Origin of the sequence: Streptomyces sp. HUAS 31 (assembly GCF_028198125.1) — a bacterium.
GTDB lineage: Bacteria > Actinomycetota > Actinomycetes > Streptomycetales > Streptomycetaceae > Streptomyces > Streptomyces chartreusis.
In genome coordinates, this window is the sequence record NZ_CP116353.1 from 4,157,818 (window position 1) to 4,215,488 (window position 57,671).

The window sequence follows — 57,671 nt, forward strand, 5'->3', positions numbered from 1 at the left end:
ACGACTGAGAAGACAATGACGCACAGTCCTGGGACTGTGCTTCACTGGTCCCGTTGAGAGGAGGTTCTGCATGGCGCCCAAATGGCGGGAGCTTGCGGACCGGATCGCGGAGAAGATCCGGAACGGCGAATACGCGCCCGGCGACCAATTGCCGCAGATCAGAGACCTTGTGGAGGCGGGCGAAGGGTCCAAGTCCACAGTCCACGCGGCCTACAAGGCTCTGGAAGCCGAGGGGCTGGTGACCTCCTCACGAGGCCACGGCACGGTCGTCCGGCAGCAAGCACCGCTCAAGCGGCTTGGCATCGCGCGTTACGACAAAGCCAAGTGGCGGGACGGAGACGAGGTCGCGTTCATCGCGGACCGCGTGGCGTCTGGTCGCGCGTACCGCAGGAACGAGCAGACCCAGAGCGTCAGCCGCGTGAAAGCGCCGGCGCTCGTGGCTGAGGCTCACGGACTACCGGAAGGCGCTGAGGTGTATGCGCGTGCGCGCTTGGTCAAGGAAGGTGCCCAGCCAACCCACACGCTGACCAGCTACTACCGTCCCGAGCACGTGGAGGGGACGCGCATCGTTGACCCGACTCCGGGTCCCGCTGGCCGTGGTGGCGGCTTCCGCGTCCTCTACGACGCCGGATACGAGATCGACCACATGAAGGAGGAGCTGTTCGCACGAGTGCCCACGACCAACGAGGCTCAACTCCTTCAGCTATCTCCTGGTGAATGGGTGGTGGAACTTCACCGCACCACGTACACAGCCGACGGGACTGTGGTGGAGTTCGCCATCGGGGTCCACGCAGCTACGCGCTTCGCGTGGGCGTATGACTTCAAGGTGCCCGACTCGGCGGACACGGAGGACGAGAGCAAGTGATTTCAACTCAGGCGTGGGCGGACGCACAGCGGCTCTGGGACTTCCAGCAAATGGGACACGAGCCGCGCCTCTGCTCCGTCGCGATAGGACTCGGCAGTCACGACCTGGGAGTGGCTGACGCCACCGCAAATCTGTACCACCGAGGCATGGCACCGCTCATCGTCTTCACGGGAGCGACCAGCCGTACGACGCGCGAGCGGATGCCACGCGGCGAGGCTGAGCACTACCGGGACCGCGCCGTGGAGCTGGGGGTTCCTGCGGATGCCATCCTTGTCGAGCCGAAGGCCCGGAACACGGGCGAGAACATCCGCTTCTCGCGCACTCTGCTCGAAGAGCGGCGCATCCCCGTCTCGTCTGTCCTGCTGGTCAGCAAGCCGTACGAGGAACGACGCGCGTATGCGACGGCGCGCAAGCTCTGGCCGGACGTGGAGTGGGTGAGCTCATCGACACCCATGACCCTTTCTGAGTACGTCGACTCGATCCAGGACGCACGCCTCGTGATTGACATGCTGGTAGGCGCCCAGCAGCGACTCATGGTGTATCCGCGCCAAGGGTTCATGATCGAGCAGCAGATCCCCGACGAGGTTGTCGGGGCGTACGAGCGCTTGCGCGGCGAGGGGTTCACGAGCCGACTAGTCCCAGAGGAAGCTAGCCACGGCAAACGGTCGCGTTGATCACGCAGGAGGAGGGGGACGCGCGTGTCTGAAGTGAGTCCGGAAGGGTTCCTCATCGATGGACGCCCACATGAATGGAAGATGGGCAGGATGCCTGCCTCCGAGGGGGATTGGATCACCGAAGTACGGCTCCGAGTTAAGGACGCCGATACTCAACTACGCCTGTGGGCCGACCAGCGTGACGAATTAGCCAGTCTGACGCAGCAGGTCACTTCCCTCACGGAAAGGAACCAACAGCTCACGGCCGAGCAAAAGCAGCCGTCGTTTCATCTTGGTCGACGCCCAGAAACGCCCGAGGAAATTGATGCCGAGCTTCGCTTTCGCGAGATCGAGCGGCGCTGGGAAGTTGAACTTGCTGATCGAAAGCATCGGGCAGATCTTGCATTTGAACAGTCTGGGCTCATCCGGCGCGCAGAGGGAGTGCGCGGCTGGGCGCTGGTTGCCGTGGTATTTGCGATCATCGCCTCCCCTTGGGTCGCCATGATCGCTGGGGTTGCTGCGAAGGAGTTCAGCCTCTACGTCACCCCGGTCACCGGCATCGCCGGAGCAATTATCGGTTACTGGTTTGGCCAAGGGCAACAAAATCCTCTTCAGCCCCCAACGATCGCCAACTCTCCAACCCTAGAGGCCCCGACAACGTCTGTATCGCGGGCTGCTACTCCCGGTCAGTGACGAGGTGGACAACCTCCCCCTCGGGGTCGTTGCGGGTCTCGTATCGCCGCACACCGCGCAGGGCAATTGCGCACGGTTTCCGATCACGCTTGCTGCCAAACTAGGCTCCCGACTTCACGCGGCCGTTCTCCATTACGGATCTAGCCTATACTCAGTCGTAGATTCTGTAGCTTGATCACGAACAATGGAGGCAATTCTTTGATCGTAAAGAGAATTCCGATCATCACCTCCTGGCATGCCATCAGATTGATGATCCTCGGATAGGTAGTAGGAGTCCAAGTAGGGCACGGCACCCTTCGGCGCGATGATGAGACTGCGAGCACGCGGTCGGTCACCAAGCACCTCACTGACCAAACTCTCCCCCGGAAGCCTTACTTGTTTACACACCACGACCAGCGGATTCTTCTTTTCTTCACAGTTTTGCGGATCGAAGTTTCCCACGTGAGGCAGAGCAAACAGGTGGACAGTCAGGCGAACGAAATCTTGATCCTTGTCTGAAGCGTCGAGAACGAATGTCTCTGACCTCTTCTGCCCTGGCGCCACATCATTCCCGGCTACCGCTAGTTGGTCAGCCCTCAAGACTGCCACATGCACTCCATACCGCTTCCGGCTTACCCCCTCCGCCCGCAGCTGGGCAGTCTCATCCTTTGGGCGCATACCAGTACCAGACTTGAATCGGTTCCCCGTGATCGCATACATCGCCCCCACTACATCGACAGTCGCCTGACCGTTGTTCTTCAAACTGACCGTGCCCTGAAGGCGAGTAATCCCCCGAGAGTAATTGATTTTCTTGATCGCGACGTCTACGTCCAGGCTCGGCTGATCATGCAGCGGTTTATAGAAATTAAGGAACCAGAATTGAAAAACGCCAGCCAGGGGAAGTAGCGAACCGAAAGCGACCCAACCAAATTTGATATGCCCTCGCGTCAAGCCCATAAGGACGCCAATTACGGCATAAAGCAATAGGGATGCCGAAATTGCCAAGAGTACAATATCCTCCCCTTCGCTACGAACAGGGCTGCGTAGTTCGATCCATACAGGCATAAACAGCATGGGTACAGCAGCCGCTTGAGCCATGGGTACGATGGGGAGCGCCCACGGGTCGCTACCGATCGAACTTCCTCGGAATCCAGGAACTGTTCTCGGAGGGCCCGTTTTCACAATTAGCCATGCGGCTGCAAGGTTGAGGAAACCGACGACGAATCGAAGCAACGAAGAAAGCGCTTGAGCCGCCGGGTAACTATGCATGTCGTCACCCGCACTAAATGCGAACGCTGTGCCATCAAGGACGAGAACAACTAGAAGAAGTCGCCGCCACGGCAGGACCTCTTCATGCCATCTCAGCACATCCGACAAGACAAAGGCCAGAATCGCGAAAATGGTAAAGCCTAGTTCAGCCCAATAAAGGTCAGACATGTTTCCGGATGCTAGCGGAGTCGCTTCTCATCTCCTAAAGGAAACGCCGTTCCCACAAGCGCACCCGCCGTCATCGCGCTCGCCCGCCACCACGGATACGTCCTTTGCGCCCTGCTTACGTGACAACCGGCCCTACTTCACCGCCACCCCGAACAGCGACAGCCACGGCGGCACGACCCAAGGCATGTCATGGGGCATCAGAGTGAAGTACACGCACCATTTGGGGCCACATGAGTCCGCTCACAATCCATTGGACGCTGCGCCATCACGAATGGGCAATTTTACAAGGTGGCTGATGCGACCTGAAAATGTCGGCTGCTGGCCAGTAGGAACCACGACGGGTGGCCTCCAGCTTGACGGCACTATCTGACGGCAACATCGAGGCACGTTGCTGTATCAGGATCGAGGCACGTTGCTGTATCAGGAGAGCCAGCCGCGCACTTCGCAGGGCAGGTATGGGAAGCATCCGTCCTGCCCCTACGTCCGCCCAGGTGATCTCCTAACTCGGCGATCCGAACAGTGTGCAGGGCGCCACAAGTCGAGGCTCGATGACGCTAATCGAGTTGCGCCCGGCGCAGGTTTTCTCCACTGACCCAACACCGCGGTGTGGCGGTCGAGGCACGTGGCTGCTCAAGGCGGGCGCACCGTGCGATAGGGCACTCGTACACACCCTTGGTTTGGCCCGACAACGTAACGTATTGCGGCACACCACGGGTGGCGGCGTTGCGATAGAGACTGCCGACGTCACCAGTGCATTGCAGCGCCTGGTGCAGTAGCCGGATATCCTCCTCAATGTTTGCGCCGTCAAGAGCTGCACTCACCACATTATCCACTAGGGAAATACTCAAGCCAGAGTTATGTAGGTATTGCGAGATCTCGTGCCTATTGGCACAGAGGTACGCTAGGGATCGAGTTGCTCTTTCATTCAGCTCGGGCGCTCTAAGACTGTTTCTATCGCATGCTTCGCGTGACGGATCCTTCTCTTCTAGTGACCTAAGCACTAGAACCTCGGTCGCTTGCGGACTCCCATCGACAACATCGGTCGCGAAAAGGCACTCGAACGAAGTTTGGGATTCGACCAATGGATTTGTCAGGAAAGTGATGTCGGAAGCTAGCCTTGCGCCGGCCCAGGTGCCGTAGCCGAAACTACCCGCGATGATTAGGACTGCATGTCGCGGATCGAAAGGATTTTTCGCCTTTAAGAGGAGGCCAAAGTCGGTTCCTTCTCCGGGGTGGCGAAAACGCGGAGAGTAGAGTCGACCGCTCCTAGCGTCCCGCAACGCCACAACATGCTCATCAGGATTCTCAAAGTCGAGCGTGTGAGGTACTCTTTCCAAGGCCTGTTTAGCAATCCTATTCACGTCTGGTCCGCCGATTAGAATGAGGCCATTGCGTCGCGATTCACTCATGGCACGATTACTGTGTACGACCCTGTGCTGCTGAGCACCGATTCGGTCCAGGTATCGCTGAATTTCAGTAAGGGCAAAAGCGCACCCGACCCCAAGAAGACCCGATGGCTCCCACTTACTGAGTTGATGTGGTCCAAGGACGACGGCGAGATCAGCGCCGATGAACTGCGGCCAGAACCCGTGAACTGTGGGATGTTGGAGATCCCCTGAAGGGTTCTTCTGCTTGCCTTCCCGAGCTATTCGACTGCGTGCGGAAAGCCATGCTTCACCTTCCTGGCCGCACGCAGACACGAACGCCTTTAGGGTTGCAGCCCGCGGCAAGCCAGCAGTGCCATTGATCAGGGCATGGACGGTGGCACCGCTGAGGCCCGATTTCGCTGCGAGGCGTGCGATGCTCCAGTTGCCCTGATGGAACAGGTCGGCAAGCTGCTCGGTTAGGTCTCCGCGCGTTTGGATCTGAGACGGATCTACTCGAGACACCTGAACACCCTTCGGTCTGGCCGTTCGCTTTCGTTCAGAATGTATCGTCCACCGTCTCCTGACCTGCGCGAAATCACAATATCGTTCAAACAACTCGATCTGTATCGCTTTCGAACGGCCAAGTACAGCACGATATCGCTCACCAACCGACCCCATCGAGGGGGATAACAGGTGAGCGGGCGAAACGCTTGTGGCATCGCGTCATTCATGCGCGTGGTCAGGCCCCTCACACGGCTACGAAGGGTTGTACGGCGTGATGAGGAACAACGACGACCAGATCAGCGTGCGCATGCTCGTGCTTCTTCTCATCGGCACGGTGACTGTTTACGTGGCGCTCCGCGACCCCAGCATGGGGGTCGCGATCGGGGTGGGCGCCGTAGTTGTAGCGCTGGTTCATGAACTGCTCGGCAAATGAGGGCTGGACCAGTCGAGGTCGGAACGCATGGTGCTCAGGCCTCTGTCACCACTGATGCGGCGTACGTGGGCTAGGCCCAGCGAGCGCTCGCTGGGCCTAGCCCACGTACGCCGCGGTGACGGCACTAGCTGACGGCAACATCGACGCACGTTGCCGTATCAGGAGAACCAACCGCGCGCCTCGCGGGGCAGGTACGGGAAGCAACCCTGCTGCCCCTGCGTCCGCTCGGATGATCTCCTAAAGCGGGTGTCGCAGGTTCGAATCCTGCCGGGGGCACCATGCCTGACCAGCGCGTTTACCCCTTGCGGGTAGGCGCGCTGTTCGTCGTAGCCGTGGCATTAACCACGAATAGGTTCCAAACCACGGCGAACAACAAGAGCAAGCGGCGTCAGCGCAGCAGTATCCGCCCCAATGGAGCCGGCTTTCAGGTCCGGGTCTACGCCGGGCAGGACCCGCTCACGAAGAAGGACATCTATCTCCACGAGCAGGCCGAGACGGAGGCCGAGGCCGAGACCGGCGACCGTCCGGACGTCGGCAAGCACCAGGCATTGCGGCGCACAGCGGTTAGCCGTGGGGGCCGCCTGCTCGTCACCGCTGCCCATCCCGCCCGGACAACTCTTGTACCCGGCTTTCCACGCACGCCGCACGGTCATCGCTGGATGTCGCCAGGAGGCTGTCTCTGAGTCCCAACGGGGGCCTCATGTCACGGGGTGGGCAAGGGGTCTTCCGTGTCTGGCCCCTCCCAGAACTCGGGGCCGAGAGTGTCTTTCAACAGGGCATACATGCTCTTGCGGAAATGGGCGGTCACGAGCCATGGGCGGGTGAAGATTCGGATCGCCCCGACCTCTCCCGCGTCGTTCAGCGTGAAGATCTCGACCAGTTGCTGAACGTGGCCGCCGTCCACGTATTCGTCGATCACCACCGCGAATCCCGATTGGCCCTCGATGTCGAGGACGGCACGGACCTTGAGGTCGCTGAAGCTTTGCGCCGCTGCCTTGAGGACCGGCCCGACGACAGCTTTCCCCGTCGGCTCTTCGCGCAGGATCGGGGAGTACAGGGTGACGTCCTGCGCCAGCGGCGGGACAGCTGGATGGTCGACCCAGACCGGTGTCGGCCCATCCGGGGCATACGGTTCGGGTCCGAGGCTCGGGTCTGCGAGAGCGGGGTCTGTCTTCGCAATCACTTCGCGCAGAGCGGCCATGAATGGCCACGGCCGGCCGTAGACGTCGATCGTGTCAATCAGACCCGCAGCGTTGTGCCGGGCGAGCGCCACGATCTCTGTCTCTCGTCCGCCGGGGCTCGCGCTGTACACGACCCCCTCCACCCCGTCTCCCTTGAGCCGGACAGTAGCTTCAGGCGCGGCAAGCGCCCGCTGGTAGGTACCGAGAGCTGCCGACGCAGCGTCACGACCGGCGATGCGCGGTGCCGCCAGTGGGGTCGCGATAGAGACGTCTTCGGCAAGCGCTGTAGGGGCCTGTCCCGAAAGTGCGGCGTTCAACTGATCCGACATCGCGCGCCCTCCTCGTCGTCACGATCAAGGCGAGCCTGGGCTTCGGGGAATCGGGCGCGAGGTCGTGCGGCGCGCTCGGCGCCGGCACCCAAAGGCCACCAAGAAGCTTCTGATGTGCCACGGCTGCACCCAGGCGGTGTCACGGATGCGCGCGCCGCAGCCAGGTTCGTTGCCGTCGTTCCAGCATGCGCCTGGAGCATGGCGCGGCGCACGCTGAAGGACATGGCCGCTCCCTTGCCTGGGAATCAGAAGGCCTGGAGGTTCGGGCGAGTCGCCGCCGCCACGGACTGTGGACTGTTGCGACCCGTTCAGCCAGCGCCGGTCCAGCAGCCGCCCGGCTGGTTCACGGTGGCGCGGAACCTGTCGATCGTGGCCCGTACGTTCAGCCACGCACAGTTCTTCGCCTTATCCGGCCGGAAACTGGACCGCTGCCGGTCAGGTGGGCCTGCCGTTCCCGTGGGCGGCACACCATGCCGCCCACGGAGTGCGCCGGTCAGCGGACCGTTCGCGCCGCCTTCTCGATCATGCGGGTGACGGCGTCCGGGTGGGACACGCTCACGGCATGGGAGGACTGGATCTCCTCGATGTGGGCGCCGGCACGCTTGGCCATGTGGATCTGGAGTTCCCTGGGGATGATCCGGTCGTTGGTGCCCACGAGTGCCCAGGAGGGGATGGTCTTCCAGGCAGGCTCACCAGAGGGCTCGTTAAGGGCAGTGCCGGTCCCCGGGCGCTGGGTAACTGCCATCAGGCCGGCGGTTTTTGCGGGGACATCCGCGCCGAACGCCTGACGGAACCTGGACTGGTCGATGTAGAAGTCGAAGTCCTTGGAGCCGTCGGCGTTGGTGATCGGGACGGGCCGCAGCACGTCGCCGATGACGCTTCCCTCGGACTTGCTGACGAGCTCATTGGCGCTCTCGCCCTTGTCGGGGAGGAAGGCGTCGGCGTAGACGAGGGCCTTGACGTTGTCGGCGCCGTGGGCTGCGTTGCTGATCACTGCTCCGCCGTAGGAGTGGCCGACGAGGACCACGGGCCCGTTGATACTGGCCAGCAGGTTCTTGACGGAGGCGGCGTCGCTGCTCAGACCGCGCAACGGGTTGGCCGCGGCCATCACGGGATAGCCGTCCTCCTTGAGTTTCTTGATGACGCCGTTCCAGCTGGAGGAGTCGGCGAACGCACCATGGACGAGTACGACGGTGGGCTTGCTGCCCTTTGAGATCTGGGTCTTGGCTGCGTTCGCCGGACCGGGTGTCGCGGCGAAAAGGCTGGCGGCGACTGCTGCCGTGGCTGCGAGAGTGAGAGGAGTGCGGGCACGCCGAAGGCGCGGACGACGGTACATGGGGAGCCCTTTCGAGGCGGAGATTTCAGCCACGCCGGTAGGTGGACATGGCTGCCGTGCGGCGAGATGTAGCCGCAAGTCATGGAGGGGTCGACCGTGGGCGGCAAGCGGGAACATGCCCAGGGCTTGCCAGGGGAGCTACCGCCGAGGGTGGGCTCGCCCACGGTTCTGATCGTGTCGTGGGACCGGCGAACAGCGGCAAGAACGGATGATCAACGTTCTTCGCAGGTGCGGTCCACGCGCACGCGCGCCGAGGTTGTGAACAGCTCGCTGCCGCCCTTTTGAGGCGCTACTGCCGGGCAGCGCAGTACTTTCAGCTGCTGTGGAGGACGGTGCGCAGGGTCTGAATTGCGCGTTCCATCGCGGCAGTTGTGGCCTGCGTGGGGCGCAGGGGGTTGAGCATCATGAAGTCGTGCAGGGTGCCATTGACGCGGATGCTCGTGGTGGGCACGCCGGCCTGGGTCAGCTTGCGGGCATAGGCCTCGCCCTCGTCCCGTAGTACGTCGTTCTCATCGACGATGACGAGCGCGGGCGGCAGGCCCGCAAGGTCCTCCAGGCTCGCCCGAAGGGGAGAGGCGGTGATCTCCGCCCGCTGGGCGGGATCGGTCGTGTAGCAGTCCCAGAACCAGGCCATGGACTTCGCGGTGAGGAAGGGTCCGTCCGCGAACTCCCGGTAGCTGTCGGTGTCCTGGGCCGCGTCGGTGACGGGGTAGTACAGCGACTGGTGCACGAACTCCACGTCGCCGCGCTGCTTGGCCATGAGAGCCAGCGCCGCGGTCATGTTGCCGCCGACGGAGTCGCCGGCCACCGCCAGGCGGGAGGCGTCCAGGCCCTCCTCGGCGCCCTTGGCAGTGATCCACTGGGCAGTTGCGTACGCCTGCTCGATGGCGACCGGGTACTTGGCCTCCGGGGAGCGGTCGTACTCGACGAACGCGAAGGCGGCGTTCGTGCCGACGGCCAGCTCCCGCACCAGGCGGTCGTGGGTGCCGGCATTGCCGAGAACCCAGCCGCCGCCGTGCACGTAGAGGACGACCGGCAGCGTGCCCTGGCTACCGACGGGCTTGACGATGCGGACCCGCACATCGCCCACGCCGGCCGGCACCGTGATCCACTTCTCCGTCACCTCCGGCTTCTCCACGGGCGCCGCTTGCAGGTCGTCCAGGACCTTCCGGGCGCCTTCCGGCCCGAGCTCATACAGGAACGGCGGGCTGGCCGTCGCGTCCGCGATCTCCTGAGCCGCAGGCTCCAGAATGGGCTTCGTCATCATGCACTCCTTGGGTCGGTGGGTTCTTGCCCGCTTTGACCCGTATGACAAGACAGGAGCGAAATGTGTGACACCCGTCGACGCGAACGATGCCAGCGCCGGCAGAGACCGTTTCCGTGAAACCGCCTACACCGACCGCACGGGCTTGATGAGACAAGCGCGCACCGCTTTCCGCCCCGCCTGAAGCCGCATCGGCCTCCTGTGACGCGACGTCCTCACAAGCAGGGTCGCTGTGGGCGACAGCCCTGACGTGGGCGTTCGAGGTCCAGGATCCGGTCCCGCCCGGCAAGGCACCCCAGGTCGCAGAGCATCGCACGCCGGTCTGCGGAGGTACGTGGAACGCTTGGAGCATGGCCCTTCGAGCACGGCTGGACTTCGTGCGTTCGTGGCAGCCGGGGCGCTCACCCGCGCTGATCGTGATCCCACTGGCGCTGATTGTCACGGTCTGTGTGGTGGATGTGCTCTCTCCGCCGCACATCCATCTCGGTCCTCTGCTGGTGGCGGCACCTGCCATCACGGTGGCGTTCGCCAGCGCCGCCATGACGGCGCTGATGGGAGCCCTCGCCGTGGCGGCCCAGGTACTGATCGGTGTACTCAGGGGGGTCCTTCCCACCGCCAACATTCAGGCTCAGGTTGTTGCCCTGATCGTCGTCTCGGCCATCTGCGTCACGCTCTGCCTGGTGCGGGATCGGCGTGAGCGACAGATGCACAGGGTCCGGTCGGTGGCCGAGGCAGCGCAGAGTGTGTTGTTGCAGCCACTGCCCGCACATGCCGGCTCTCTACGGATCGCCGGCCTGTACATCCCTGCCGAGGAAGAAGCAGACATGGGCGGAGACCTGTACGCGGCCGCACGGACCGTCCACCAAAGCACGCGGCTCCTCATCGGCGATGTGCGCGGCAATGGGCTGGCCGCGATCAACAACTCCGCCTTGCTGCTCGGCGCCTTCCGCGCAGCCGCTCATCGGCAGGCCACCCTCCCCCGTCTCGCCATTCACCTGGACGCCGCGCTCCGCTGGGACACCAGCCAGTGGCAGTCACAGACAGAGCAGGACACCAACGAGGACTTTGCCACCGCCACGCTGCTCGACATTCCCGATCACGAGCCGTTCGTCCACCTCATCAGCTGCGGCCACCCACCGGCGCTCCTGCTCCGGGGGCATCACGTCACCCCACTCACGCCTGAGACGAACCACCTCCCGATCGGACTCGGCGGGGTCTTCGGCATCGCCGACTACGACGTTCAGACATTTGCATTCGAGGTTGGTGACCTGCTGCTCCTCTACACGGACGGCGTCATCGAAGCACGCAACTCCGAGGGCCTCTTCTACCCCTTCGCCGAGCGGGCACCGCAGTGGACCAAGGACGACCCCGACGTCTTCCTGCGCCTCCTCCAGGACGACCTCCTGGCCCACGTCCACGGATGCCTCAACGACGACGCTGCCGTGGTCGCAATCCGGCGCCTGGCAGTCTGATACCCGACCACGTCGGCCGCCTGAGCGTTCCCCAGACCCTGCCTGGCGAACCTCTGAGCCTCGCCCTGTTGGACGACCTCGCAGGCCGCATCTACCCAGCTCACACGGGATCTTGTCGGTGTCCGGCGTATGAGCGCGGCGGCTTGGGTCAGTGTTGATGGGGCTCCTTGAAATCCCCAACTCCCGCTCGGGGTGCGATCTGGCCTGCTCGATGGATCTCACCACCCCTTCCGGGCCTGTCCTGGACGGGACACCAATGGCGAGGGACTGGGACTGCCCGATAGCCCGTCAGGGGCCGGGGTGTGTAGTTGCACATGCCGTAGCGGCATGTGGTGTTGTCGAGGGCACCACAGCACGAAAGGCCCTGTCAGCGATGTACCCCTCCGCCATGCCTCCCCGCGAGGTCAAGATCGGCGATGCCGCCGCCTTCGCCGGAACCACCCCGCGCGCCATTCGTCACTACCACCAGATCGGTCTGTTGCCGGAGCCCGAGCGAGGCGGAGACGGACGTCGCCGCTACGGCTACGACGACATGATCCGCCTGCTGTGGATCCGCAAGATGTCCGAGACCGGCGTCAGCCTGGACGATATGCGGGCCGCCTTCGACGAAGTCCGGGACGTTGGGGACGTCCTGGGGCGGCTGGAGGAGACCCTGGCCGCCCGGGAGGCCGACATCAAGCGTCAGCTCGCGGCAGTAAAGCGCCTGCGGGCTGTGGGCAGCCCACTGGGCTTGCTCTCCCCGTTGGTCGCGGACCGGCTCAGCCACCTGCCTTCTGGCGCACTGCGTCCCTCTGACCTGGACGCCCTGCTGGTCACGGAACGGATCTTCGGGCCGCTGGGTGCCGCAATTCAGGCCAGCGTGTTCATCATCCTGGCAACCCATCCCGGCCTACGGGCCGAGGCCGACCGCCTCGACGCGGCTGACGCCGCCCTCGATGACACCGTCGATCCCCACGACCCGCAGGTCGAGGAACTCGCCGCGCAGCACTGTGCCCACCACAAGGCCCTGCTTCAGGCCATTGAAGCGGCCGGACTGGATGTGGCCGAGGAGAAGCTCTTCGAGATCTACGACGCCGAGGCGAGCGGCGAGGAGGGCGCCCGGATGAGTGCCTTCGAAGCGGTGACAAAGATGCCCTATGGCTTCTCCGCGGCCCGGACGCGGTGCATGGAACTCACGGCACGACTCCTTGCCGGGGACCTCTCCGCAGGCAGCTGATCGCTGGTGTCGCCGTGCGCGAGGATCCCGGAACCTCGCCGTGCGCGAGGATCCCGGAACGGCCACCGGCACGAAGCCGGCGTCTCGACACGGCCCACACACTCCACGACGGGAAGCCCAAGCCGACGACCGGGGCCTCGCTCCTTGAAACTCCCGGCTTCGTTGAACGCCAGAGCGAGTGATCCGAGGAGCACCCCTGGCCGTTTCAATAATCCCCACCCATCAGTGTCGCAGTGGCCTCTAGGTCCCCGTCTGACACGCGAGCCTGCGACACCCGCTTCAGGAGTTCGATCCCGGCCCGCTCCGGCTGCCTAATTCGACTAATGCCACGGCCGGACAGAGACGCTGGTGTGCCCCTGATCCGGCGTCGTTGATGCCAGTCGTGGATGTCAGAGCCCTTCGGATCCGTAGCTCTGTGTGGATCGTCCACTGAGGTCCGCCGCCGAGCGCTGCTGTTCGTGCTTGTGGTGTCAGCCGCTGATGTCAGCCGTCACACGCGGTTCTTGCAGAGGGCGACGCTGGTGAGCGATTGGGGCTGTCTCCGGTGTGGCGGAGGATGGTGCTCATGTGCGCTCTTTTCGACCCCCCTGAGCCGCGCCGCGTCTCGCCGGGCGAGTACCCGGTGTGGGACCAGGCTCTCGCCCTTCTGAACCGGGACCTGGCGGTGACGCTTCCCCAGTTGGAACCCCTGCAACTGCTGGCCCTTCCGTCCTACGCTGCGGATGAGCCGGAGAACGTCTACGTCGCCATGGCCAACGGCGAGTGGCACGGCAATCACCTGGACCCGAACTCACAGGACAGCCTTGCCTCTGCACTGGCGAGCGTCGCCGATGCCGCGCAGGACACCGTCATGGAGCTTCTGTGGCAGGCATGGCCCCTGTGCCCCGAGCACGGCCTGGGCATGCATCCAAGGGAGGATGCACAGGAGCGACTGTTCTGGTGGTGCGCAGGGGAACGGTTGCGTCGCGGCCCGGCTCATATCCACGCGGCCGTGGGCGCACTCGACGCCTTGGGAGAGTCGATCCGTACACGGTCTTGAAAACCGTCGTGGCAGCGATGCCACCGTGGGTTCAAATCCCACACCCACCGCAGGTGAACGGCCCCTGACCAGCGATATCGGTCGGGGGCCTTCGTCATGCGCAGTGCCCGTCGGCGACCGTGATTCACCGTGAGTCCCCGGTCCATCGGGCACGGATGGGGCACGAGCTTCAGTCGCCCTGGAACCACAGATAGCTGCCGGGGGTGCTGGCGCACTGTTCCAGCAAGATCGCAAGGTCGTCCAACGCGGCGAGCTGACGATCGTCACTGCATCGTTGCCGCAAATCAGAGACCTCGTTGAAGGCGGCGGCTGCCTCCTGCTCGTTCATCAAGGTGTCTCCGTATGGGTCTACGGCGGTGAGCCGCCCGGATACTCCAAGCAGCTGCAGGGATCCGAGTGCGTCGGCCAAAGCGTCTCCGTGCCCGTATGAGCTGCGCAGGAGTGTCGCGCGGGACTTGTGCCAGTTGCGTGTCGGCCGCGCTGAGTGCAGTTCTAGGTCGATACCCATGCATGCATCCTCGCTGTCGGGCCCCCTTCACCCACCAGTCACCCCAGCTCCCATCCCGTCTGCCATCGACCCACACACCGTGGCGGGGGCGTGGTTCATGGCGTCCAGGTGGAGCGCGCCACTGTACGAACGACCTGGACGCCCTCCTGGCCGCGTTCACCGGACTGCGCTTCGGAGGGCTGGCTTCGCTTCGCCGGCGGGACGTCGACACGGAGAACGCCGCGCTCATGGTCCGGCGCTCACAGGCAGAGATGCAGACGGGCGCGCTCTTCGACAAGGCCCCCAAGTCCGACGCCGGTGTGCGGCCGGTGGCCTTCCCGGCCGAACTCCTGCCAGACGTGAAGCAGCAACTTCCGAGACGACTGGATCAATGCGCGGACCAAGGCGAAAGTCGCTGCCGATGTGCACTTCCCCGACCTTCGGCACACGGGCAACACCCTCGCTGCGTCCGGCGCGAGCCTGCGGGAGCTAATGACCAGGATGGGGCACAGCACACCCCGCGCGGCCCTGATCTATCAGCACGTGGTCAGCGGACGTGACCGTGAGATCGCCGATCGCCTCGGCTCGATGATCCGCAAGGAACGGGGTGATGACGACGTGGCATCCTAGTGGCATTTGTGGCACGTGAGTGGCACGGCCGTGATCACAGCACAGGGCCAGTTCGAGGGGATCAAGCCCCTGAACTGGCCCTTAGTCGTGTGCCCCCGGCAGGATTCGAACCTGCGACACCCGCTTTAGGAGTTCGCTCCGAGCCCGCTCCACCTGCTGCCCTCGACTGGTGCGACGGCCGGACAGAGACGCTGATGTACGCCTCCGTCCGGCGTCGTTGATGTCAGCCGTGGATGTCAGAAGCCTGCTGATCCGTATCTCCATGGGGGACGGTCGGCGGGAACAAGGAAGCGCTCTGACGGGTGATGCTTCGCAACCCCTGGGCGCAACGTACGTACTACGGCTCCCTCATGTGATCACTGAGGGGGCCCTAGTGTTGTTCGGGGTGATAGAGACCTCTGACCAGAATCTCGGAGTGGGTCCGTTCATCCGGCCGGGCAGTCCTTGGCAGCCAGTTCGCGGTGCGGATAGGACCCATCAGGTATGGCGCCGTGCAACCAGTCGGCGAGCCACTCGGCCAGCGACTGCCCGAGTGGGGCCAGGGCGTGCTCCTTGCAGCAGAGATTCGGATCGGAGTCCCACATCTGCCCGTCGGCCGTCGTGAAGTCGGTGAGTGCCCACATGGCGCAACCCCGGTCCATGAGGGGCACGAGCCCGGGCGGCAGGCCGCGCGCAGGATCTGCGAACTCGCGGTAGGCCATCGCGATGTCCTCGCAGTCACTGAACCAGTCGCCCGTATCGGTCAGGGAGACGGCCTCCCAGGGTCCGAAGCCGCCATTGGAGGCTTCGAGGTAGATCCTTTTCAGAAGATGGGGCATCGCATGTCCAGCGATGTGCTCGAACGCAGCAATATCCGCCGGCAGAGCCGGGTCAGGAAGATTCTTGCCAGCTGCGTAGTCGCGGACTGCCGCTATGAGCTCGTCATCGGTCACACGCAGATCCTCGGCGACCGGGTGTCCGTTGTCGACGGTGAAGATCGCGCTCTCAGCTTGGGACGCTGAGGAGGTCTAGAGCCCGTTGAACGTCTGACCTGCTGCGGAGTGGCCTGGCCACCCTCGACGCCGGCGGCTCGTTGCCCGCCGTTCCCCGTGGTTCCCCGCCCAACCTGGCACGGGTCTGGCACAAGCAACTGCCGGGGTCCGATGGGGACTACTCAGGACGCCGACCGTGCGCCACGCGTACGGCCACCCCGTGGCCCGCCTCTTACTCCCACCGGTTCGGCTTTCGCCGGGGCGCCCCCGGACGCCTGCTGTCGGGACAACATGACCGTACGACCGTTACGGCTTGGCTTCTAACGCTTTTCCACGTGACTGCTTCGTCCCGAAGCAACTCGGGATGCTCGCTGTCCTTGGGCTGCTGCGCCTGTCACCTGTACTGACGGTCCGCTGACGTCCACGGGCGTTCGCGGTTGTGCGTCGCGGTTGTCACGCAGTTAGACCTTCAGTGCGTCTCGCACCCGGAGCCGTGGCGCATGCTCCTAGAGGCCGCGTAGCGCCTCGTACAGGTCGCCGTAGGCGGTCCAACAGTCGATGCTGCCGTCGTCGTACAGGCTGCCCATGTACCAGTCGTCGTCATCCACAGGCTTCACGAGACACAGGCTGTGGAACCCGAGAACGATCTCTGGGCGTGGCATCTCGTGGGCCTCACCGAAGCCGACCCACTTCACTGACCGATCGGGAGCCAGGGCGAGAGCCTCTCGGTCCCCCGATGCATCGCGGATCTGCTGAAGAGTCCATCCCCGGGGTAGTCGCGCGTCGGCCATCTACGGATGATCTCATTCGCCAGATGCAGATCACCGCTTTAGGAGAGAGGCTGGGTTGTCCTGTGCGTGACCTGCTAGCCCTCTGGCCGAGCTCGTCCACGGTTGTGCCCGCGAGTACCGGCTACTGACCGCGGCTGACTCCTATATCTGGCACGGCTGTGGCACGCGAAGTCTCGTTGCTGCCGTCCCCGGGCTGGGACGCCCGTTGCGATCGATGGGCGGAGAAGGTCGGACACCACACTGTGAGGCCTTCGTAGCTCGCCAGTCAGAGGCTCTTGGCACCCGCCTCGTACTCCTTCGCCTGAGTAGGTGTCAGCAGGTTTGAGACGCGGATGAGGATGCCGCCGACGATGTAGTGGTACTCGGTCGCACTGGGCATGGACTTGGCGATCGTCTCGATGTACTTCGCCCGAGACTTTGCCTCATCCTCGGTCTTGAACACCTCGACGCTGCCGCCGCGCTCAATTGCGTCCTTGTCCAGGCCCTCGACGTCCGCGGCGGCGATACGGCTGTCGGAGAAGGCAGCCTTGCTGGTGTAGCCGCCCGGCCGCCCCAGAAGATGGTTCGGGTCGTTGGCCTCGGTATAGACCTGGACGAGCTTCAACTCCGGGATCGCCTTGCCCAGCCTGGCCACAGCCTGCTGTGCGGTCAATGCGTCAGACTTCTCGGCCGAGGCCGCGTTCACGGAGCTTGTGCTCTTCGGGGAGGTGCTCGATGAGCTGTCGCTTGAGCCGGTGGGGCTACAGCCGACTAACAGCACGCCGGCGAACGCGAGTCCGGCTGTGGCGGTACGAATATGCATGATTCCCCCAGGAGCACTCAGGTGGGGGCACACTACATCGCAGTGATGCGCTCTCCTTGTCGCCGCTGCAATGCGACCTGATGTTGATCGTTCTGTGCGGGTATGCAGCCCTCAGATGTCTCAAGAGGGGGGCGCATGAGCAGGATTCTTGATCAACTCCCGACGCTGCTGGGGGTAGTAGTAGGTGGTCTGATGTCCTACGTGGTTGGGGCACTAGCAGAACGCAGCCGATGGCGCAGGCAGCAGGAGACCCGTTGGGATGGCCAGCTTCTGCAGGCGTATAGCGATTACGGGTATGCGGTGAAGGAATGCGCTTCGCGCTACCAACGGCTTGCCGCCTACCACGGACTAACCGACCATCCAGCACCTCTGGAACCGACTGAGGCGGAGTTGGAACTGGCGGCGGCTGCCGAGGGCCGGCGTGCGGCCATGGTGGAGGGCCTCGCTCTCCTGGCCAACGCCCAGACTGCTGAGGCGGTGCAAAAGCTCAACAGGTGTGTTTGGCACCTTGAGTGGCTCGCCCGGGGTCAGTTGGCCGGCAATCCCTCGTCTTGGGCTCTGGCCTTCAGCGATTACCGAACTGCACGCACAGAGTTCTACCAGCATGCCCGGCGGAGCCTGCAGATAGCCGAGATGGGGCCAGTGAGCGAACCGCCTTGGCCTCCGCCCTGGCGGCCTGTGCATGAGCCTTCGGAGCCGTAGCTCTATGTGGATCGGTAATTGAAGGGCGTTCCGGTTAGTCGGAAGTGCCTGAGGAGCGCTGAAGGTTGGGGGTGGTTGCTGCGGTTGCTGTATCGGGTTGCTGTACGGTCTCGGCAGCTTCACGGGCATGCGCGAGGTTGTTGCGGGTGGTCAGGGTGGAGGGGTGGGTGTAGCCGAGGACCTGCTCGCGTTGGGCGAGGGTGGCCTCGTACAGAGGGATGGCCCGCTCCAGATCCCCCGCCGACTCGTAGGCGCCGGATTCCCCGCTGTTCCCCGCTCGATCTGGTGCGCTTGTAGTGCGGGCACTGTCGGCGTGGGGCTCTACGAACCGGCGCGTCTGCACGTGCCTCAAAGGTGTTGTTTGGCTGCTCTGACCAGTCGGCTGATGTCGTCACGGGTCCGTGCCCTGGCATCGTCGAGTTCCGTTCTGCTGTCTGGTTTGGACAGCGTCGTAACGTCTGCGAGCACGTCCTCCGCGGCCTGGCTCAGCGTCTCGTCATCGGTGAGCATCTGCGTCCGGAACAGTGCTTCTTGGGCGTTGGAGCGCAGGTCGTAGGCGCGGATCCGCACCGTGTCGGGGTCCTCCGGTGGTGGCTGTTCATGCTCGCAGAACCAGAGGTGAACCAGGCAGCGGCGGTAGTTGACCAATGCGCCGGCGTAGGCGGAGAAGGCATCGAGGCGTTCTTGTCGCAGCTTCTCCTGGCGGGTGAACTCGTGGCTCCTGTCGGCCGTGCGCTGCTGGAACGCCAGGGTGATCCCCGAACCAAGCAGCGTTCCCAGGACGGCTATGCCGCTGGCGATGATGGTCTCCACACCCTACGAATACCGGCTGGCCGGAGCTTCGTCGAATGGCTATGCACATCGATGTCCCGTGAGAACCTGGCGGAGTGTCGCGCAGCCAGCACCGTCCCGAACCTGCACCGCAGTTCTCCGATGAGCAGATTGTCAACTGGTTGATCGACGAATGCAGGGACGCGGGCACCCGCATCTCAACCCTCACAACTTCGGGTGACCGCATCATGGCCGCGGGGAGCACGGTGATCGCTCTCGTGGCCACGATCGCAGTCGGGGGTAGCAAGAGATACCTCCTGATGTGGCTGCCCCTTGGCGTTGCTGTCGTCATCGTCTACGGGCTGTACTTGAACAACATGACGAGGACACTCATCGGGTACAAGATCGGCCTGGAGAAAGAGATCGAACGACGAGTCGGTCTCCCTCTGATCGCATGGCAGTCGCGCATCAATGTTCGGGCCGGCTCCAGCCACCACGTGAAGAGTGTGTTCGTGATGTGCGGGGCTGTATTTGCCTCAAGCGCAGGGCTCGCCCTCAATCAGGCGATCGACACGCTCTCCCCTGGTGCCTGGGGACATGAGCGGGCGTGGCTGTACGTCGCGCTCACAAGCGCCAGTATCGTGATCTCTACCGCCGTGATCGGCTACTGCCTCTGGATTCAAGAAGGCACCCGCGAGGCCGCGACACAGAAAGTCACAGACATGTTCGGCTCAGATGGGCGGCCAAGTGGTTCTTGACGCCAAGAGGTGAGTGCATCCTGATCAGCACCTCAGCTTGGGAAGCTGCGATCATTTGGGGCCAGATCAGGCGGTGACCTGAAGGAGAGGTCGACGTGCGGTTTCATCGGCCCTGGTCGCTTTCACCGTGATTCCCCGCTGTTCCCCGCTCGATCTGGTGCGCTTGTGGTGCGGCCGTTGCGGGCGGCACTCCATGAGTACCACCGTCTGATCCGTAGCTCTGTGTCGGTCATGGGAGCGAGAGGAAGGGCCCTGAGGGCCGGTGTGGGTGCTGGCGATCGGACGTCACCAGATCATGCAGGCGTGAGCCGCAGAACGCAGACGACAGGGCCTCCTGGTATCGCTCGTCTCGGGTCGCAGCCCTGAGCCACCAAGAGGCCCTGCCTCTGCCCTCGACTACCGCGGGATCACCTGGCCAGGGACCTTGCACGACCCATCGAGCCTCAGAGCGGTGAGCAGATGGCTTCCAGGCGTCCTTCCTTTCCGGTCGTCACATGGCGTGGGTGCCGGACAGGATGGCCATGGACCAGTGCACATCGGTGCCGTTGACCTTCACGGACAGGTGCTTCTGTTCGTCGGGCGCGGTGTAGACGCGGCCGACGGTGACCGGGTCATCGCACGTGATCTTGGAAGGGTCTGAGTCCTTGGGCCCGTACTGAATCGTCGTCGTGCCCTTACCCGTGCAGAGGGCGTGGATGGTGTAGACCTTCTCGGCCGGCGTGAACACGGGCAATGTCCGACTGTCCGTTCCCTTGGTCACGGGAAGCAGGAAATCAGGTTTCTCCGGCAGGGCCAGGGGGTCTCGGGGGGCCTTGCTGGGGTTCGCCGCCGTAGCGCTCGGAGATGAAGACGCCGGGGCCTGTGAGCCGACGTCACTCTTGCCGGCAGAACAGGCCGAGAGCAGGAGGGCCAGCAGGACCGGCGCGGCAACATGTCGGCGCATGCGATGACTCCTTGAGGTGTGAGACGCGTCCTGGCGCCAACGGTCACGACGAGGCGCTCAATCGTGGTGTACGGGTCAGCTGTGAATGCGCCAGCCCTCGCGGTACGGAGCCCAGACGTCCATGTACTGCTTGGCGCCGATCCTGCAGTTGCTGTACTGCATCGCGACGTAGCCGTACACGTTCTCCTTCATGATGCCGTAGTCGCCCTTGACGGTGGAGTGAGCCTTCACGTTCAAGGCACGGGTGCCGCATTCCACCAGCGCTGACAGATGAACCCGGTGAGGCCGTGGAGTTCGTCGCCCAGTAGGTGCAGGTTCCCGCCCGGAACTGTGGGTCAGGTGGCCAGCAGGCCGCCGTCGATGTGCAGGTCGTGGGCGTTGATGCCGGTGTTGCGGAGCAGGAAATCGGTGGCGTCGGCGATCTCGGCCATCGTCACCAGTCGTCCGATCGGTGTCTGGGCCGAGTGCGGTGGGTTGGGTACGTCGCGCCATTTGGGGCTGTCGCCGATCAGGCCCGGATGCAGGGCGTTGACGCGGTGCGGAGCGATCTCCACCGCGAGGGTCTTCACCAGGCCGGTGATTCCGGCGTTGAAGGTGGTGACGACGGTCGAGCCTGGATACGGGCGTTCTTTGGCGAGCCCGCCGAAAAGAACGACGGAAGCGCCTGGGCTCAACCGGTCGCGCAGCACACGGACGGTCTCGGCGTAGCCGACGAGCTTCATGGTCACGGCCGTCACGGCATCAGTGATGTCGAACTGCGCCAGTGTGTTCGCGGCCTGCCCGACCGCGGTGATGACAAGATTGTCGACCTCGGCCACGTCGGCCAACGAGGCGCTGATCGTTTCGGGTTGGGCAAGGTCGAGGGCCAGCCCCCGGACGCCGACGCCGATCCCGGCCGCGATGGTCTCGGCCCGTGCCTTGTCCCTGCTGGTGATGATGACGTCGTCACCGCGGTCTGCGAAATGCCGGGCGATCACTCCGCCCAGGCCGCCGCTGCCGCCGACGATGAGTGTGCTGGTCACGCTATGACCGTCCTTGCGTTGTCGGTTGTGTGAAGGCTGTTCAGAGTGGCTTTGGCCTGCTCACGCATGGCCGGCACGAGGGGAAGAACGGCTTGCGGCAGGTTCGCTGTGACCACCGCGAGTTCGGCGGGAGTGCCCACCTGTTCGAAGAAGCCAAGGTTGAGGTGGGCCCCCACGGGCGGGGCCGAGGCGATCACCGCGCGGGAGAACTCGGTCCAGGCTTCATCTGACATGTGCGCCGCCAACGCGGGAAACAGCACTGGTTCCTCGTGTTCAAGGTGCTGGTGCACCAGGTCGCGCACACTGGCTGCCGCGGCGGCCACGGCTGCCCGGTCCGCGTCGTCCTGCACGGGAGCGACGGCGAGTGCGTCCAATGCCGCGTCCAGCGCCTCGTGTTCTGTGCTGAGTTCGCTCAGCACGGCGCCGGCCACCGGGTCGGCGGCGATCAACTGCGGCCAGAGCACATCGTCCTCGCTCTCGTGGTGATGCCGCAGCGCCGCCACCAGGAAGTCACGCAGTTCGGCCAGTGCGGCCGACGGGGCGCTGTCGCGCTGTGCGGCGTCGGCCAGCAGGGACGTCGCGGCCCGGTGCATCTTGTGCAGTAGCCGCGTCTCGACGATCCCTGCGGACTCCGGCGAATTCGTGCTCACAACGGCCTCCAATCTCGATGGCCCTTAATATCCACTTGGATATTAAGCGTACCAGCGGTCGGCGAGGACCCCGGTGGCCGGCACTACAGTGATCAGATGAAGGAGTCGCCATGAACGGCCAGGAAGCGTCCGAGAAGCCACCGCGCACGCGCCGACGAGACCCGGAGGGTCACCGAGCGGCCATTCTGGAGGCGGCCCGTCACACCTTCGCCGAGCGTGGTTACGCCCGCACGACCCTCCGCGAGATCGCGCGCCGAGCCGGTGTCACCCACGGTCTGATCACGCGTCAGTTCCAGTCCAAGGAACGGCTCTTCCTCGCGGCCGTGCCCGGCAACAGCGACCTGGAACGGGTAGTTGCCGGAGACCCGGCGACCCTGCCCGACCGGATCGCCCACGCCTTCGTCCAACGGATGGAGACCGACGCCGTCAACGACCCACTCGTCGCCCTCGTGCGCAGTGCCGCGTCCGACGAGCGTGCGGCCGCTCACCTCCTGGTCGCGATGCAGGAGCACAGTGCCGCCGCGTACCGGTCCGTGCTCTCCCCCAACGCACCGGGAGCGCCCGGCGATGACCTGGACATCCGCGTAGCACTCGTGGGGTCTCACATGATCGGCGTGGTCTTCAGCCGGTACATCGCACGAACCGAGCCACTTGCCTCGATGCCGCGCGAGCAGCTCACCGAACACCTCACGCGGATACTGCGGCACATCCTCTTCGACGATGCCCCCGCACCTCGGAATCCGCCCCACTGAACAGGGGCTTCGTCCACGCGGAGGTCCGCGTCGGGTGGTCATGGGCTGGTCCATCACCGCCATGGCCGCGCGGTTTCAGCACAGTGTCGACTCCGTCGGTAGCGTCGTCGCTCGGCATGTCGATGTACGGCGGAGGACAACTCAACCGGAGGACACCCTCGTTGACCGCGGCTGACCGCTGCATCTGGCACGGTTGTGGCACGCCTCAGCCGACGGCGGTCAGCCACGACGGCGGATTTGTTCACCGATCAAGCACGTGCCCTCGCTGTGCAGCCCCCACTGCCCGGTCACGTTGCAAGTTGCGTCGTCCGCGGACGGTAGATACGTAGCGGCTGCTCGATCGGGCACACGATGGGCGCGCCGGCTCTTGCCCGGCTTCCTGGGTGGCGGCCGCCCAATTCCTGGCCCGATCGAGCCTGGTTCGTCCTCAGACGGCCGTCTGCGGCTGCCGTACCGCTACGGCCCTCACCGCCGAGCCTGAGACGAGCACTCCTGACAGGGCGATGAGACTGGTCAGGATGTCCTGGATCTGTGTCGCCGGGACATAGACGATGACGATGACGACGAGCAGGGCCGCCCAGTCTTTCGGGCGGGCGATTGACAGCACGGAGCGGGTTGGAGCCACAGTCATTGCGGTACCTCCTTGTACTCAGTGCCCGCCCCACCGGTCATGCCGCCAAGCCCGTCCGGTGGCGCGGGCCTCCTGCTTGAACCCATAGTGGCGTCTCTTCCGTCAGGACCTGTCTTGAGCACGTCGAACAAGGCCAACGGTCCCTCGGACGGGCCATTGTGGGGCGCTCGTTTCCTTCTCGGCGCGCATGCACGTAGACCGGCGCGTGCCCGCAACGACTCAGAGCCGTGAAGACGCCCAACTGATCAGTGACTCCCAGGCTCAGGGCACACGAAGTCGAATTTCGGCTTCCGTCCCAACTGTGAGCGGCCTGGGACTGCCTGGGATCCGTCGTCCCCTGCCGCGGGAAGCGTGTTCGCCATCGACCCATGAAACCGGCCTCTGCCTCGCGGCGCTGGCCCTGTGTGTCGGGGCGTACGTGCTGATGCCTGCCCTGCAAGGGCGTCAGGTGCATCGGATGGTCGCCCCGCAAGGGGAGTTTCGGGCTGTCGTGGATGACACCGGAGTGCGGTGACCTCGCGGGGCAGCGAGGCCATGCGCCGGTGGCCGACAGTCAGCCGCTACACGGAGATTGACGCACTGTATGTGCTCATGGCCCCCGGCAATCGGAGGATGTGCGCGGATGCAGGCCGTCTTGGGCGGGCTGCGTGTGTGGTTCCGATGGCCCCGTGCCTCGTGGGTCGGGGCGCCGCCATTCGCCGCACGACCCACCCGACAGAGTCCGTCAGGCCAGGCCGAACCTCTCCGCGTGCACCTGGCCCGCCGGAACCCGCAATTGCCGCAGTCCGCCCAGTACGGCCGTCGTCATGGCCGGTGGGCCGCAGACGTACACGTCGCGGTCGGTGATGTCGGGGACCAGTCGGTGCAGGTTGGCCGGGTCGAAGGGTGGGACGGCGTTCTCGCCGGTCCGGCCGGTGAGGAGGTGGAGGCGTCCGCCGCGGAGCGCCACCAGGTGGCGGACCTCGTCCAGAAGTACGGCGTCGGCCTCGCTGCGGACGCGGTACAGGACGACGAAGTCGCCGGTCGTCTGGTCCTCCAGCATGGCGCGTACGGGGGTGATGCCGACGCCGCCGGCGATCAGCAGGGCGCCGGGGCGGGAGCGGTGGAGCGAGGTGAACGCGCCGTACGGGCCCTCGACGTAGGCGGGGCTGCCCACGGGGACGTTCCGCAGGCCCGCGCTGGTGCTGCCGGCCGCCTTCGCCGTGAGGCGCAGCCCCCGGCCGTCGGGCGCCGCCGACAGGGAGAAGGGGTTGGCCAGCCACCAGTGGTGGTGTCCGGGGAACCGCCAGATGCAGAACTGGCCCGCCCGGGCCGGGAGTTTGTCGAGGTGGCGGCCGGTGACGTACACGGAGACCACGTTGTCCGACTCCGGCACCACGGCGGCCACGGTGAAGCGGTGGTAGGCGTTGCGCCACAGCGGCATGACGAGCCGGCCCGTCAGCAGGGAGCCGAAGGCGAACAGCCACAGGATCCACCAGTACGCCGTGGCGAACGCGGAGGACGTGAACGTCGTCGTCTCCTGCAACTGGTGGACGAACGCCAGGCCCAGGGCCACGTAGAGCAGCAGGTGCAGACCGTGCCAGACCTCGTACTGGAGGCGGCGGCGCAGGCCGCGGGTGGAGATCACGCCGATCACGACGACGATGGCCGCGGCGAGCATGCCGAGCAGGGAGGCCGGGACGCCGCTCAGCGCCACGAACGTCTTCGCCATGGACGTGTCGTCGAGCGTCGCGTAGCCGAGCACCACCAGCGTGGCGTGGGTGAGGATCGTCCACAGCAGGGTGAAGCCGACCCAGCGGTGCCACACCGTGAGGCGGTCCATGCCGATACGGCGGTCCAGCCACGGCAGCCGGGCCACCAGCAGCAGTTGGAACAGCATCAGCAGGGCCGCGTGCAGGCCGAAGAACTTGGCGACCGTGAGCACGCCGTTCTTGCCCTCACCGGCGCTGATGAACAACGCCTCGACGATCACCACGTTGACGATGACGAATGTCCACATCGCCCCGCGTGCCGCCCGCACCGGAAGCACGGTGCCGCTGCGCACCGCGTTGCTCGCTGCCGTCATGGTCGCCTCTCATCCCCCCCGAGGTCGCAGTACTCGCGACCCGTGTGCACAAACCCCATGAAGATCGGTGAATTCGCCCTAATGCGCACCTCGATCGGGTAAGGATACGGCCGCCGGACCGGATCCGTTCATGCCGGAACCGCCCCAATCCGCGGGGAGTTCGGGTTCCGTGACATCGGTGACAGCACGGAGACATCAGAGGCGGCACCGGCCGGTCTCACTGCTCCGGTGTCTCCAGGCGCCGCATCTCCTCTGCCGCCGCGTCCGCCTCACGCCTCGCCTCCCTGACTCCCCGGTCCGCCGTGCGCGCCCGCTCGCGTGCCGTCCGTTCCGCGGAACGGGCCTGCTGCTGCGCCTCCCTGGCGTGCTGGAGTTCGGCGGTGAGGTCGCTGACGCGCTGTTGGGCCTCGTCCCAGTTCTTCTTGGCCGCGAACGCCTCGCGACTCGCGGTCGCCGCCGCCTTCTCCCGGGTACGGAGTTCCCGCGCGGCCCGGTCCGCCTCCTTGCGGGCCCGGGTGAGCCGCCGACGGCGTTCCGCGGCCGCGGCCTTGCTCGCCCCGGTCGACTCGGCGGCCTCGGCAGTCTTGGAGGCGCCGGCGGTCTTGGCGGCCCCGGCGGTCTTGGCGGCGGGACGCGGTGGCGCGGGCGCGGCTCCCTCCGCCATCGCGGGGAAGCCCGTGCCCGCGGCCAGTGGCTTGACCAGCCTGCCGCTCGCCCACTCCCGCGCCGCGTCGGGATCCGCGAGCACCGCGCGCAGGGTGTTCTCGACCTCGTGTCGTGCCGCTTCGGTGATCGGGTGGCCGGCCTGCGCGGCGAGTTGTCCGGCCTGCCGGGACAGGGCGGTGATCAGGACCCGTTGCTGTCGGCTCAGCTCGCGCAGCTGGGCGCCGTCCAGGTCGCGGTGGGCCTGCCGCAGGCCCTCGCCGAGCCGGAGCAGCGGTTCGACCTCGCCGGGGCTCTCGTGGACCAGGAGGTTGCCGGCCCAGGCCGACAGGCTCGGGCGGCGCAGCTTGCCGATGCTGTCGGCGAGGGCGCGGTCGCCCGCCGTGCGGGCCTCGGCCATCCGGGCCGCGCGGGTGGCGGTGAACTCCTCCGGCCGCAGCCTGTACAGCTCGTCGGCGACAGTTTCCAGGTCCATCGGCGTTCCCTCTCCGCGCCGGGTCGCTGAGTTCCCCGCACCACAGAGGTCCGTATCGATTTTCGCACCGTTGGTGCGGGTCCGCGCAGGCCCGGCCGTCCCGGACTACTTCCAGGCGCGGTCCAGGAAGTCGGCGATCAGCGGGGCGACCTCGGGCAGGTGCGTCTCCAGGGCGAAGTGGCCGGTGTCCAGGAGGTGCAGTTCGGCGTCGGGGAGGTCGCGCAGGTAGGCGCGGGCGCCGGGCTCGGTGAAGAAGGGGTCGTTGCGGCCCCAGGTGATGAGGGTGGGCGGGGTGTGGCGGCGCAGCCATGCCTGCCAGTCGCCGTAGCGCGCGAAGTTGGAGCGGTAGTCGAAGATCAGTGACCGCTGGGCGTCCTTGCGGCCCGGCAGGTCCAGGAAGTGCTGGTCGAGGGTCCAGTTGTCGGGGGCGATCAGGGAGGGGTCGGCGACGCCGGTCTCGTACTGGCTGCGGGTGCCGTCGAGGGTGAGCACGCCGTCGATGGTGGCGTCGGCGCCCGGGGTCTCGGGGGTGAGGCCGATCAGGCCCCGGGCCATGTCGGAGAGGCCCTCCTCGTAGGCGTTGCCGTTCTGGACGACCAGTCCGGCGATCCACTCGGGGTGGCGCTCGGCGACGCGCAGGCCGATGGGGGCGCCGAAGTCGAAGACGTACATCACGAACCGGTCGAGGCCCAGGCCCCGGACGAGGCCCTCGGTGATGTCGGCGAGCCGGTCGAAGGTGTACGTGAAGCCGTCGGGGGCCCGGGTGTGGCCGAAGCCGGCGTGGTCCGGGGCGATCAGCCGGTAGTGCGAGCCGAGGGCGTCGATGAGGCCGCGGAACTGGTGCGAGCCGGACGGGAAGCCGTGCAGGAGCAGCAGTACGGGCGCGTCCGGGCGGTCGGGGAGGGACTCCCGGTAGAAGACGCGGACGCCGTCCACGTCGAGGTGGCGGTGGGCGATGCGGGGGGTCGGAGCAAGCATGACCGGTCTCCTTCGAGCGAGCTCACAGCTCTAATGGGTTGCAGCTTGGTTTATGCGTTAGAGCAAGCGTGCGTCCATGCCTACTAACGTGTCAACCCCTGGATGTACCATTAGCTCCATGAGCGATTCCGCACCGCTGACCGGAGAGCCCCTGGCCCTGGACCTGGTCAACACCCGGCCGTCCACCGGTGACCTGCTGACCACGCCCGACGGGCTGCGGGCCTGGTGGGTGCTGGAGGCGGACCGGCTCTCGGAGGACGTGCCGGAGGAGGTCGGCGGCGCGGATCTGGCCGCGGTGCTCGCCGTGCGGGAGCACATCGCGCGCGCCCTCGACCGGGTGCGCAGGGGGGAGCGGCCCCCGGACGAGGACGTCGAGGGGCTCAACCGGGCGCAGCGTGCCGCGCCGGCGATCAGTGAGCCGGTGTGGGACGGGTCGGCGGTGGCCGTCGTACGGCGGCGCGAGGGCTCACCCGGGGCGCGGCTGGCCGCCGGGCTGGCGGAGGCCGCCGTGGAGTTGCTGGCGGATCCGGCGGTCGGCTCGATCCGCAAGTGCGAGGCCGACGACTGCGTGATGCTCTTCCTGCCCGCCCATCCGCGCCGCCGCTGGTGCTCGGCCGCCCGCTGCGGCAACCGGATGCGGGTCGCCCGGCACTACCAGCGTCACAAGGGGGGACGGCCGGAGGCCGGCTGAGCGGGAACCGGCGCCCTCACGGCTTCCGGCCCACCCCGCAGTACGCGTCCACCGCGGCCGTCGCCGGATCCGCCGGCCCGTGGGTGTCGGGGCGCCACTCGGGGACCTGGACGATGCCCGGGTCCACCAGGTCAAGGCCGTCGAAGAAGCCGGCGATCTCACCGATGCTGCGGACGTGATACGGCACGGCGCCGCTCGCGTTGTACGCCTCCGACGCGGCGATCATGCCCTCACTGGTGGCCGTGCTGTCGCTGATCACCAGGTGACTGCAGGCCTGGAGACCGGCCAAAAACGACCACACGCACGGTGAGGTTCTGGCCATCCTTCGAGTCGGCGCCGGGACCTCACTGGTCCAGATACGTGAGCACCGCCAGCACCCGCCGGTTGTCGCCGTCCGTCGGCAGCAGCCCCAGCTTGGTGAAGATGTTGCTGATGTGCTTGGCGACGGCCTTCTCCGAGATGAACAGGCCCTGCGCGATACCGGCGTTGGAGCGGCCCTGAGCCAGCCACTCCAGCACCTCGCGCTCCCGCTCGGACAGGCTGCCCACGGCCTCGTCGCGCTCCTTGCGGACCAGGAGCTTGGAGATCACCTCGGGGTCCATCGCGGTGCCGCCCTCGGCGACCCGGCGGATGGAGTCCAGGAACTGGGCGCCGTTGGTGACGCGGTCCTTCAGCATGTAGCCGACGCCCCGGCCGCCGCTGGTCAGCAACTCCCGCGCGTAGAGCGGCTCGACGTACTGGGACAGCAGCAGCACCGGCAGGTCCGGCATCTGCTCGCGGGCCGCCAGCACCGCCCGCAGCCCCTCGTCGGTGAACGTCGGCGGCAGCCGGACGTCGACGACCGCGACGTCCGGCTGCTCCCTGATGAGCGCGTCCAGCAGTTCCGTACCGTTGTCCACCGCGGCGACGACCTCGTGGCCGTAGGCGCCGAGGAGGCGGATGAGTCCGTCCCTCAGGAGGAAGTGGTCTTCGGCGAGGGCAATACGCACGGAAGCTCCATCGTCACCATGGTCGGTCCGTTCACCGGACTGTTCACGGCCAGCACCCCGTCGAAGGTGGCGAGCCGGCGTTCGATGCCCCGCAGGCCGCTGCCGCGCGAGACGTCGGCGCCGCCGTGACCGTCGTCGGTGACGGTGATGCGCAGCATTCCGCGATCGTAACGGATGTCGATCCAGGCCCGGTCGGCGCCGGAGTGCTTGGCGACGTTGGTCAGGATCTCCGAGATCGCGAAGTACGCGGCGGACTCGACCGGCATCTCGGGGCGGCCCGGCAGGTCGACCTGGACCTCGGTGTTGACCGGGCAGACCATGGCCAACGCCCGTACGGCATCGGCGAGTCCGCGGTCGGCGAGGACCGGCGGGTGGATGCCTCGGACCAGGTTGCGCAGTTCCTCCAGCGCCTTGGAGGAGGACTCGCGCGCCTCGATGAGCAGGGCTCGCACGGCCTCCGGGTTGGTCTCCAGGAGGTGTTCGGCGGCGTCCAGCGTCATGCCCATCGCGACCAGGCGGGCCTGCGCGCCGTCGTGCAGGTCACGTTCGATGCGGCGGATCTCCGCCATCTGCGTGTCGACGGCGTCGGAGCGGGTGGTGGCCAGGTGCTGGATGCGGCTGGCCATCATCTCGCTCTCGCTCGGGGCGAGCATCGAGCGGGTGTACAGGGCGTGCCGGCGCACGGCGCGCGGCGCCGACCACAGGGCCAGCGGTAGCTGGAGCACGCCGAGGACACCGGCGAGGACGGCGGTGGCCTGGCCCTCGATCGGGATGAACTGGTACCACAGGCCGTCCCACTCGACGGACAGCGGAACCCCGAAGAAGGCGAGGAAGACGCCCCACACCCCGCTGAGGATCAGGGCGAGCGGGAAGAAGGCGAAGAACGCGCCGGCCAGCGGGTCGACGAGCACCCACACCCATTCCCGCCGGGTCTGCGGGTCGCTCATGATCCACCGGTAGCGGGCGGCCGCCCCGGAGGCGCCCTCGGGCACGGGCGGCAGCGGTCCGGGCGGGCCGGGGATCTCCACCCCCGACCAGCGCAGCGCCAGTTCGCGCTGGCGGGCCGCCAGGTTGCGCACGCCCTCCATGGCGCGCGGCACCACGCCGAGGCCGGGGCCGACGAGCCAGATCGCACCGGAGACCGCAAGGGACCTGCCGAAGGCCGACATGGACATCCAGCACAGGGCCATCGCCCGTCGCAGTCCCACTATTCCGGCCGCGACCGAGAATCCCCTGATCTCGTCCGGCGGGCGGTTCACCCCGAGCTGCATCGTGCGGTCCATACGACTCGCTCCTCTCTGCTGCCTGTGCGGTTCAAGGGCCGAAGCGCCCGTGCCCTCATTGTTGCGACCGTCGGGGTGCCGGCGCGGTGGGAAAAACTCCCCTCTTGCGCGGCCGAAAAGGGGTGCTTCTTCTACCCGCCCGCGGTTGCGGGAGCGATGAACAGGGACAGCGTGTCCGCCACACAGGCCGACTGCGGCTGCCCGTCGACCTCCACCTGGACCGTCATGCGTACGGCGGCGAGGTGGCCGGCGGGGGTCTCGCGGACGCCGGTCAGCTTGGCGCCGCCGCGCACCCGGGCGCCGACGGGGACGGGTCGCGGGAAACGCACCTTGTCCAGGCCGAAGTTGACGCCCATCTCGATCCTCTCGATGTCGAAGATCGCGCGCATCATCTCCGGCAGCAGCGCCAGGGTCATGTAGCCGTGCAGGATGGTCCCGCCGAACGGGCCGCTCGCCGCACGCTCCGGGTCCACGTGGATCCACTGCAGGTCGCCGGTGGCGTCGGCGAACTGGTCCACCTTGTGCTGGGTGATCTCCAGCCAATCGCTGTAGCCCAGGTGTTCACCGGTGGCGGCGGAGAAATCGGCCAGACTGGCGAAAGATCTCATGATTTCGATTCTGTTGTGCGGCCTGGGGAAGGGACAAGGCGCGCCTCGGCCAGGGAACCGGGCCGTCAGCGCGCCGTCAGTCGTTCGTCAGCGGATACGTCGGCGGTGCCGTCAGCCGTACCGCTTCATCTCGTGGAAGAAGCCGGGCACGGTGTGCAGTTCGCCGGCGTCCGCGACCCGGTCGTGGACGTACTTCGCGACGGCCAGGTCGAGCACGCCGAGCCCGAACGGCGAGAAGATCACCGGCCGGTCGGCGGGCGGGGAGATACGCCCGGTGAGCACGTCGTACAGCGTGCCGGCGACGAAGTCGCGGTGGCCGACGCGCTGTTCGGCGAGGTGCGGTGAGGTGCCGGCCTTCATGCAGTGCTCGATGTCGTCGACGGCGTTCCAGGAGTCGAGGACGATCTCCGGGGACAGATCGCGCAGGGAGACGTGCAGCACCAGCGGGTTGTGGCTGAACCACTGCGGGTCGGTGACGTGCGGTTCACCGGCGACGGTGGCGAAGACGACCAGGTCCGAGGCGCGGATGAGGTCCTCGGCCTTGTCGTGGACGGTGATCTCGACGTCGTCGCCCTCGGCCCCGCGGAGATAGCCGGTGAAGCCCTCGGCGTGCTCGGCGGACAGGTCGTGCACGCCGATCGCCTCGAAGTCGAAGCCGCTCGCGGCGAGGTAGGTGTGCAGATAGCGGGCGATCAGGCCGACGCCGATGAAGCCGACCCTGGTCGGCCGGGTGCCGCGTGCCGTGCTGAGCCGGTCGGCCGCCAGGGCCGCGGAGGCGGCGGTGCGGGCGGCGCTGATGATGGAGCTCTCCAGGCAGGCGAACGGGTAGCCGGTCTCGGCGTCGTTGAGGATCAGCACGGCCGAGGCGCGCGGGATGCCCGCGGCCACGTTCTCCGGGAAGCTGGAGATCCACTTCATGCCGTGCACGCCGACCTCGCCCTTGACGGACGCGGGCAGGGCGATGATCCGGGACGAGGGGCGGTCCGGGAAGCGCAGGAAGTAGGAGTCGGGGTTGACCGTCTGTCCCTCGCCGTGCAGCCGGTAGGCGGCCTCGACCGCCGCGACGACCTCGCTCTCGTGCCCGTCGAGCACCTCGTGCACCTGGGCGCCGGAGACCACGGCGAAGGGTGGGACCTGATTCATGGGAATGCTGCTCCTGAGAAGTGAGGGAAGGTCGTACGGGACTCGGGGCGCGGCCGTCAGCCGATGCGCGCGAGCCCCTTCGCGCCGTGCCGCGCACGCCCCCGGGACACCAGCAACGGGTCCCAGTCCGCGCGCCGTTCGGGCAGCCGGGACGGATCGCCGAGCACGGTGCCGGCGTACACCTCTGCCAGCAGCGGCCGGTCGAGGATCTGCGAGGCCACGGCCATGCCGCCGGTGGCGACACCGCCGACCCCGCTGCCGTAGCGGACGTTCTGCCCGACGACGTACAGGCCCTCGACGTCGGTGCGCACGTCGGGGCGGCGGCCGTCGGAGCCCCAGCTGGCCATGCCGTACGGGGTGCCGCCGCTGGCGCGGATGTAGCGCTCGTTGGTGAGCGGGGTCGCCGTCTCCACATGGGTGATGCGGTCCCGGATCGGGCCGAGGACCTTCTCGGCGGCGTCCAGGATCAGCTCGGTGACCTCGCGTTTGCGGGCGAGGTAGGCGGGGTTGCGGCGGTAGGGCTCGCCGTCGACCGGGCCGGCGTCGACGCCCCAGAACTCGTAGCCGGGCGGACAGCCCGTCATCAGCTGGAAGTTGCTGTGCCCGGGCGGGCACACGGCCGCGGAGCCGGCGTCCTTCAGGGACGCGAAGGAGAAGGCGAGCTGGGGCACGCGGTCGAAGACGCCGTCGCGTTCGTAGCGTTCCTGGACCGAGGCGTGGGCGTACTCCATGTCGTCGCTGTCGTGCCACCAGATGTTGGCGTTGGGCAGCCCCTCCAGCTCGGTGTCGAGGGCGACGTACACGGCGACGACCGCGCTGCGCATGGTCGCCCCGCGGGTCCGGGCCACGAGGTCGGCGGGGAAGGCCGCCTCCCCGCCGCACAGGTCGAGGACGGTGCGCCGGTAGTCGGCGTTGGAGACGACGAGCGGCGCGAACACCTTCTGCCCGTCGGCGAGTTCGACGCCGGTGGCGCGGCCGTCCTCGATGAGGATGCGGCGCACCTCGCTGCGGGTGCGCAGTTCGCCGCCGTAGGACTCGAGGGCCTCCACGAACGCGGCGACGAGGGTCTGGCCGCCGCCCTCGGGGTAGTACGCGCCGCGCAGGTAGTGGTCCATGATGTTGACGTGCTCGGCGAAGCCGATCCCGTCGGGCATGGCGCCGTAGTTGCCGGCCTGCGCGGCCAGCAGGGTGCGGCCCTTCGGGGACAGCTCGCAGTGGTCGAGTGCCATGCCGAGGGTGCGGCGGGTCCAGCGCATGGTCCCCGGGGACCGGCGGAACAGCTCGACCATCGACTCGCCCATGAGCCCGGCCCGGCTGGCGCCGGCCACGGCGGTCGCGAGGTCGATGAAGCGGTCGATGCGGTCGGCCTCGGCGGGCAGGGCCTGCTTGAGACGGGCGCGGTACGCCTCCCAGCCTGCCGGGACGTCCACGGTTGCCGTGGGCGTGATGATCCGGTCGAAGCCGCCCTCGTTGTCCATGGGCCGGAAGCTCACCCGGTCGCGCACGCCGAGCCCGTTCAGGACGGCCGGGAGCAGTCCGTCCTCGCCGCAGTCGCCGAGGTAGTGGGTGCCGACGTCGAACTCGTACTTGCGGCGCCGGCGGAACACATGCGCGTTGCCGCCCGCCACGTCGTGCTGTTCGAGGACGAGGACCCGGCGGCCGTCGGCGGCCAGATATCCGGCGCCGACGAGGCCGCCGATGCCGCTGCCGACGACGATCGCGTCGAATTGCCGGCCGTCGAGGTCCTGGGCGCCGCGCTTGTGTTCGCGCGTTCTGGCGTTCATCAGAAGGTGCCGCCGCCGTGGATCTCGAAGACCGAGCCGGTGATGTACGCGGCCCGCTCCGACACCAGGAAGGAGACCAGGTCGGCCACCTCCTCGGGCCGGCCGAGGCGGCCCAGCGCCACGTTCTTCAGCTGCTTCTGGAGCACCGCCTCCGGCATCTCGCCGACCATGTCCGTCTCGATGAGACCCGGCGCGACCACGTTGGCGCGTACACCGCGCGGCCCGCACTCCTTCGCGAGGGACTTGGTGAAGCCGATGATCCCGGCCTTGGAGGCGGCGTAGTTGGCCTGGCCGGCGTTGCCGTAGACCCCGGCGACCGACGACAGGTTCACGATGGCGCCCGACTTGCGCTTGCTCATGGAGAACGCGGCGGCCCGGCACACGTGGTACACGCCGTCGAGGTTGGTGCGCAGCACCTGAGTCCAGTCGTCCTCCGGCATCAGCACCAGCGGCCGGTCCCGGGTGATGCCGGCAGAGGTGACGGCCGCGTCGACGGGGCCGAGCTCACGCTCGGTGCGGGCGAACCAGTCGCGTACGTCGTCCCCGTCGGCGACGTCGCAGCGGGTCGCGGTGACCCGGGTGCCGTGCTCGGCGGCCTCCTTGGCGAGGCGCTCGGCGGCGTCCTCGTTGGAGCGGTAGCAGAAGGCGACGTCGTGGCCGTCCCGCGCCAGGCGCAGCACGATCGACCTGCCGATGCCCCGGGAACCGCCGCTGACCAGCGCGATCATCGCTGCTCCCCCATCAGTCGCAGGACCGCCACGGCGACGGCGCCGTCCCGGTCGACGGCGGAGACCAGGGCGATACGGCCCCGGGAGTCCGCGTCGGCCTCGGCGACCGCGAGCACCGCGGCGATCTGGAAGGACGCGGAGGCGGCACTGGTGTCGCCGAGCAGTTCCATGGACGGCACGCGGGAGAGCGCGTCGGCGGGCACGAGCGCGGCGAGGGCCTCGTGCTCGGCGCGTCCGGCGGCGGTGGGCGCGGCGCACGGCACGGCCGCCCACACCTCGCCGGCGTCGACGCCGGCCCGCTGAAGGGCGCGGCGGGCGCAGGCGGTGACGGCAGCGCCGGGGTCGTCGTCGATGTCGACGCGGGTCTCCACGCTCAGCACGGCGGCCAGCGGCGGGCGTTCGGCGGCCTCCGCCTGCTCGACCAGGAACAGCCCGCAGCCCTCCCCGAGCAGCGGGGCCGGGTCGCCGGAAGCGGTGGCGGTGTGCTCGAACCAGGCGTGCGCGGCGGAGAACTCCTCGGCGGAGCCCACCAGATACTTAGTCGCCCGGCCCTGCCCCATCAGGCGACGCGCGTAGTTCAGCGCGAGGAGCCCGCTGACCCGGCCGCCGGCGACCGTGGTGTTGGGGCCCTTGAGGTCGTGCCGGATGGCGGTGGCGCCGGCGGCGTGGTTGAGGCTGCCGAAGGGGATGCGGCCCGCGTCGACGTAGAAGGGGCGGGCGTTGGTGTACGACTGGCGCAGGAAGTCGGTGACGTTCTCCAGGCTGCCCATGGTGATGCCGAGGACGACACCGGTCAGCTCGTCGGTGGCCACGGCCCGGTTGCCGTCGGCGTCCAGGAGCAGTCCGTCGGAGGCGACCAGGGCGAGCGCGGTGAGCCGGTCCATCTTGGCGGTGCCGCGCGGGCCGAGCTGCTCCTGGATGTCGAAGCCGGGCACCGTGCACACGTCGGACGACGGCAGCGGCCCGAGGCCCGGGTCCGCCTTGACGGCCGTCTTGGCCCCGGCGCGCACCCCGGCGGCGAACTCCGCACGGCCGATGCCGTACGGCGAGACCGCCGACCAGCCGGTGATGACGGGTGTGCCGGGCGGCAGCGTGGCCTCCGGTCTGGCTGTTGCGGTGCTCATGGTCGACTCACTCCCCGTACGTGCCGAGTATCAGGACGGCGTTGTTGCCGGCGAAGGCGCTGGAGTTGTTCTGCACGATCCGCACGTCCGCCTCGACGGCCTGGTTGGGCACGACGTCGAGCGGGCAGTCCGGGTCGGTCTCGCGGTGGTTGATGGTGGGCGGGATGAACCCGTGCTCGATGGCGAGGCCGCAGGCGATGGCGCCGAGCGCGCTGGCCGCGCCCATCGAGTGACCGAGCATCGACTTCACGGCGACGGTGCGCGGCGGGGCGTCGCCGTACACGTCGACGATGGCGGCCGACTCGGTCTTGTCGTTGGCCTTGGTGCCGGTGCCGTGCGCGGAGATGAAGTCGATCTCCTCCTGCTTGACGCCGGCGTCGTCGAGGGCGAGGCGGATGCCGCGGGCGATGCCGTCGCGGTTGGGCGCGGTGGGGTGCGCGGCGTCGCAGGACAGGCCGTAGCCGAGGACCTCGGCGTGGATCCGGGCGCCGCGCGCCAGGGCTGACTCCAGGCTCTCCAGGACGAGGATGCCGGCGCCCTCGCCGGTGAGGATGCCCTGGCGGTCCTTGTCAAAGGGCCGCACCACGTCGGGGGTGAGCGCCCCGAACCGCTTGAACAGGGCGAACGCCTTGCGGCACACGGCGTCCGCGCCGCCGCACAGCGCGATGTCGACCTCGCCGGAGCGGATCGAGTCCAGGCCGTAGCCGATGGAGTAGTTGCCCGCCGCGCAGGCCGTGGTGACGGTGGTGGCCTCCACGTTCGGCATGCGCAGCTCGCGGGCGATGACGGTGGACAGCCGGCCCGCGTTGATACGGCGGGACAGCACCGGGTCCATCGCCTCCGGGTCCCCGGCGGCCAGCTCCTGCTCCAGCAGCACGGCGATGTCGTGCGACTCCCCGTCGGTGGTGCCGACGGTGATGACGGCCTGCCGCTCGCCGAGGTCGTCCTCGGTGAGCCCGGCGTCGTCCACGGCCATCCGTGCGGCGGCGACCGCGTACTGGCCGGCGCGGCCCATGTCGTCCAGGGGGACGTTGTGGATCCAGCGGCCGGGCTCGAAGTCGGGGACCTCGCAGGCGGTGTTCTGGCCGAAGCCCTCGGTGTCGAACCGGGTGATGGGCCGCGCTCCGGAGCGGCCGGACCGCAGCCCCGCCGTGTACTCCTCGACCCCCGTGCCGATGCTGGAGATCACCCCGAAGCCGGTCAGGACGACCCGGCGGCGTGCGGTTGCGGTGGACATGTGGGTTCTCCTCCCCCCGTGGGTTCTGCTCACCAACCGGCGGCCGCGGCGGTCACCTGGTAGGTGGCCTCCACATTGGTCATCTTGGGCAGCTCGTTCATGTCGATGACGATGGAGTACTCCATCTCCAGGGCGCTGAGGACGTCGATGAGCTTCAACGAGTCCGCGCCGAGTTCGTCGATGAACAGGGCGGTGTCGGAAAGCCCGTCGAGGTCGACGTCGATGTTTTCGGCGATGATTTCCCGGATACGGGAGAGGTGCTGGGGTGCGACCGTGGTCATTTGTTCGTTCCTCTCTTCAGGTTCAGCTCTGGCACGAAATTAGCCAGCGCCGGTGACTGCGCGCTGACGTCCAACTGATGGACCGCTGACAGGGGTTGCCGGTCAGCGTCCGACGGCCCGCCGGAAGCCCCGTACGCTCCCCGCGACCGCCACGACCAGCAGCGCGGACAGGGTGATGGCGGTGACCAGACCGGGGTGCTCGGCGGGGAATCCGCTGCCGGCGGCGCCCGCGGGGTCATTGCCCCACAGCCGTCGGCAGGTGGTGATGACGGAGGTGACCGGATTCCATTCGGCGACCGGGCGCAGCCAGCCGGGCAGGCCGCTCACCGAGACGTAGGCGTTGGAAAGGAAACTGAACACGACGAGGACTAGCGCGCCGGTGCCGTCGATGGCCTCGATGTTCTTCTGCGTGGTGCCGAGGAGAATTCCGACCCAGAGCATCACGTAGACGAAGGCGAGCAGGACGCCGAATCCGGCGGCGGTGCGCAGCACGCCCTCGTGCGGGCGCCAGCCGACGGCGAGGCCGACCAGGGACACCGTGGTGAGGCTGACGGCGCCGACGAACAGGTCGGACAGGGTGCGTCCGACGAGCACCGAGGCCGGCGAGATCGGCAGCGACCGGAACCGGTCCACGAGGCCGTGCCGCAGGTCGAGGGCGACACCGATGGCGGTGGGGCCGACGCTGGTCAGGCCGACCTGGATGGCGATGCCGGCCATGATGAAGTCCTCGTAGGCGACGCCTCCGGGGACCTGCATGGAGTTGCGGAACAGGTAGCCGACGGCGATCAGCATCACCAGCGGGTTCATGGTGACGAGGATCAGCCGGCCGGGCGAGCGCCGCAGATGCGTCAGGTGCCGGCCGGCCAGCGCGAGGGTGTCTCCGACGTGCCCGGCGAACGCGCCGCCGGAGGATGCGGGGCGGGTCGCGGTTGCCGTGGCCATCAGTGGATCTCCTCTTTCCGGTACCGGGTCTCCTCGGTCCCTTCCTTGCGGCCCGTGCCCGTGAGGTCGAAGAAGACGTCGTCGAGGGTGGGCCTGCGCAGTTCGAAGTCGGCGGTGGCGACGCCCTTCTCGCGCAGGGCCAGCGCGGCGCGGGCCACCTCGTCCAGGCCGTCGTCGCCCAGCTGGACCGAGACCCGGCGGGCGGCCTCGTCGACGACCGGGGGCCGGCCGCCGAGCGCGGCCAGGGCGGCCACCGCGTCGCCGAGGCTCTCCGGGCGGACCACGGTGACCTCCAGGCGTTCGCTGCCGACCTGCCGCTTGAGGGACTGCGGGGTGCCCTCGGCGATGACGCGTCCGGCGTCGATCACGGCGATGCGGTCGGCGAGTTCGTCGGCCTCCTCCAGGTACTGGGTGGTGAGCAGGATGGTCACGCCGTCGGCGACCAGGTCGCGCACCACGTCCCACAGGACGACCCGGCTCGTCGGGTCGAGCCCCGTCGTCGGCTCGTCGAGGAACAGCACCTCGGGCTCGCCGATGACGCAGGTGGCCAGGTCGAGCCGGCGGCGCATCCCGCCGGAGTAGGTGCCGACGGGACGGTCGGCGGCCTCGGTGAGCTCGAAGCGTTCGAGCAGTTCGGTGGCGCGCCGGGCGGCTCCGCGCCGCCCGAACCTGAGCAGCCTGGCGAGCAGCACGATGTTCTCGCGGCCCGTCAGGAGCTCGTCGACGGCCGCGTACTGCCCGGCGAGCCCGATGCGCCGGCGCACCTCGACGCTGTCGCGCACGACGTCGTGCCCGGCGACGGTGGCCCGCCCGGCGGACGGCTGGACGAGGGTGGCGAGGATCCGCACGGTGGTCGTCTTGCCGGCGCCGTTGGGCCCGAGCACCCCGAGCACGGTGCCGGCCGGCACGGACAGGTCGATGCCGTGCAGCGCGGTGTGCGACCGGTACGTCTTGCCCAGGCCCTCGGCGAGGATGGCTATGTCGGACGAGGACACGCTCAGCCCGCCTGCCGCTGGAGGCTGAGCGGACGCATGTCGGTCCAGTTGCTCTCCACGTGGGCGACGGCGGTGGCCCGGTCGCTCGCGTCGAGCGCCACCCGCCAGCCGTCGGGCACGGCGGCGAAGGACGGCCACAGGGAGTGCTGCCCCTCGTCGTTGACGAGGACGAGGAAGGTGCCGTCCTCGTTGTCGAAGGGGTTGGCCATGACGGTTCTCCAGATCTGTGCGGATGGGTCGGACATTCGGGTACGTGGGTTCAGCGGGCGGCCGTCAGTGCCGCGAGGTCGCGTTCGACGCGACGGCCGATGACCGCCGCCGGGCCGGGGCCGAGCATCTGCTGGTGGCCGCAGTCGACGTCGTACACGTCGGGGGAACCGGCGAGGTGCGGCTCCCAGCTCTTGGTGCGCAGCGCGCGTTCCTCCTGGCCGAGGCCGCCGCCGGTCGCCAGGAACAGCGTCATGGGGCAGCCGTCGAACCGGCCGGGCGTGAATCGCTGGAACAGTGCGAGGTTGTTGCGCATGACGCCGATCAGCCGCTCCAGCGTCGCCTCGCCGAGCCCGGCGAGCGGGCCGCCGATGCGCGCGAGGTGCGCGGCGACCGCGACCGGGGTGAGCCGGCCGACGCCGTCCGTGCCGACGCCGGCCTCGGTGAGGAAGTCCGCGAGGAACTCCTCGTCGGTCGGCGCCGCGCCGCGCGCGTCGTCGGGGAAGGCGTCCAGGTTGGCGAGATAGGCCACTTCCTTTCCGGCCGCCCGCAGCCGCACCGCCATCTCATGGGCGACGACTCCGCCGTAGGACCAGCCGAGCAGGTGGTAGGGCCCGCTGGGCTGCACGCCCCGGATCCGCTCCACGTACTCGTCTGCGACCTCGGCGAGATCGCGGGGCAACGGCTCGTCATCGCCGAGCCCACGGGCCTGGAGCGCGAACACGGGCTGCTCGGAGTCGAGATGCTCGACAAGCGCGGCAAAGGGAATCCCGAAGCCGAGCCCACCGTGCACGCAGAACAGCGGGGGGCGGGAGCCGGTCGGCCGGATGCTCAGGATCGGACCGAGGGCACCTGCAACGCCCTCAAGGGGCGCGGGGAACTGCGCGACCAGCCCCCGCGGCGCCGCACCCGGACCACCACCCATCTCGGCACTACCGGCCAGAGCCCCCAACGTCCGGTGCTCGAAAACGGCCGCAAGACTGATCCGCAGCCCACCCCGCGCGGCAGCGCTGACCAGCAGAATCGCCTTGAGACTGTCCCCGCCCAGCGCGAAGAACCCGTCGTCCGGACCCACCGCCCCGCACCCGAGCACCTCGGCGACCGCAGCGCACAGCACCCGCTCCGCCTCGGTGCCCGGCGCCCGTACGACACGGTCGGCGGGAGCGGCCTCGGCGGCCGGCAGGGCCCGGACGTCGAGCTTCCCGTTCGGGGTGAGCGGCAGGTCGGCCAGCGGGACGAACGCGCCCGGCACCATGTAACCGGGGAGGGTACGGGCCAGGTGGGCGCGCAGATCGCCCGGTTCAGGCGCCGCACGGCCGTCCGCGGGAACGACGTAGGCGACGAGGTGCCGCTGTCCGTCGGGCCCGGTGGGGGCGAGGACGGCGGCCCGCGCGACATCGGCGTGCGCCGTCAGGTGGCGTTCGATCTCGCCGGGTTCGATGCGGAAGCCGCGGATCTTCACCTGCTGGTCGGCCCGGCCGACGTAGTCGATACGGCCTCGGGAGTCCCAGCGCACCAGGTCCCCGGTGCGGTACATGCGCTCGCCGGGCTCCCCGAACGGGCAGGCCACGAACCGCTCCGCGCTCGCCGCCGGCCGCCCGAGATACCCGAGGGCGAGGCCCGGCCCCCCGAGGTACAGCTCGCCGACGACGCCGCGCGGCACCGGCCGCAGGGCCTCGTCCAGGACGTAGGCGCAGGTGTCGCCGATGGGCAGTCCGATGGGGACGCTCACCGGGGTGTCCTCGGCGGCGGCGAGGTCCTGGAGGGTGGCGAACGTGGTGGTCTCGGTCGGGCCGTAGACGTTGTACACGCGGGTGTCCGGCAACGCGGCCCGCAGCCGTTCGAGGTGGTCGCGGGAGTGCGCCTCGCCGCCGGTGAGCAGGATCCGCAGCGGGGCGAGCGCGGCGGGCCGGGTGTCGGCGACCGCGTTGACGAACTGGGTGGTGAGGAAGGCGACGCTCACCCCGGCCCGGCCGCAGAACTCCCCGAGCGCCTCGGGGTCGGCGGGACCCGGCGGGCAGATCGCCAGCCGGGCGCCCTGCGTGAGGGGCCCCCAGATCTCGAAGGTGGACGCGTCGAAGGCGACCGGCGCGAAGTACAGGAAGGTGTCGGAAGGGGTGAACTCCAGCTCGGGCAGGCCCTGTACGAGCCGTGCGGCGGCACGGTGCGAGACGGCGACGCCCTTGGGCCGGCCGGTGGAGCCTGAGGTGTAGATGACGTAGAGAAGGTCGTCCGGGGCCGGCGGGGCGACGGCGGGCGGGGTCACCGGGAGGTGGACCAGGCTGCCGCGGACGGCGGGGTCGTCGAGCACGACGAGTTCCGCCTGCACCGGGTCCAGCGCCTGCGCCAGCGACTCCTGGGTCAGCAGCAGCCGGGCGCCGCTGTCGGCGAGCATGCCGCGCATCCGCTCCGCCGGATACGCCGGGTCGAGCGGCAGGTAAGCCGCACCGGTCCGGGCGATGGCCAGCAGGGCCGTCACGGTGGCCGGTCCGCGTTCCAGGCACAGCGCGACCAGGTCGCCGCGGCCGATGCCGCGCCCGGCGAGCAGGTGCGCGAGCCGGTTGGCGGCGGCGTCGAGGTCGGCGTACGTCGTGCTGACCAGGGCCCCGTCGGGGTCGGCGTGGACCAGGGCCACCGCGTCCGGGGCTGCGGCGACCCGGCGGGCCACCAGTTCGGCGAGGGTGGTGCGTTCGGTGCCGGTGCGGCGGGTGCCGCGGGCCAGCAGGTCGGTGCGCTCGGCGGGGTCGAGGAGGTCCAGGCGAGACAGGGGCAGGCCGGGTTCGGCGAGCGCGGCGGCCAGCAGCCGCAGGTAGGAGTCGGCGATCCGGCGGGCCGTGGCGGGCTCGAAGAGGTCGGTGCGGTACTCCAGGGCGAGCGAGAGACCGTCGGTGCCCTCCTCGGTGAGCTGGAAGAACAGATCCCACTTGGCGGTGGCCCCGGGCACCTCCTGCGGCCGTACGGACAGGCCGCCGCTCGTGGCGCCCTGCGGCAGGTCGGCCTCCTGCTGGTGGCCGAGCATCACCTGGAACAGGGGGTGCCGGGACATCGACCGCTCGGGGTTGAGCACCTCGACGAGCTTTTCGAACGGCACGTCCTGGTTGCGGTAGGCGGACAGGTCGAACTCGCGGACCCGTGCGACGAGTTCGCGGAAGCCGGGGTCTCCGTCGGTGTCGGTGCGCAGCACGAGCGTGTTGACGAACATGCCGACCAGGTCGTCCAGGCGCTCGTCGGCGCGGCCCGCCACCGGGGAGCCGAGCGGGATGTCGGTGCCCGCGCCGAGCCGGGTGAGCAGGGCTGCGAGGGCGGCCTGGAGCACCATGAACACGCTGACGCCCCACTCCGCCGCGAGGTGCCGCAGTGCCGTGACCAGCTCTCGGGGGGCGTCGGCCCGTGTGAGGCCGCCGTGGTGGCCGGAGCGGGCGCCCCGGGGGAGGTCGAAGGGGAGCTGGAGTTCCTCGGGCAGGCCGTCGAGGGCCTTCTTCCAGTGCGCGAGCTGGCGGGCGAGTTCGCTGTCGGGGTCGGACTCGTCGCCGAGGAGGTCGCGCTGCCAGAGGGTGTAGTCGGCGTACTGCACGGCCGGCGGCGGAAGTTCGGGGGTTCGGCCGCTGCGACGGGAGTCGTAGGCGGTGGTCAGGTCCCGGGTGAGGGGGGCGAGGGACCAGCGGTCCGCGGTGATGTGGTGCAGGACGAGGAGGAGGACGTGGTCGTCGGGGGCGAGGGTGAAGAGGCGGGCCCTGACGGGGATCTCGTGCTCCAGGTCGAAGCCGCCGGTTGCCTCCGTGGCCAGCGCGTCGGCCAGCGCCGGCTCGTCGACGGCGATCACCGGTAGGGGTACGGGGGCTTCGGTCGGCGGGAGCACGCGCTGTTCGGCGGGGCCGACGGCACCTGGGGAAGTGCCGCGCCGTGCCGTCGGGTGGCTGCCGGTCCGTCGTGGCCGGTCGCGCAGTTCCCCGCGCCCCTCTGGGGCGCTGTGGTGCGGGAACACCGTCCGCAGTGACTCGTGGCGGGCCACCACGTCCGCCAGTGCTGCCTCCAGCGCCGGCACGTCCAGTGGGCCGGACAGGCGTACCGCGAGGGGGATGTTGTAGAGGCCGTCGGGGGCGCCGAGGTGTTCGATGAACCAGAGGCGCTGCTGGGCGTAGGACAGAGGGAGCGTGTCGGGGCGGGGGCGGGCGGTGAGTGGTGGGCGGCCGGGTTCGGCGGCCGGGACCCGGGCGGCCAGCGCGGACACCGACGGGGCTTCGAAGAGGTCGCGGATGCCCAGCTCGGTGCCCAGTTCGGCGCGGGCTCGGTTGACGATGCGGGTGGCGAGGAGGGAGTGGCCGCCCAGGGCGAAGAAGTCGTCGTCGACGCCGACGCGTTCGAGGCCGAGGACCTCGGCGAAGATCGCGCTCAGCGTCTCTTCCTCGCGGGTGCGCGGGGCCCGGTCGGAGGTGGCGTACTCGGGCGCCGGCAGGGCGCGGCGGTCGAGCTTGCCGTTGGCGGTGAGGGGGATCGCGGGGAGCCGTACGACGGCCGACGGGACCATGTAGTCGGGGAGTCGGGTGCTCGCGAACTCGCGCAGCTCTGCACCGAGTTCTGCCTCCGAGACCACGTACGCCACCAGGCGCTGGTCCCCCGGGCGGTCCTCCCGCGCCACGACCGCCGCCTCGGCGACGCCGGGGTGGCGGCCGAGGACCGTGGCGATCTCGCCGAGTTCGATGCGAAAGCCGCGCAGCTGGACCTGCTGGTCGGCGCGGCCCAGGTATTCGAGGGTGCCGTCGGCCCGCCACCGGCCGAGGTCGCCGGTGCGGTACATGCGCGCGCCGGCCGGTCCGAAGGGGCAGGCCACGAAGCGGTCGGCGGTGAGGTCGGGGCGGCCCAGGTAGCCGCGCGCGAGGCCGGGCCCTGCGACGTACAGCTCGCCGGGCACACCGGCCGCCGCCGGGCGCAGGGCGCCGTCGAGGACGTACACCCGCAGGTCGGGGATGCCGCGACCGATGACGCTGCCCCCGCCCGCGGCGGCCGTGGCGGCGTCCAGCTCCTGGTAGGAGACGTGGACCGTGGTCTCGGTGATGCCGTACATGTTGATCAGGCGCGGGGCGTCGTCGGCGTGCCGTGCGTACCAGTCGCCGAGGCGGCCGATGTCGAGGGCCTCGCCGCCGAACACCACGTACCGCAGGGCGAGTTCGCTGTCCGCCCCGGCGTCGGCGCGCATCAGCTGGTAGAAGGCGGACGGGGTCTGGTTGAGGACGGTGACCCGTTCGCGCGCGAGCAGCTCGCGGAAGGCGTCGGGCGAGCGGGAGACGTCGTACGGCACGACGACGAGACGGCCGCCGTACAGCAGGGCGCCCCACAGTTCCCAGACGGTGAAGTCGAAGGCGATGGAGTGGAACAGCGTCCACACGTCGTCGGGCCCGAAGCCGAACCAGTCGTCGGTGGCGTCGAGCAGCCGCACGACGTTCCCGTGCGGGACGACCACGCCCTTGGGGCGGCCGGTGGAGCCGGAGGTGTAGATGACGTACGCAGCGTGCTCGGGTGCCACGGCCGCGCGGGGGTCGGTGGCGGGGCAGGCGGCGAGCTCGGCCCGGGTCCCCTCGGCGGCGAGGTCGACGCGCGGCAGGTCGGGTGCCGCGGGCAGGTCGGCGTCGGCGCCGGTCAGCAGCAGTACGGGGCGTGCGTCGTGCAGGGTGTGGGCGACGCGGTCGGCCGGGTGGGCGGGTTCGAGGGGGAGGTATGCGGCGCCCGACTTCAGGACCGCGAGGACGGCGACGATCAGGTCGGCGCCGCGCGGCAGCGCGATCGCCACGAACGTCTCGGGCCCGGCGCCCCGGGCGGCGAGCAGGTGCGCGAGCCGGTTGGCGCGCTCGTCCAGCTCCCGGTAGGTGAGGCTCGTGGCGCCGGCGGTCACCGCCACGGCGTCGGGCGTGCGCGCGGCCCGCTCCGCGAACAGCTCCGGGATCGTCGTACGGCGGGCGGGGGCCGGACCGGACTCGGCGGTACCGCTCCACTCGGTGAGGATCCGCCGTTCCTCGGCCGGGTCGAGGCCGCCGAGCCGGGCGAGGAGGACGTCCGGGTCGTCGGCGACCTGCCGCAGGACCCGCACGAGCCGCCCGAGGACGCTCTCGGCGCCCGGCACCGAACTCCGGTACGCCAGCTGCATCTCCAGCCGCTCCCCCGGCAGCACCGTGAGGTGGAGCGGGTAGTGCGTGGCCGAGTGCACCTGGGCCGCGCTCACCGCTCCACCGGTCTCGCGGCGCAGGCCCTCCTCGTCCAGGGGGTAGCTCTGGAAGGCGAGGACGGTGTCGAAGAGTTCGCCCTGGATGCCGCTCGCGGACTGGACCTCGGCGAGCGGCAGGTGCTCGTGCGGCATCATCGCCAGCTGCTGCCGGGCCAGCTCCTCGATCAGCTCGCTCGCCCGTCGCTGCGGGCGTACGTCGGCCCGTACCGGAAGGGTGTTGGCGAACAGCCCGATCATCGACTCGACGCCCGGCACCTCGGCGGGCCGCCCGGAGGTGACGGCGCCTAGGACGACGTCCTCGCGGCCGGTGAGCCGGCCCAGCAGCACCGCCCAGCAGCCCTGCACCACGGAGTTGAGGGTCAGCCCGCGCCCGCGCGCCCAGGCCGTGAGCGCGGCCGTCTCCCGCTCGGGCAGGAAGTCCCTTACGGACTGCGGCAGTTCGGTGTCCGTGCCGGTCGCCTCCGGCGCGACCCGCACGGGCCCGTCGAGCCCGTCCAGCAGTCCCGCCCAGGCCGCGCGGGCCGCGGCGCGGTCGCGGGTGCCGAGCCAGTTCAGGAAGGACCGGTAGGCGGTCGGCTCGGGCAGGGCCGTCGCGCCCCGCTCGTCGGCGAGGAGGGTCAGCTCGCGCACGGCCAGCGGCAGCGACCAGCCGTCGACCAGGATGTGGTGCACGGACCACACCAGCCGGCAGCGGCGCTCGCCGAGCCGCAGCAGCGCGAACCGCATCAGCGGCGGGCGGGCCGGGTCGATCCGCCTCAGCCGGTCCTCCCGGGCGATCCGCCGGGCCCGCGTCTCGCGCTCCTCCTCGGGCAGGTCCGTGAGGTCGTGCACCGCCCACGGCGGCCGCACCTCGTCCTCGTGCGGGACGACCTGGACGGGCTCGCCGTTCTTGCGGTTGCGGAAGCAGGCCCGCAGGTTGGGGTGGCGGCGCAGCAGCGCGGCGGACGCGGTGCGCAGCCGGCGCTCCAGGTCGGCTGCGTCACCGTCGATGTCCGCGACGAACTGGAGGGTGTAGAGGTCGGGGGCGGTGCGGTCGTAGGAGGAAAGGAAGAGCAGGCCCTGCTGGAGCGGGGAGAGCGGCAGCACCGCGCTGATCCTCGATCTGGGGCCGCTCTTCGACCCGGTGGTGGGCTCGGTCACGACAGATCCTCACTCAACTCGAATTCCAGATCGGCGAGTTCCTCGTCGGTCAGATCGATCAGGTCGCCCTCGGGCTCCGGGGCGGGCTCGGCCGCGACGCCGCCCGCGGCCCGGGCGAGCTCGGCGGCCGTACGGTGCGTGAAGACGTCCCGGGTGGTCAGGGCGAGGCCGGCGGTGCGGGCGCGGCTGACGACCTGGATGGAGCGGATGCTGTCGCCGCCGAGGGCGAAGAAGTCCTCGTCGATGCCGACGGCCGGCATGCCGAGCACCTCGGCGAGGATCCCGCAGAGGATCTCCTCGCGCTCGTCACGCGGCCCACGCGCCTGCTCCGCCTCGTCGGCCCGCTCCGGCAGGGGCAGCGCCTTGCGGTCGAGCTTGCCGTTCGGCGTGAGCGGCATGGCGTCCAGGACCAGCCAGGTGGACGGGATCATGTACGCGGGCAGCAACTGCGCGAGCTCGTCGCGCACTTGGCCGGCGTCCACACCGGGGCCGGTCAGGTAGCCGACCAGACGCGGATTGCCGGACGCGTCCGGTACGACGGCCACGGCGGCGTCGGTCACCTGGTCGAGCCCCCGTACGGCGGCCTCGATCTCACCGAGTTCCACGCGGCGGCCGCGGATCTTGACCTGGTGGTCCCGCCGCTCGATGAACTCCAGCTCCCCGTCGGGGCGTTGGATCACCCGGTCGCCGGTCCGGTACATCCGCGTGCCGGGCCCGGCGAACGGGTCAGCCATGAAAGTGCCGGCCGTGCGCGCCGGGTCGTCCAGATACCCGCGTCCGACGCCGGCGCCACCGACGTAGAGCTCACCGGGGACGCCGACCGGGACCGGCTGGAGTTCGTCGCTCAACACATACAGACGTGTGTTGCGGACCGCGCCGCCGATCGGCACCCGGCCGCCGAGGTCGTCCTCGGCACGGATCACCGCGTGCGTGACGTCGTCCGAGCACTCCGTCGGACCATAGGCATTCATGAGCGGGATACGCGGGTAGCGGGTATGCCAGCGCTCGCACAGGTCGGCGGGCAGCGCCTCACCCGTCACCATCAGCCACCGCAGATCCGGCAACTCCGGGACGCGCCCGTCCAGGTCCCAGGCATCCAGCGCGGCCCGCAGCAGTGACGGAACGACCTCCAGGACGGCGACCCGCTCCTCGCGGACCATCGCGAACAGCCCGGCCGGATCCGCCGCCATCTCCGTGCCCGACACCCGCACCCGACCACCCACCAGCAGCGGGGCGAGCATCTGCCACACCGACACGTCGAACGTCAGCGGAGCGTTCTGCACCACCGCCTCACCGGCGGCCAGGTCCAGATCCCCCACCTTCGCCCAGAGGTGATTGACCATCCCCGAGCGCTGCACCATCGCCCCCTTCGGGCGACCCGTCGACCCCGACGTGAACATCACATACGCCAGATCGAGGCCACCGCCGACGGTGGGCGGCAGGGCGCGGTCGGTGAGGGTGTCCTCCAGGACCAGGACGGTGACGTCACCGGCGATCTCGCGGGCCTCGGCCTCGTACGCGGTCCCCACCAGCAGGTACCCGGCGCCGCTGTCCCGCAGCAGGCCGGCGTTGCGGGCGGCGGGAGCGGCCGGGTCCAGCGGCAGGTAGGCACCGCCGGCACCCAGGACGCCGAGCACGCCCGTCACGAACGGCACGCCGGGGTCGGCGAGCATCGCGATCACGGAGCCGGTGGTGACCCCGGCCGCGGTGAGGCGGGCGGAGAGGCCGCCGGCCGTCTCGACGAGTTCGCGGTAGGTGAGGGAGGTCGTGCCGTCGGTCGCCGCGGGCTCGTCGGGGATGCGGTCGGCGACCGCGCGCACCCGCTCCACGACACCGAGGCTCTCCTCGGGGATCGAGGGGTCCCAGCTGCCGAGCAGACCGCCGAGTTCGCCAGGGGTGCCGGGGCCGGCGAGCGTCGTCGGGGCGGTCACGTCGATCCGGGCGAGCGGCAGGGCGGGCCGGTCGGCGACGGTGCGCAGCAGGTGCCGGAACATCAGGGCGACGCGTTCGACGTCGGCGCGGGTGAAGCGGTCGGGTGCGTAGTCGAGCCGCAGGGTCAGGGTGTCGCCGGGGAAGACCGCCATGCTCAGCGGGTGGTGGCGGGCGTCCCTGGCCTCGGTGCGCAGCACCCGGACGCCGTCGGTGCCCGTGTCGGTGCCGGCGGCGTCCAGCGGGAAGTTCTCGAAGAGGACCACCGTGTCGAAGACCTCGCCCGTGAGCCCGGCCGCCTTGTGGATCTCGGCGAGGCCCAGGTGCTCGTGCGGCATGAGCGCGGTCTGCCGGTCCTGGAGGGTGTGCAGCAGCTCGGTGAGGGTGGCGCCGGGGTCCAGCGGGACGCGGACCGGCACGGTGGTGAGGAACATGCCGATCATCGACTCGACGTCGGGCACCTCGGCCGGGCGGCCGGAGGTGACGGCGCCGAAGACGACGTCCTGGCGTCCGGTGAGCCGGCCCAGCAGCAGCGCCCAGCAGCCCTGCACGACGGTGTTGAGGGTGAGGCCCTGGGTGCGGGCCCAGCCGGACAGGGCGGCGGTCAGCTCGCGCGGCACCTCGGCGTGCACGGCCTCCGGCAGGACCGGGGCCCGGTCGGGGTCCGCGGGGACGAGCAGCGTCGGCTCGTCGACGCCGTCCAGGGCGTCCCGCCAGGCGGCGCGGGCTCTCTCGCGGTCCTGGCCGGTGAGCCAGCCGAGGTAGCTGCGGTACGGGGCCGGGTCGGGCAGCAGCGTGACGTCCGCGTCGGTGCGGCACAGGGCGAACAGCTCCCGCACGAGCAGCGGCATCGACCAGCCGTCGACGAGGATGTGGTGGCTGGTCCAGATGAAGCGGTGCCGTCCCTCGCCATGGGTGACCAGCGCGAACCGCAACAGCGGCGGGGCGGTCAGGTCGAAGCGGCGGGTGCGCTCGGCCTCGGTGATCCGGTCGAGTTCGGCGCCGCGCTGCGGCTCCGGCAGATCGCGCAGGTCGGTCTCCTGCCACGGCAGTTCGGCGTGGTCGGGAACGAGCTGCACGGGGTCGCCGGTGGCGCGGGCGCGGAAGGCGGCGCGCAGGTTGGGGTGCCGGTCGAGGAGTGCCTGCCCGGCGGCGCGCAGCACCGCCGGGTCGATGTCGCCCTCCAGTTCGGCGACGATCTGGAGGGTGTAGACGTCGGTGGCGTCGCGGTCGTAGTCCGCGTGGAAGAGCAGGCCCTGCTGGAGCGGGGTGAGCGGCAGCACGTCGGTCAGGGCGGTGCCCGCGTCCGCGAGTTCGCTCTCGTACGCCTCGATCTCGTCCTGCGTGAGGTGGACCAGCGGCAGGTCGGACGGTGTACGGCCGCCCGTGCCGGGCTCGGCGGTGTGCCGGACCAGCAGGTCCAGGGCGCGGAACCAGGTCTCGGCGATGTCCCGGGCGTCGTCCTCGGCGACCGCCTGTCCGGCCCACGCCCAGTTGGCGATCAGGTGCGGGCCGTCGTGGCGGTCCTCGGTGGCCGGGGTGACGTCGAGGAGGTGGGGCAGCGGCATGGCGGGGTGGGCACCGGTGCCGACGACGCCGCCGCCGCCCGCGGGTTCCCACAGCCGGTTCTCGCGGGCGTCGAAGCGGCCCATGTAGTTGAAGCCGAGCTGGGGGCGTTCGTGGCGGGCGAGGACGCGGGCGGCGTGCGGGTTGAGGTAGCGCAGCATGCCGTGGCCGACGCCCCGGTCGGGCAGGGCGCGCAGCTGTTCCTTGACCCGCTTGAGGGCGGTGGCGAGGGCCGGGCCGCCGGCCCACACCTCGTCCCAGTCGAGGGCACCGGGGTCGAGCCGCACCGGGAAGGCGCTGGTGAACCAGCCGACGGTGCGGGACAGGTCGAGGCCGTCGGTGAGCTGTTCGCGGCCGTGGCCCTCCAGCTCGATCAGGGTCTGCGCGTAGTGGGTGTGACCGTGCCGGCGGCGCCAGTCGGCGACGGCCAGGGCGAGCCCGGTCAGCAGGACGTCGTTGACCTCGGCGTGGAAGGCCGCGGGCACGTCCGTGAGGAGCGGGCCGGTGACTTCGGGGCCGAGTTCGAGACGGAGGGTGCGCCGGGTGCCGTACACGTCCTTGGCGAGGTCGAGGCGCCGGGTGCCGACCAGCGGGTCGGGGCCGTCCAGGATCCCCTGCCACAGCGCGAGTTCGGCGCCGCGCACCTCGGTGCGGGCCTGCTCGGCGAGCAGCCGGGACCAGGCGCGGTACGAGGTGCCGACTGGCTCGGGCGCGGGGGCGCGGCCCTCGGCGAGCGCCGCGCAGGCGGCGGCGAGGTCGGGCAGCAGGATGCGCCAGGAGACTCCGTCGACGACGAGGTGGTGGCCGCACAGCACGAGGAGGGCGGTGCCGGCGCCGGTTGAGGGGAGTTCGGGTCCGTCTGCGGCTGCGGGTCCGTGGGGGCTTGTCGCGCAGTTCCCCGCGCCCCTGAAGGCCGGCCCGGTGCCCGTCGGCTCAGCGGTGACCGACCCAGGGGCGCGGGGAACTGCGCGATCGGCCCCCACCGGCCCTCGGTCGGCAATGGCGGGGTCGATCAGTACGGCCTGGAGCATGATCGCCGCACCAGGGTCCAGCCGCGCTCGCGCCGCCGCGGCCTGCCGTTCGGCGAACGCGAGCAGGTCCTTGTCCCGCGCGCCGCCCGCGTCCGCGCTCGCCACCAGCCGTACGCCGGCCAGCGCGCCGCGCTCCAGCACCTCCGTGTGCCACAGTCCGGGCGCCGGTTCGGTGGCGCGGGTGCGCAGCGCGTCGTGGTGGTCGACCAGGGCGTGCAGAGCCGCGTCGAGCAGCTCGGCGTCGAGCCCGGCCGGCACATGCACGACGACATGCTGGCTGTACTTGACGACTGGCCCGGCCAGGGACCTGGTGTCCTCGTGCAACTGCCCCATGATCGGCGTGAGTTCGTACGGCCCCACGCCGCCCGCGTCGTCGTCCGGCTCGCGCGTCGCGTCGGCGTCGAGGCTGCCCGCGGCACGGGCAAGGGCGGCGACGGTCTTGTGCTCGAAGACGTCCCGGGTGGTCAGGGCGAGGCCGGCGCTGCGGGCGCGGCTGACGACCTGGATGGAGCGGATGCTGTCGCCGCCGAGGGCGAAGAAGTCCTCGTCGATCCCGACGTCCCGGGTGCCGAGCACCTCCGCGTAGATCCCGCACAGCACCCGCTCACGCTCGGTACGCGGCCGGCGCACCGACTCCTGCCCACCCAGCGCGGGCTGCGGCAGGGCCTTGCGGTCGAGCTTGCCGTTGGGCGTGAGCGGCATGGCGTCCAGGACGAGCCAGGTGGCCGGGATCATGTACGCGGGCAGCAACTGCGCCAGTTCGTCCCGCACTTGGCCGGCGTCCACACCGGGCCCGGTCAGATAGCCGACCAGACGCGGATTGCCGGACGCGTCGGGCAGCACGGCGACAGCGGCGTCCACCACGCTCTCCAGGGAACGGATGACGGCCTCGATCTCACCGGTCTCGACCCGGCGGCCGCGGATCTTGACCTGGTGGTCCCGCCGCTCGATGAACTCCAGCTCCCCGTCGGGGCGTTGGATCACCCGGTCGCCGGTCCGGTACATACGGGAACCCGAGGGCCCGAAGGGGTCGGCCATGAACGTGCCCGCGGTGCGGGACGGGTCGTGCAGATAGCCGCGTCCGACGCCGGCGCCACCGACGTAGAGCTCACCGGGTATGCCCGCGGGGACCGGCTGGAGTTCGTCGCTCAGGACGTACAGGCGTGTGTTGCGGACCGCGCCGCCGATCGGGACCCGGCCGCCGAGGTCGTCCTCGGCACGGATCACCGCGTGCGTGACGTCGTCCGAGCACTCGGTCGGACCGTAAGCATTCATGAGCGGGACACGCGGATAGCGGGCGTGCCACCGCTCGCACAGGTCGGCCGGCAGCGCCTCACCCGTCACCATCAGCCACCGCAGATCCGGCAACTCCGGGACGCGCTCGTCCAGGTCCCAGGCATCCAGCGCGGCCCGCAGCAGTGACGGAACGACCTCCAGGACGGCGACCCGCTCCTCGCGGACCATCGCGAACAGCCCGGCCGGATCCGCCGCCATCTCCGTGCCCGACACCCGTACCCGACCACCCACCAGCAGCGGGGCGAGCATCTGCCACACCGACACGTCGAAGGTCAGGGGGGCGTTCTGGACCACCGCCTCACCGGCGGCGAGGTCCAGGTCCCCCACCTTCGCCCAGAGGTGATTCACCATCCCCGAGCGCTGCACCATCGCCCCCTTCGGGCGACCCGTCGACCCCGACGTGAACATCACATACGCCAGGTCCGAACCGGTCCCGATGGCGGGGAGTTCGGTCACGGAGGTGGCGTCGGCGGGAGCGGTGAGCGGGAGGGCGGTGACGTCCGGGGCGGGGGTGTCGTGGCCGGCGCCGGTCAGGAGGTGGCGGGCGCCGCTGTCCTGGAGGAGGCCCGCGTTGCGGGCGGCGGGGGCGGCCGGGTCCAGCGGGAGGTACGCGCCGCCCGCGCCCAGGACGCCCAGGACACCGGCGACGAACGGCACGCCGGGGTCGGCGAGCATCGCGACCACCGCGCCGGGCTCCATGCCCGAGGCGCGCAGACGGGCGGCCACACCTGCGGCGCGGGTCAGCAGCTCGCGGTAGGTGACGCTCTCGGTGCCGTCGGACACGGCGACGGCGTCGGGCGAGGTCGCGGCGACGGCCCGTACGCGCTCCACGAGCCCTTCGTAGTTCGCCTGTTCGGCGTCGCGGTCCCAGGTGCCGAGCAGACCGCGGGGCTCGCCGGGGGCGCCCAGGCCGATCCGGCCGACGGGGTGGTCGGCGGGCAGGGCGGCGAGGTCGGTGAGGAAGGCCTCGAAGCGGGCGAGGTGGGTGGCGAGCTCGGCCGAGGTGTACAGCTCCGGGTTGCCGTCGAGGTGGATCTCCATCGAGCCGTCGGCGGTGTTCAGGACGGTGATGATGAGGTCGTTGACGATGCCGGTGGACAGGTTGACGATCGTGCCGTCGCAGGCGCCGGTGAAGGCGAGCGCCGGGTCCTGGTTGAGGACGTTGATGAACGGTCCGAAGGGGCGCCGGTCGTCGGTGCGCAGGCCGATGTCGCGGCGGACGCGGTCACCGCGGTAGCGCTGGTGCTTCAGCGCGCCGGACACCTCGATCCACGCCTGGCGCAGCAGCTGGGTGCGGGTGGTGTCGGGGCGTACCGGCACGGCGAGCGGCAGGTAGTTGGCGAGCATGCCCGGGATCTCACGGCTGGCGGCGCCGACCCGGCCGGTCACCGGCAGGGTGAGCAGCGGGCGGTCGACGCCGGTGGCACGCTGCGTGTACGCGGCGGCCGCGGCGACCATGACGACGGGCATGGTCACCTTGCCGTCCCGGGCGAGGGCGCGCAGCGCGTCGGTGGCCTCGGCGGACAGCCGGGCGGTGTGGCGCAGGGCGCTGCGGCCGGGGGCGGGCTGCCGGGCCGAGAGGGAGACGAGTTCGGGTGCGGGGCCGTGGGCGCCGGCGGTGAGACGGGTCGTCCAGTGCTTGCGGTCGCGTTCGACGTGCCCCGAGTCGAGGTAGTCGCGCTCGGCGTCCAGCAGACGGTGGAAGGGCGGCATGGCGTCGGCGTCGAGGGCGTGCTCGTCCTCGCCGGCCGCGAGCCGGGTGTAGAGCGCGGCGAGCTTCGGGTAGAGCAGGGCGCGGCTGAATCCGTCGGCCAGGATGTGGTGCATGCACAGGTAGAGCAGATGGTGCTCGGGGCCGAGGCGGATCAGGGCGCCGCGGAACAGCGGGAAGTCGGTGACCTTCAGGGGGTCGGCGTGGTCGGCGCGCATCCACGCCTCGGCGGCGGCGAGCGCCTCGGGCTCGTCGGCGAAGTCGAGCTGTTTCAGCGGGAGTTGCGCGAGCGGCCGGATGATCTGGCCGGGGGTGCCGTCCTCCTCCACGAACTGCACGCGCAGGCCCTCGGCCTCGTGGCCCAGCCGGCCGAGCGCCCGGCCGAGCAGGTCCGGGTCGAGCGGTCCGCGCAGGTCGATGTAGTCGGCCATGTTGTAGCCGAGCGGACCGGTGGCGAACTGCTCGTCGAACCAGATCTCGGCCTGCGCCGCGGTGAGCGGGAGGACGGCGCCTCGGTTTGTCGTCATCGCTTTGCTCTCCGTCATTCTCAGCGCCTCAACCAATTCGTCCGCTTGTGCCGTTCAGCCCGAAACCGTCTCGAGGCCGGCTGTCGATTCCGTGCCCGCCCAGGTCCCTTCGGCGTTCTCCGTGAGGGATTCCGCGCCGAGGGAATGCGTGACCCATTCGTCGTGGTAAACGGTCTCCATATAGCGCTCGCCCAGGTCCGGGGAAATGGTCACCGCGGTCACCTGCTCGCGAATGCCCGACGTGGTGTCGCCGTATTGCTCGGAGAGCCAGCTCAGCGCTCCGGTCACGGCGGTTCCGGTGGAACCGCCGAAGGAGAATCCGTGCCGCATCAACTCCCGGCAGGTGCGCACGGTCGCGTCCTCCGGGACATGGACGACGGCGTCGACCAGGGACTCGTCGAGCAGCGCGGGCCGCACGCTGGTGCCGAGGCCGGGGATGTGCCGGGTGGCCGCGGGGCGGCCGAAGGTGACCGAGCCGACGCTGTCGACGGCGACCACCCGCACCGAGGGCCGGCGCTCGCGGAAGTAGCGGGCACAGCCCATCAGGGTGCCCGTGGTGCCCGCGCCGACGAACAGCACGTTCAGGTCGGGGAACTGGCGGGCGATGGCGGGCGCGGTGGTGCGGTAGTGGGCCATCCAGTTGCCGGGGCTGAGGTACTGGTTGAGCCAGACCTTCTTGTCGTCGGCGGCCAGCAGCGCCTTGACGTGCCGGATCCGGGCGCCGAGGAAGCCCTCGGTCTCGTGCGGCTCGGTGATGACGTGCACCTCGGCGCCGAGCGACTCCATGGTGCGCCGGGTCACCGCGTTGCAGCGGGAGTCGGTCACGCACAGGAACCTGAAGCCGCGGCTCGCGGCGAGCAGGGCCAGGGCGACGCCCATGTTGCCGGACGAGGACTCCACGAGGGTCGAGCCGGGTCCGAGCCTGCCCGCGGCCTCGGCCTGCGCGACCATCTCGCGGGCCGCCTTCAGCTTGATGGAGCCGGCGAAGTTGAATCCCTCGACCTTGAGAAAGAGACGCCGCCCGAAGAGCGGTTGCAGATTCACGAAGAGGTCGCTGACATCGAATTCATGCGACGCGGATATAACCGGCACTGGCACTCCTGGCCTTCGGCGACGAATGAGCCTCGCCGCCAAGCCTGTAGGCGGGCGCTGACGAGGTGCTGACGGGCTGCTGACAGGGCAGGAAGGGACGTCGCGGACGCTCGGTGGGGTGCTTCGCCGGGGGGCCCGTGCGGTGGCGGGCGGCCGGTGAATGCGTCAGCGGGCCGTCAGTTACCGGTCAGTTGAGCGTCAGTGCGATCGGAAATCGTCGAACGGTCGGAAATGATCCCGACTTCCGCCCACCCAGCTCTTCCGTGAGGAGCACGGCTTGAATCGGCCATCCGCCATCAGTGAAGTCCTTCCGCTCACGCCCCTGCAACAGGGGCTGTTGTTCCTCGCGGAATACGACCGTGAGGGAACGGACCTCTACACCCTTCAGCTGGTGGTCGACTTCGAGGACCTGACCGACGCCGATGCCGGGGCGCTGCGTGCTGCGGCGGCCATGCTCCTGGAACGTCACCCGAACCTCAAGGCCTGCTTCCGTACCCGCCGCACGGGCGAGGCGGTCCAGGTAGTTCCGAAGTCCGTGGAACTGCCCTGGCAGGAGCGGCTGCTGCCCGACGCGGACGCGGCGACCCTGGACCGCCTGGCCCACGAGGACCGCCTCCACCGCTTCGACCTGACCCGCCCACCCCTGCACCGCTTCACCCTCCTCAGGGGCGCCGGGGGACGCGGCCGCCTGCTGTGGACGGTCCACCACATCCTGGTGGACGGCTGGTCGATGGCGACGCTGACGCGGGAACTGGCGGAGTTCGCGGCGAGGTTGGGCGGGGCGACAGGGGTCGGCAAATCGGCCGGCCTCGGGAACGCCGGCGGGGCGGGAAGAGCGGTCGGCTCCGGTGAAGCGGCCGGTATCGGCAGAGCGGCCGGGTCCGGCGTAGCGGCCGGTATCGGCAGAGCGGCCGGGTCCGGCGTAGCGGCCGGTGTGGGCACTGCGCCGGAGTCCGGCGGGGCAGCCGGGTTGGGCCGGCCGGACGGCCTCGACGTCGCCCCGAACCCCACCGCCACGCACTACCGCGCCCACCTCGCCTGGCTCGGCGCGCAGGACAAGGAGGCGGCACGGGAGGCCTGGGGACGGGCACTCGCCGGGGTGTCGGAGCCGACGCGGCTGGTGCCGAAGGAGGCACAGCCGACGTCGGAGGCGGCCGAAGGTGACGGATCCAGCGCCTCGCAGGCCGACGTGCTGCCCGCGCAGGTCCCCGTCGAGCTCGCCCCGGACGTCACCGCCGCTCTCACCCGTCTCGCCCGTGCTCGCGGTCTGACCGTCAACTCGGTGGTC

General features: G+C 69.2%; 45 protein-coding genes, 1 tRNA gene and 1 pseudogene (1 of these 47 running past the window's edge). 14 read left to right on the top strand and 33 right to left on the bottom strand.

Translation table 11 applies throughout. From position 1 onward, the window contains the following. The first annotated feature begins 70 nt into the window (after positions 1 to 70). Genes PGH47_RS18335 through PGH47_RS18345 form a run of 3 tightly spaced genes read left to right on the top strand, consistent with a single transcriptional unit; the run spans position 71 to position 2,211 of the window. Positions 71 to 865: a GntR family transcriptional regulator gene (locus tag PGH47_RS18335; RefSeq protein WP_271664328.1), complete on the top strand. Its 795-nt coding sequence runs from the start codon at positions 71 to 73 to the stop codon at positions 863 to 865. Continuing rightward, positions 862 to 1,539 carry a YdcF family protein gene (locus PGH47_RS18340; RefSeq protein WP_271664329.1) on the top strand — a complete coding sequence of 226 codons (678 nt, stop codon included), beginning with the start codon at positions 862 to 864 and terminating at the stop codon, positions 1,537 to 1,539. The genes PGH47_RS18335 and PGH47_RS18340 overlap by 4 nt, the downstream gene beginning before the upstream one ends. A gap of 24 nt (positions 1,540 to 1,563) precedes the next feature. Further along, a complete protein-coding gene (locus PGH47_RS18345) occupies positions 1,564 to 2,211 on the top strand; it encodes a hypothetical protein (RefSeq protein WP_271664330.1) in 648 nt (215 codons plus the stop codon). A 132-nt stretch (positions 2,212 to 2,343) separates the two neighbouring features. Here PGH47_RS18345 and PGH47_RS18350 read toward each other — a convergent pair whose 3' ends face one another. Continuing rightward, positions 2,344 to 3,627 (bottom strand): hypothetical protein, encoded by a 1,284-nt coding sequence (locus PGH47_RS18350; RefSeq protein ID WP_271664331.1) that lies wholly within the window; start codon positions 3,625 to 3,627, stop codon positions 2,344 to 2,346. 2,145 nt (positions 3,628 to 5,772) lie between these two features. On the opposite strand from PGH47_RS18350, the gene PGH47_RS18355 reads away from it, so the two are divergent. Further along, positions 5,773 to 5,931: a hypothetical protein gene (locus PGH47_RS18355; protein WP_271664332.1), complete on the top strand. Its 159-nt coding sequence runs from the start codon at positions 5,773 to 5,775 to the stop codon at positions 5,929 to 5,931. A gap of 278 nt (positions 5,932 to 6,209) precedes the next feature. Next, complete coding sequence (locus PGH47_RS18360; RefSeq protein WP_271664333.1) at positions 6,210 to 6,614, top strand: hypothetical protein; 405 nt, start codon at positions 6,210 to 6,212, stop codon at positions 6,612 to 6,614. Between the two features lie 20 nt (positions 6,615 to 6,634). Here the strand turns inward: PGH47_RS18360 and PGH47_RS18365 are convergent, their stop codons facing one another. From PGH47_RS18365 to PGH47_RS18375, 3 genes are all read right to left on the bottom strand, one after another. Beyond that, complete coding sequence (locus PGH47_RS18365; protein ID WP_271664334.1) at positions 6,635 to 7,441, bottom strand: hypothetical protein; 807 nt, start codon at positions 7,439 to 7,441, stop codon at positions 6,635 to 6,637. A 493-nt stretch (positions 7,442 to 7,934) separates the two neighbouring features. Then, on the bottom strand, positions 7,935 to 8,777 hold the full coding sequence (locus PGH47_RS18370) for an alpha/beta fold hydrolase (protein WP_271664335.1): 843 nt from the start codon (positions 8,775 to 8,777) through the stop codon (positions 7,935 to 7,937). A gap of 313 nt (positions 8,778 to 9,090) precedes the next feature. Further along, the gene (locus PGH47_RS18375) at positions 9,091 to 10,041 is read right to left on the bottom strand and encodes an alpha/beta hydrolase (RefSeq protein WP_271664336.1); all 951 of its coding nucleotides are present in this window, start codon (positions 10,039 to 10,041) and stop codon (positions 9,091 to 9,093) included. Positions 10,042 to 10,391: 350 nt separating this feature from the next. Here PGH47_RS18375 and PGH47_RS18380 point away from each other — a divergent pair, with 350 nt between their 5' ends. The 4 genes from PGH47_RS18380 to PGH47_RS18395 all read left to right on the top strand — a co-directional run bounded on the left by PGH47_RS18380 (position 10,392) and on the right by PGH47_RS18395 (position 13,815). Continuing rightward, on the top strand, positions 10,392 to 11,513 hold the full coding sequence (locus PGH47_RS18380; RefSeq protein WP_271664337.1) for a PP2C family protein-serine/threonine phosphatase: 1,122 nt from the start codon (positions 10,392 to 10,394) through the stop codon (positions 11,511 to 11,513). Between the two features lie 373 nt (positions 11,514 to 11,886). After that, positions 11,887 to 12,729: a MerR family transcriptional regulator gene (locus PGH47_RS18385; protein ID WP_271664338.1), complete on the top strand. Its 843-nt coding sequence runs from the start codon at positions 11,887 to 11,889 to the stop codon at positions 12,727 to 12,729. Positions 12,730 to 13,294: 565 nt separating this feature from the next. Beyond that, a complete protein-coding gene (locus tag PGH47_RS18390) occupies positions 13,295 to 13,768 on the top strand; it encodes a hypothetical protein (protein WP_271664339.1) in 474 nt (157 codons plus the stop codon). Beyond that, positions 13,739 to 13,815 (top strand) — tRNA-Ser (locus PGH47_RS18395). Before PGH47_RS18390 ends, PGH47_RS18395 begins: the two co-directional genes overlap by 30 nt. A gap of 122 nt (positions 13,816 to 13,937) precedes the next feature. Here PGH47_RS18395 and PGH47_RS18400 read toward each other — a convergent pair. Further along, positions 13,938 to 14,096: a hypothetical protein gene (locus PGH47_RS18400; protein ID WP_271664340.1), complete on the bottom strand. Its 159-nt coding sequence runs from the start codon at positions 14,094 to 14,096 to the stop codon at positions 13,938 to 13,940. 660 nt (positions 14,097 to 14,756) lie between these two features. On the opposite strand from PGH47_RS18400, the gene PGH47_RS43120 reads away from it, so the two are divergent. Further along, positions 14,757 to 14,885, top strand: coding sequence for an integrase (locus tag PGH47_RS43120; protein ID WP_333938063.1), 129 nt, complete (start codon positions 14,757 to 14,759; stop codon positions 14,883 to 14,885). 425 nt (positions 14,886 to 15,310) lie between these two features. On the opposite strand, the gene PGH47_RS18410 is transcribed toward PGH47_RS43120, so the two are convergent. From PGH47_RS18410 to PGH47_RS18420, 4 genes are all read right to left on the bottom strand, one after another. Then, entirely contained in the window at positions 15,311 to 15,817 is a 507-nt protein-coding gene (locus tag PGH47_RS18410) for an SMI1/KNR4 family protein (RefSeq protein WP_271664341.1), read from the bottom strand. Between the two features lie 1,095 nt (positions 15,818 to 16,912). Further along, positions 16,913 to 17,332 (bottom strand): hypothetical protein, encoded by a 420-nt coding sequence (locus PGH47_RS18415; protein ID WP_271664342.1) that lies wholly within the window; start codon positions 17,330 to 17,332, stop codon positions 16,913 to 16,915. Between the two features lie 853 nt (positions 17,333 to 18,185). After that, positions 18,186 to 18,494: a tetratricopeptide repeat protein gene (locus PGH47_RS43255; protein ID WP_443048613.1), complete on the bottom strand. Its 309-nt coding sequence runs from the start codon at positions 18,492 to 18,494 to the stop codon at positions 18,186 to 18,188. Between the two features lie 5 nt (positions 18,495 to 18,499). Beyond that, positions 18,500 to 18,964 (bottom strand): hypothetical protein, encoded by a 465-nt coding sequence (locus tag PGH47_RS18420; RefSeq protein ID WP_271664343.1) that lies wholly within the window; start codon positions 18,962 to 18,964, stop codon positions 18,500 to 18,502. Between the two features lie 74 nt (positions 18,965 to 19,038). Here PGH47_RS18420 and PGH47_RS18425 point away from each other — a divergent pair, with 74 nt between their 5' ends. Then, a complete protein-coding gene (locus PGH47_RS18425; RefSeq protein ID WP_271664344.1) occupies positions 19,039 to 19,680 on the top strand; it encodes a hypothetical protein in 642 nt (213 codons plus the stop codon). Between the two features lie 490 nt (positions 19,681 to 20,170). On the opposite strand, the gene PGH47_RS18430 is transcribed toward PGH47_RS18425, so the two are convergent. The 4 genes from PGH47_RS18430 to PGH47_RS18445 form a co-directional block, all read right to left on the bottom strand. Continuing rightward, entirely contained in the window at positions 20,171 to 20,440 is a 270-nt protein-coding gene (locus PGH47_RS18430; RefSeq protein WP_271664345.1) for a hypothetical protein, read from the bottom strand. A gap of 258 nt (positions 20,441 to 20,698) precedes the next feature. Further along, complete coding sequence (locus PGH47_RS18435; protein WP_271664346.1) at positions 20,699 to 20,860, bottom strand: hypothetical protein; 162 nt, start codon at positions 20,858 to 20,860, stop codon at positions 20,699 to 20,701. 98 nt (positions 20,861 to 20,958) lie between these two features. Continuing rightward, positions 20,959 to 21,645 (bottom strand): SDR family oxidoreductase, encoded by a 687-nt coding sequence (locus tag PGH47_RS18440; protein WP_271664347.1) that lies wholly within the window; start codon positions 21,643 to 21,645, stop codon positions 20,959 to 20,961. After that, positions 21,642 to 22,295, bottom strand: a complete 654-nt coding sequence (locus PGH47_RS18445; RefSeq protein WP_271664348.1) for a hemerythrin domain-containing protein — start codon at positions 22,293 to 22,295, stop codon at positions 21,642 to 21,644. Before PGH47_RS18445 ends, PGH47_RS18440 begins: the two co-directional genes overlap by 4 nt. Before the next feature lie 110 nt (positions 22,296 to 22,405). On the opposite strand from PGH47_RS18445, the gene PGH47_RS18450 reads away from it, so the two are divergent. Then, positions 22,406 to 23,047: a TetR/AcrR family transcriptional regulator gene (locus tag PGH47_RS18450; protein ID WP_271664349.1), complete on the top strand. Its 642-nt coding sequence runs from the start codon at positions 22,406 to 22,408 to the stop codon at positions 23,045 to 23,047. Positions 23,048 to 23,474: 427 nt separating this feature from the next. On the opposite strand, the gene PGH47_RS18455 is transcribed toward PGH47_RS18450, so the two are convergent. From PGH47_RS18455 to PGH47_RS18470, 4 genes are all read right to left on the bottom strand, one after another. Continuing rightward, entirely contained in the window at positions 23,475 to 23,678 is a 204-nt protein-coding gene (locus PGH47_RS18455; RefSeq protein WP_271664350.1) for a hypothetical protein, read from the bottom strand. A 724-nt stretch (positions 23,679 to 24,402) separates the two neighbouring features. Beyond that, positions 24,403 to 25,743 carry a ferredoxin reductase family protein gene (locus PGH47_RS18460; protein ID WP_271664351.1) on the bottom strand — a complete coding sequence of 447 codons (1,341 nt, stop codon included), beginning with the start codon at positions 25,741 to 25,743 and terminating at the stop codon, positions 24,403 to 24,405. A gap of 217 nt (positions 25,744 to 25,960) precedes the next feature. Further along, complete coding sequence (locus PGH47_RS18465) at positions 25,961 to 26,881, bottom strand: hypothetical protein (RefSeq protein WP_271664352.1); 921 nt, start codon at positions 26,879 to 26,881, stop codon at positions 25,961 to 25,963. Between the two features lie 105 nt (positions 26,882 to 26,986). After that, the gene (locus PGH47_RS18470) at positions 26,987 to 27,859 is read right to left on the bottom strand and encodes an alpha/beta fold hydrolase (RefSeq protein ID WP_271664353.1); all 873 of its coding nucleotides are present in this window, start codon (positions 27,857 to 27,859) and stop codon (positions 26,987 to 26,989) included. Positions 27,860 to 27,977: 118 nt separating this feature from the next. On the opposite strand from PGH47_RS18470, the gene PGH47_RS18475 reads away from it, so the two are divergent. Then, a complete protein-coding gene (locus tag PGH47_RS18475) occupies positions 27,978 to 28,550 on the top strand; it encodes a CGNR zinc finger domain-containing protein (protein ID WP_271664354.1) in 573 nt (190 codons plus the stop codon). 16 nt (positions 28,551 to 28,566) lie between these two features. On the opposite strand, the pseudogene PGH47_RS18480 reads toward PGH47_RS18475, so the two are convergent. From PGH47_RS18480 to sbnA, 16 genes and pseudogenes are all read right to left on the bottom strand, one after another. Further along, a pseudogene (locus PGH47_RS18480) lies at positions 28,567 to 28,839 on the bottom strand (SAM-dependent methyltransferase); the annotation flags it as partial. A gap of 55 nt (positions 28,840 to 28,894) precedes the next feature. Continuing rightward, positions 28,895 to 29,539 (bottom strand): LuxR C-terminal-related transcriptional regulator, encoded by a 645-nt coding sequence (locus PGH47_RS18485; protein ID WP_030955222.1) that lies wholly within the window; start codon positions 29,537 to 29,539, stop codon positions 28,895 to 28,897. Then, positions 29,503 to 30,822 (bottom strand): sensor histidine kinase, encoded by a 1,320-nt coding sequence (locus tag PGH47_RS18490; RefSeq protein WP_107905908.1) that lies wholly within the window; start codon positions 30,820 to 30,822, stop codon positions 29,503 to 29,505. Before PGH47_RS18490 ends, PGH47_RS18485 begins: the two co-directional genes overlap by 37 nt. Positions 30,823 to 30,953: 131 nt before the next feature. Further along, positions 30,954 to 31,430, bottom strand: a complete 477-nt coding sequence (locus PGH47_RS18495; RefSeq protein ID WP_030955220.1) for a MaoC family dehydratase — start codon at positions 31,428 to 31,430, stop codon at positions 30,954 to 30,956. 111 nt (positions 31,431 to 31,541) lie between these two features. Continuing rightward, positions 31,542 to 32,573, bottom strand: coding sequence for a 2,3-diaminopropionate biosynthesis protein SbnB (sbnB, locus tag PGH47_RS18500; protein ID WP_271664355.1), 1,032 nt, complete (start codon positions 32,571 to 32,573; stop codon positions 31,542 to 31,544). 56 nt (positions 32,574 to 32,629) lie between these two features. After that, entirely contained in the window at positions 32,630 to 34,357 is a 1,728-nt protein-coding gene (locus PGH47_RS18505) for a phytoene desaturase family protein (RefSeq protein WP_271664356.1), read from the bottom strand. Further along, entirely contained in the window at positions 34,357 to 35,085 is a 729-nt protein-coding gene (fabG, locus tag PGH47_RS18510) for a 3-oxoacyl-[acyl-carrier-protein] reductase (protein ID WP_271664357.1), read from the bottom strand. Before fabG ends, PGH47_RS18505 begins: the two co-directional genes overlap by 1 nt. Then, a complete protein-coding gene (locus PGH47_RS18515; RefSeq protein ID WP_271664358.1) occupies positions 35,082 to 36,209 on the bottom strand; it encodes a beta-ketoacyl synthase N-terminal-like domain-containing protein in 1,128 nt (375 codons plus the stop codon). Before PGH47_RS18515 ends, fabG begins: the two co-directional genes overlap by 4 nt. Before the next feature lie 7 nt (positions 36,210 to 36,216). Then, positions 36,217 to 37,446, bottom strand: a complete 1,230-nt coding sequence (locus PGH47_RS18520; protein WP_125526283.1) for a beta-ketoacyl-[acyl-carrier-protein] synthase family protein — start codon at positions 37,444 to 37,446, stop codon at positions 36,217 to 36,219. 29 nt (positions 37,447 to 37,475) lie between these two features. Next, a complete protein-coding gene (locus PGH47_RS18525; protein ID WP_107905915.1) occupies positions 37,476 to 37,727 on the bottom strand; it encodes an acyl carrier protein in 252 nt (83 codons plus the stop codon). 102 nt (positions 37,728 to 37,829) lie between these two features. After that, positions 37,830 to 38,669, bottom strand: coding sequence for an ABC transporter permease (locus tag PGH47_RS18530; protein ID WP_271664359.1), 840 nt, complete (start codon positions 38,667 to 38,669; stop codon positions 37,830 to 37,832). Further along, positions 38,669 to 39,670: an ATP-binding cassette domain-containing protein gene (locus tag PGH47_RS18535; protein ID WP_271668091.1), complete on the bottom strand. Its 1,002-nt coding sequence runs from the start codon at positions 39,668 to 39,670 to the stop codon at positions 38,669 to 38,671. The genes PGH47_RS18530 and PGH47_RS18535 overlap by 1 nt, the downstream gene beginning before the upstream one ends. Continuing rightward, entirely contained in the window at positions 39,667 to 39,873 is a 207-nt protein-coding gene (locus PGH47_RS18540; protein WP_107905917.1) for an MbtH family protein, read from the bottom strand. Before PGH47_RS18540 ends, PGH47_RS18535 begins: the two co-directional genes overlap by 4 nt. A gap of 50 nt (positions 39,874 to 39,923) precedes the next feature. Beyond that, entirely contained in the window at positions 39,924 to 47,231 is a 7,308-nt protein-coding gene (locus PGH47_RS18545) for an amino acid adenylation domain-containing protein (RefSeq protein ID WP_271664360.1), read from the bottom strand. Beyond that, entirely contained in the window at positions 47,228 to 55,291 is an 8,064-nt protein-coding gene (locus PGH47_RS18550) for a non-ribosomal peptide synthetase (RefSeq protein ID WP_271664361.1), read from the bottom strand. Before PGH47_RS18550 ends, PGH47_RS18545 begins: the two co-directional genes overlap by 4 nt. A gap of 54 nt (positions 55,292 to 55,345) precedes the next feature. Then, entirely contained in the window at positions 55,346 to 56,383 is a 1,038-nt protein-coding gene (gene sbnA, locus PGH47_RS18555; protein ID WP_271664362.1) for a 2,3-diaminopropionate biosynthesis protein SbnA, read from the bottom strand. 277 nt (positions 56,384 to 56,660) lie between these two features. Here sbnA and PGH47_RS18560 point away from each other — a divergent pair, with 277 nt between their 5' ends. Continuing rightward, positions 56,661 to 57,671, top strand: partial view of an amino acid adenylation domain-containing protein gene (locus PGH47_RS18560; protein ID WP_271664363.1) — the 5' end (the start) only. It continues 6,480 nt past the right edge of the window; 1,011 of the gene's 7,491 nt are visible here — the first part of the coding sequence; it begins with the start codon at positions 56,661 to 56,663; its stop codon lies beyond the right edge, outside the window.

Bases quoted from the DNA above. Each gene is read 5' to 3' on its own strand.
- PGH47_RS18470 (WP_271664353.1), bottom strand. From the start codon at position 27,859: ATGCTTGCTCCGACCCCCCGCATCGCCCACCGCCACCTCGACGTGGAC.
- PGH47_RS18490 (WP_107905908.1), bottom strand. From the start codon at position 30,822: ATGGACCGCACGATGCAGCTCGGGGTGAACCGCCCGCCGGACGAGATC.
- PGH47_RS18465 (WP_271664352.1), bottom strand. From the start codon at position 26,881: ATGGACCTGGAAACTGTCGCCGACGAGCTGTACAGGCTGCGGCCGGAG.
- PGH47_RS18350 (WP_271664331.1), bottom strand. From the start codon at position 3,627: ATGTCTGACCTTTATTGGGCTGAACTAGGCTTTACCATTTTCGCGATT.
- PGH47_RS18385 (WP_271664338.1), top strand. From the start codon at position 11,887: ATGTACCCCTCCGCCATGCCTCCCCGCGAGGTCAAGATCGGCGATGCC.
- PGH47_RS18540 (WP_107905917.1), bottom strand. From the start codon at position 39,873: ATGGCCAACCCCTTCGACAACGAGGACGGCACCTTCCTCGTCCTCGTC.
- PGH47_RS18520 (WP_125526283.1), bottom strand. From the start codon at position 37,446: ATGTCCACCGCAACCGCACGCCGCCGGGTCGTCCTGACCGGCTTCGGG.
- PGH47_RS18360 (WP_271664333.1), top strand. From the start codon at position 6,210: ATGCCTGACCAGCGCGTTTACCCCTTGCGGGTAGGCGCGCTGTTCGTC.
- PGH47_RS43120 (WP_333938063.1), top strand. From the start codon at position 14,757: ATGGGGCACAGCACACCCCGCGCGGCCCTGATCTATCAGCACGTGGTC.
- fabG (WP_271664357.1), bottom strand. From the start codon at position 35,085: ATGATCGCGCTGGTCAGCGGCGGTTCCCGGGGCATCGGCAGGTCGATC.
- PGH47_RS18525 (WP_107905915.1), bottom strand. From the start codon at position 37,727: ATGACCACGGTCGCACCCCAGCACCTCTCCCGTATCCGGGAAATCATC.
- PGH47_RS18335 (WP_271664328.1), top strand. From the start codon at position 71: ATGGCGCCCAAATGGCGGGAGCTTGCGGACCGGATCGCGGAGAAGATC.
- PGH47_RS18370 (WP_271664335.1), bottom strand. From the start codon at position 8,777: ATGTACCGTCGTCCGCGCCTTCGGCGTGCCCGCACTCCTCTCACTCTC.
- PGH47_RS18550 (WP_271664361.1), bottom strand. From the start codon at position 55,291: ATGACGACAAACCGAGGCGCCGTCCTCCCGCTCACCGCGGCGCAGGCC.
- PGH47_RS18450 (WP_271664349.1), top strand. From the start codon at position 22,406: ATGAACGGCCAGGAAGCGTCCGAGAAGCCACCGCGCACGCGCCGACGA.
- PGH47_RS18375 (WP_271664336.1), bottom strand. From the start codon at position 10,041: ATGACGAAGCCCATTCTGGAGCCTGCGGCTCAGGAGATCGCGGACGCG.
- PGH47_RS18455 (WP_271664350.1), bottom strand. From the start codon at position 23,678: ATGACTGTGGCTCCAACCCGCTCCGTGCTGTCAATCGCCCGCCCGAAA.
- PGH47_RS18495 (WP_030955220.1), bottom strand. From the start codon at position 31,430: ATGAGATCTTTCGCCAGTCTGGCCGATTTCTCCGCCGCCACCGGTGAA.
- PGH47_RS18365 (WP_271664334.1), bottom strand. From the start codon at position 7,441: ATGTCGGATCAGTTGAACGCCGCACTTTCGGGACAGGCCCCTACAGCG.
- PGH47_RS18355 (WP_271664332.1), top strand. From the start codon at position 5,773: ATGAGGAACAACGACGACCAGATCAGCGTGCGCATGCTCGTGCTTCTT.
- PGH47_RS18400 (WP_271664340.1), bottom strand. From the start codon at position 14,096: ATGAACGAGCAGGAGGCAGCCGCCGCCTTCAACGAGGTCTCTGATTTG.
- PGH47_RS18460 (WP_271664351.1), bottom strand. From the start codon at position 25,743: ATGACGGCAGCGAGCAACGCGGTGCGCAGCGGCACCGTGCTTCCGGTG.
- PGH47_RS18390 (WP_271664339.1), top strand. From the start codon at position 13,295: ATGTGCGCTCTTTTCGACCCCCCTGAGCCGCGCCGCGTCTCGCCGGGC.
- PGH47_RS18515 (WP_271664358.1), bottom strand. From the start codon at position 36,209: ATGAGCACCGCAACAGCCAGACCGGAGGCCACGCTGCCGCCCGGCACA.
- PGH47_RS18380 (WP_271664337.1), top strand. From the start codon at position 10,392: ATGGCCCTTCGAGCACGGCTGGACTTCGTGCGTTCGTGGCAGCCGGGG.
- PGH47_RS18530 (WP_271664359.1), bottom strand. From the start codon at position 38,669: ATGGCCACGGCAACCGCGACCCGCCCCGCATCCTCCGGCGGCGCGTTC.
- PGH47_RS18505 (WP_271664356.1), bottom strand. From the start codon at position 34,357: ATGAACGCCAGAACGCGCGAACACAAGCGCGGCGCCCAGGACCTCGAC.
- sbnB (WP_271664355.1), bottom strand. From the start codon at position 32,573: ATGAATCAGGTCCCACCCTTCGCCGTGGTCTCCGGCGCCCAGGTGCAC.
- PGH47_RS18475 (WP_271664354.1), top strand. From the start codon at position 27,978: ATGAGCGATTCCGCACCGCTGACCGGAGAGCCCCTGGCCCTGGACCTG.